This window comes from Pedobacter insulae (assembly GCF_900113525.1).
GTDB lineage: Bacteria > Bacteroidota > Bacteroidia > Sphingobacteriales > Sphingobacteriaceae > Pedobacter > Pedobacter insulae.
The window spans coordinates 1-57,671 of sequence record NZ_FOPP01000003.1 but is presented as its reverse complement, the minus strand read 5'-3'; the positions used below and the strand labels follow the sequence as shown (position 1 = coordinate 57,671).

Here is a 57,671-nt window from a genome sequence, read left to right as displayed (position 1 = left end):
ATACATGATGATGTTAGTGCCATTTGCACGGTTTAACAAAACACTCATGTAAAATTCCTTTGTTTCAGAAGCACCAGGATAGTAAACGTCTTGAGCTACTAAAATTTTATTCACTTTCTTCCCTTCTGCACTTGTCTGTGGGGTAATTAATTGCATACCAAGGATGTCGGTTGCTCTTTGCTTTACCTCATCCAGGTTTTTAGCTAATTTAACACCTCCGCCTTTTCCGCGTCCACCTGCATGAATTTGTGCTTTAATCACAACCCAGTCAGAATTATAGTCTGTTTTCATCTTCTTAGCGGCCTCAACAGCTTGATCAACTGTATCAGCAACAATGCCTTCTTGCACTGCAACACCAAAACTCTTTAAAATTTGTTTACCTTGATATTCGTGGATATTCATTTGCTCGAAAAATTTGCTCAAATCTACAATTTAATTTTTTAGTATCAAGTACCGGGGAGCTTACTTTTTCCTGTTATTTTGTCTTAAATTGTTTTTAGCAAGGTATTGCATAGTTTGCCAATCTCTATAATTCCAGGATAGCCAGGTTGTGCGGTTCCACTCTTTTTCAAACATCTCAACTCTCAGCGCCAAATCCTGTTCAAAGGCATTAACTAAAAAATAACTGGTTGATGCATTTGTTGGTGAAAGATATTTCTTTAACAGTTCCCTGTTTTCAAATAACAGCGGTAGCGTTTTGTTAGACATACTCATCAGATGATTAACATCCAAATCTGTCGCATTTTTATGTTTGAGGTTATAGCTCACAATAAAAACATCCCAATTAATGGTGCTGAATAAAATAAGCAAAGCATACCAACTTAGGCTGTTAATACTATATAGATAAAAGAAAGTTTTTTGCTTTGCTACTTTAATGTAAACAGTGATCAAACCAATGCTACATAGCAACGAGAAAACAATCACCCCTATCCGCTTATAGGTTAAACCATGCATATCGATGTAATGATAGTCTCTGATTAAGACAGATAAAACCAAGAAAATATTTTGCACAATCCAGCAGTAAGCTAAAATACGAAGGGTTTTATTCTTGCAATAGAAATTCAAATTTCCATTAAAAAAGTAAAGTATCACACACATTGCCATCACAATACTTATAATAAGTGCATTTGTGCTGCCGTGAAGGGCTAGTGAAAAATCAACACTTCCAATATCTCCGACCCATAAGGTGGAAAAGTCTATTGCATTCAAAAAAAGAAGGAGTGTGTTTAAGCCAATAAATGAGATAACCGCAATGGTATGTTCAGTTTTCAAAGCCATTTTTTTGCTCTTTAAGTTTCCGATAAATAGCATGCTGATCTCACTATATATAGTTAATTCTTTTTTTTGACGACGGGTTCGCACCAGATGGTTTTTTAAATTGCATTCCATGCTAGCAAGCCCATGTTTAAAACAAATAAATACACCTGTACTAAACAAAATTCCTAATAGCAAAAATAAAATCCGCTCCAATTTGATGTCTTTAAAGAAAAACTCAAAAATGTGCGTAAAGAGTTGAGCTATGTTCTCAGAAAAGTTGGTTAGATAGGAACTGAAAACTGGATTTGCTATACTATAAATTATACTAAATAGAAACAATATAAAAGTTGGAAAAATTAGGTATTTGATTAGTTTAAGTGTAGGTCTTAAGGTTACACTGCCAATTTCAATTTCAATAACTTTTTTAAACAGACTAAATGGGGCGGTAGTAAACTGTAAGATTGAGACTAGCAGGGCTGTACATATACTCCTTAATTGAGGATAATGAGTGTATCCTACCAAAACAAATAGGCTTATATACCAGGTGAGGATTGTTAAATCAGATTGATTGATTACTACGAGTATGCTTGCGATTAAATGCGATGCCGCAATTACGAGTAACTTTTTGCTCCTTATATCCTTGGTAAACAGATATACTGTTAGAATAAATAGCGAATACAAAAATAAATTAAGTGCTAGGCTTTCCATCCAAAATAAGTAATTGAATAGTAAACCACTTAATATTACAATGATTAGGTTTTTGTCGATTTTATATGTCATTTTGATTTATTTAAAAGTACTTTGTTTTTCAAAGTATAAGTGTAAAAAAAGATTATATCGTTCTAATCATTTTTTCAAGTGCATCTAAATGCATTTTAAAAGATTGTTTACCCAAAGCAGTAATGCTGTAGGTAGTGCTAGTTTTACGGCCAACAAAGGCTTTGTTGACGTTTAGATATTGTGCCTGCTCCAAAGTATTTAAATGAGAAGCTAAGTTGCCATCTGTAAGCGCAAGCATTTCCTTTAGCTCATTGAAACTCACATTTTCATTTACAGCAAGCAGAGACATCACACCCAGTCTTATTCTGCTGTCGAATATTTTATTTAAATCTGCTATCGGATTCTTCATTATTTGGTCCTTTCATATTTAAAGTACATAATCGCACCATAAACGATATGTAAAATACCAAAGCCCATTGCCCAAAAATATAACCCGTAGTGAATGTTGAACATAGCTATTAAACCCAAAATAACTTCACAGAAACCCAGGAATCGAATATCAGAAAAAGTATACTTACTCGCATTGATTAAGGCTAAACCATAAAAAATTAAACAAGAAGGAGCAATTAAACCAATTGAGTTTGCATGGTTAAATAATATTGAAACTATAAATAATCCCCCAGCTGCAAGTGGAATTGCCAAATTTAAAAGGAGATTTTTAGCGGTTTTATCCCAAAGTGGTAGCTTTCTTTTTACGGTTTGTCGGTAGGTGAATAATAATCCACCGGCAAGTGCTACAATCAATACACTAATTCCTATCTTTAACAATACAAACTCTAAATCCAGCTCAGCATCAATGCCATAGCCATAAGTGCCGGCCATATAAGACTTAACCTCTAGGTGAGCCATATAAGCACCTATTAAGGCTATAATCCCAGCAAAAATACCCGACAAGCCGCTTAGCGAGATAAACCGAGACGAACGATCCATCATATTACGGATATCGCTTAGCGCACTTAATTGTTCTTCTTTATTATTCATGTTAAAAGCACTTTGTTTTTCAAAGTTATAGAATAAAATTGAATTCGCAAAATTAAGCGCTTCAACATTTCAATTTCGTACCTTTGCTAAATGCTAAAAGCTACTGGAATAAAAAAAACATATGGAAATCTATCTATTTTAAAAGGAGTAGATTTTGAAGTTTCCCAGGGAGAGATTGTAAGTATTATCGGTGCCTCTGGTGCGGGTAAAAGTACGTTATTGCATATTTTGGGGAGCTTAGACCAGCCAGATGAAGGTTTGGTTTCTCTGAATGGGGTGGCGGTAAACAAACTTTCTGGCGAACTTTTAAGTGTTTTCAGAAATCAAAATATTGGTTTTGTCTTTCAATTTCATCATTTGTTGCCCGAGTTTACCGCTTTAGAAAACATTTGTATTCCAGCATTTATTGCCAAGAAAGGTAAGAAAGAAGCCGAAGCAAAAGCCTATGAATTATTAGATTTGTTTGAACTTAGAGATAGGGCATCACATAAACCCAATCAACTATCGGGTGGTGAGCAACAAAGAATTGCCGTTGCAAGGGCATTGATTAATAATCCTGCAATTGTTTTAGCAGATGAACCCTCAGGAAACCTCGATTCCGCTAATGCGAATGGATTGCATCAGCTGTTTATAAATCTACGAGATAAATTCAATCAAACTTTTGTGATTGTAACCCATAATGAAGATTTGGCTAAAATTAGCAACCGTGTTGTAACCATGAAAGATGGATTAATTATTTAAAGAATTGAAAATATTAATTACTGGAGGAAACTCAGCGAAAGCACTAAAAATTTTAAAAGCATTTACCCAACACCAAGTTATTCTTGCCGACTATGGAGAGGTGCCTTCTTTTTCATTTGTTAGTTTAGGTGAAAAAAATGAGGATACAATTGCCCATTCACTGCTTAACACCTGTCTAGATCTTGCAGTTGACGCGATTTTGCCTTTGCATCATTTTGAAATTGAACCGATGGCTAAAGCCAAAGTTCTTTTTAATGAATTTAATATCGAGGTATTATTACCTAACCTGGAGGCTTTAAGTACTTATCAGGAAATTCATTCATTCGCAAAACAAGATGAATGGATGCTGTTCATAGCCGGGGAGGTATTAGGTGCCTCAACGATTGATGCTGACCTTACTTTTTTTGGCAAAAAAGCTCAGTTAAATGGGGTATTTAAATTTAATCAGGGTGAGTCTGTAACGAATTTAAGGTTATTTACGATTTAGCATTAAAAAGATTATGGCTTTCGAGACTCACATAGCTCCTAAAACAGCATTTATATTTGGTTTTGACAATGTTTTGTACCCTGAAAAGGATTATTTACTACAGGTGTACTATCTATTTTCGGAATTTATGGAATATACCGAGCAACTAAATGCCAAGCAGATTGTAGCGTTTATGCAAAGTGAATTCGCTGTAAATGGAAATGAGACCATATTTGATAAAACTGCCGCGAAGTTTGATATCCCCGAAAAATATCGATCGAATTTTAACTTACTTCATGAAAATGCCCGGCTACCACTCAAGTTATTGCCTTACCAACAAATCTTAGCATTCTTACAAGAAATAGTAGTCGAGCGAAAAGCAATTTATTTATTGGTGACTGGTAACCCTACTCAACAGCTGAATAAGATTAGGCAGCTGGAATGGCATGGCTTGGAGCAGTATCTAAAAGTATATTTTTCTGAGGAAATAGCGCCTACACTTTCCGTAAAAAGTTTTGATTTTATCGTTGACCTTCACCACCTTAACAAAGATGAGGTGCTTTATATCGGCGCTACTGAAGAGGAGGGAAAAATAGCAACTCAAGCAGAAATAGGTTTTTTATTTGCGCCCAAACTATTCTGACATTTTTTTCGTTAGTTTGCATAACTACCTATTGAAATTAAAATATTATACACACAAAATGAAACTAAATTACGCATTCCTTTTTTTGGTACTTTGCATAGGTTTTACCTCCTGTAAAAGAAAACCAAAGGTTGATCCAGAGCCAAAGACCACTCGAGCCGACTTATCTCGTGATTCTATCTATTTGTACGCAAAAGAAATTTACTTATGGAATGACGCCATCCCTACTTATGATGCTTTTAATCCAAGGAAATTTACTTCAGAATCATCTGATTTATCAAATTATGAAAAGGAATTAATCGCATTAACCCAGTATAAAATTAATCCGGCAACAGGTTCACCTTACGAATATTTTGCGAATGGTACTGATTCTAAGTATTCCTATATTATCGATAAAGCTGATGAAAATCCGATTGCTTTTGTCCCGACAGAAAGAAGCTCGGTAGACTTAGAAGGCAATGGAAATGATTTTGGGATTAAATTAACGGCCTATACCTACCCTGATAAGTCATTTGAATTAATGATTATGGCTGTGTATGAAAATTCACCTGCTGATAAAGCGGGATTGATTCGTAGCAATAAGATCACAAAGATTAACGGTACTACTGTTGGAACAAATTATGATACCCAAAAGGATCTGATTAATACCGCCATTAATAATAATATTATGCAGTTGGAGTATGTGAATTTTACAAATGGCGTGGCTTCGGGGAGTCCGGTGACGGTTAATTTAATTAAAAATTCCTACAAGAGTAGTCCATTCTATGCTACAAAGGTTTTTACAGCTGGAGCGAAAAAAATAGGTTATTTGGCTTACGCAAGGTTCTCTACCTTGTCTAACTCTCAGCAAGGGTTCACACAAGCGTTTAATACTTTTAGTACAGGAGGAGTAACTGATTTAATTATCGATTTGAGATATAATGGTGGCGGCTACGTAAACACCGCGCAATATTTGATTAACCAAATTGCACCTGCTTCTGCAACTGGAAAGGTGATGTTCACAGAACATTATAATACGCTAATGCAGGCGAATAACGCAAATATTTTAAAAAACCAGCCTTATACGGATGGTACAGGGAAAATTGTGTATGAAAATGGTAGGATGCTTACACTGGATGATGTGGATTATTCAGTTGCAGGAAATACGGAAAGGTATTTAAAAGCAGGGCCATTAAATACCACAAATACGATTTCAAATATTGTCTTTATTGTATCTGGAAATACCGCTTCAGCTAGTGAGTTAGTTATCAATTCTTTAAAGCCTTATATGACTGTTAAGGTATTGGGTACAAAAACCTATGGCAAGCCGGTTGGCTTTTTCCCAATTACCATTGAAAATAAATATAAGGTCTTCTATTCTTTATTTCAAACAAAAAACTCATTGGGTCAGGGCGAATATTTTGATGGGATGACTCCAGATGTTGTTGATTTACCAGGAGACGATTTTTATGATGACCCATACCATAATTTTGGCGATTCACAAGAAAGCTATTTGAAAAAGTCTATTGCACTTCTGGCACCTGGAGTGGTTATCACTACTTTGGGTAAAACTGCAGAAACGTCAACACTACTTGCTGCTAAACAAAGAACTTCTCAGGCAAGACCGATGGCTGGCGGAAATGAATTTGTAGGAATGATTGAAAACAGGCCAAAGTTGAAGCAATAAGTATTCAATTGAATTACTTATTGCTTTTGCATTTGTAGCTTTTCTCTAAAGATTGTTTTAAGATCGCGCTGGCTATCGATATTTACGATCACACTTTGGATTACATTGACTGCATCGATAAAGAACTCCTTATTGATGTTCTGATATTCATCGGTTGCCTTATGGTAGTCTTTATGGTCTTCTACACCAAAATAAATGAAGGGAATATTTTTCGCATTAAAGGCGCCTTGATCACTTTGGTTAGTCCAGTCATCATGACCTAATTTAGGGTCGTCATGACCCAATAATAACTTTAATTTAGGGTTGGTGGTATATAAAAATGGTTTTAATTCGGGATATTTAAAAGTGCCCACAGCGTATAATTCCCCTTTGTCATTATGGCTAATCATATCCATATTAATGTTTAGTTTGATTTTTTCTAGGGGAACTGGCGGATTTGCAACAAATGCCTTAGCGCCTTGTAAGCCCATTTCCTCAGCATCAAAAATGGCGAAAATTAAGGTGTTGTTTGGCTTGTGCTTCGTAAAGTATTTTGCGAATTGTAGCAAGCCGGCTACACCTGAAGCATTATCGTCTGCACCGTTAAATACTTCGTTTTTAATGACACCTATGTGGTCATAATGAGCGGAGATAACGATAACATTGTTTGTTTTTCCCGGAATATAGGCAATTAAGTTTTTACCCTCAACGGCAGGACTACCGTTTCGTCCTTTAACCTCAAAAGCTTGTTCATAACTGCTAAATCCAGGATATGGTTTTAACCCCATGGATTTTAAACGCGCAGTTAGATAAGTTCTAGCCATTTCAGCACCCTTGGAACCCGTTTTACGCCCTTCATAAGAATCGAGTGACAAAGTCTCTACATCCTTAAGTAACTGATCGCTAACGCTCGTTTGTGCATTGTTGGTTTTAACAGATCCACAACTAAATAGCAGTGCTAAGGGGATTAGAAGAAATTTATTCATCATATGATAAGTGTTGAAATTAGCTAACTTGCCATAAAGATAAAAATATGTATTGACAATTACCATTTGCTAGAAAATAGTTTCATATGGCTTTTTGCAAATAAAAAGCTAATTTGGGGGTGTAAAAACTAGAAAAAATGGAATACAGACGTTTAGGAAAATCAGGTCTACAAGTTAGTGCTTTATCCTTAGGAAGTTGGCTAACTTTTGGAAATCAAATAAGTGACAAAGTTGCCGATGAATTAATGGGCGTTGCTTACGATGCGGGGGTTAACTTTTTCGATAATGCTGAAGGTTATGCCGAAGGCAAGTCGGAACTGGTGATGGGGAAGATATTAAAGGCTAAACAATGGGATAGAGAATCTTTTATCGTATCAAGTAAAGTTTTTTTCGGAGCAGAAAATAAAGGTCCCAATCAGATGGGTTTATCTCGAAAACATGTAATAGAAGCCTGTAACGCTGCTCTAAAACGCTTACAAGTCGACTATTTAGATCTTTATTTCTGCCATCGACCTGATAAGCAAACCCCTATTGAAGAAACCGTCTGGGCAATGAATACTTTGCTTCAGCAGGGTAAAATTTTGTATTGGGGAACCTCAGAGTGGAGTGCATCAGAAATAATGGAAGCGATATCGGTTTCTAAGCAGTTCAATTTAATTGGCCCAACAATGGAACAGCCGCAATATAATTTACTGGAAAGAAATAAACTAGAGAATGAATATCTTCATTTATTTAAAGAACATGGTTTAGGCACAACAATTTGGTCGCCCTTAGCATCTGGTTTGCTTTCTGGGAAATATACGACGGGCGATACCAAAGATACGCGGCTTGATCTTAAAGGGATGGAATGGCTGAAGGATCGGACATTGGCTGCCGATAGAATGAAAAAAGTTGAGGAATTACAAAAATTAGCAGATAAGATAGGTCTTCCATTAGCAAAGCTCTCCCTGGCTTGGTGTTTAAAAAACCCAAATGTAAGCACAATGATTTTAGGAGCTTCGAAGTCAGCGCAGTTAAAGGAGAACCTTACAGTATTAGAAGTTATACCACTGTTAACGGATGAAATTATGGAGAAGATTGACGAAATTATGGGTACTAAACCAAAACTGGCAGCATTTTAGTTGCTTTGTCCTTGCGAGCGTCAAACCCGTCATTGCGAGCATAGCGAAGCAATCTGTTCGTTAGATTGCTTCGCTATGCTCGCAATGACGGGCTAAACCTAATCCATTTCTACGTATATTTCTCCTTTTAAATACGTCACACCTTTTCCTTTCATCAAAACTCGGTCACCTTTTAAAGTGCACCATAGTTCGCCTCTACGAGCGGAAACCTGATAGGCATGTAATTCGTTTTTGCTTAATTTTTCTGCCCAGTAGGGGATTAGATTGCAGTGAGCTGAACCAGTCACAGGATCTTCATTTATACCCGCTGATGGGATAAAAAATCGGGAAATGAAGTCGCTATGATCGCCTCTTGCTGTTATAATTATCCCCATAATCGGTAATTTAGCTAAGGCTCCAAAATCAGGCCTGATAGCTAAAACATCGGCTTCATGCTCATAAACAAGCATGTAATCTCTGGAAGATAGTACTTCGACTGGTGCTTTACTCCCAAGCGCGCTTAGTAAACCATCAGGCAGTTCGCAAGGTGTCGCTACTCTCGATGGAAAATCTAAACTATAAGTGTCGTCAAGCTTCGTTACTGTTAAAGTTCCAGCTTTTAGCGTATGGAAATGGATAACGTTTTTAGTGTAGCCAAGTTCAGTAAATAGGATATGGGCAGTTGCTAGTGTGGCGTGACCACATAAGTCTATCTCCAATTCTGGTGTAAACCAACGCAATTCAAAATCTTCGCCCTGCGGAATAAAGAAAGCTGTTTCAGCTATATTGTTTTCTGCAGCAATCTTTTGCATCACGGGAGCAGGTAGCCAGCTGGTTAGCGGCACAATAGCAGCTGGATTACCGCCAAAGAGCTTATCGGTAAATGCATCGACCTGATAAATGGAAAGTTTCATATATTAATAATATGTTAATCTCACTACACCAGCCAATTTTTTTGCCAAACGAATAACTTGTCTGGTATAACCATATTCGTTATCGTACCAGGCATATAAAACGACCGATTTGTTGTCTCTCGCAATAATCGTCGCTGGTCCATCTACAATAGAGGCATGGCTATTACCAATTAAATCACTGCTAACCAGTTCATTAGAGATCGAATATTCCAGCTGCTCTGATAAATCGCCAAATAAAGAAGCCTGTTTTAAGATTTCTGCTACTTCTTCTTTCGAAGTTACTTTATTTAAAGAAAGATTTAAGATCGCTAAGGATACATTAGGTGTGGGTACGCGTACTGCATTTCCAGTTAGTTTACCTCCCAGGTGGGGAATTACCTTGGCTACAGCTTTATCTGCGCCAGTTTCAGTAATAACTAAGTTTAAGGCGGCAGAACGACCGCGACGATATTTTTTGTGGTAATTATCTAATAAATTCTGGTCGTTTGTATAGGAATGCACCGTTTCGATATGTCCTTTTTCAATGCCAAATGCATCATCCATCACTTTTAGAACCGGAACGATGGCATTGGTAGTACAGGATGCGTTAGAGAAAATAGTTTCAGCTTGATAGTCGAAATCCACATCGTTAATTCCTGTTACAATATTCGGGATGTCGCCTTTTGCAGGAGCAGTTAAAAGAACTTTCGTAATACCCTTTGCATTTAAATGTCTGCTTAAACCCTCTCTATCTCTATAAACTCCGGTGTTATCAATTAGCAAAGCGTCCGAGATTCCATAAGCACTGTAATCTGCATCTTCTGGTTCTTTAGCTACAATGAGGTAAATAGTCTGACCATTGATAATCAGCGCTTTATTTTCAAAATCTTCAACAATGGTTCCATTAAAAGGGCCATGGATGGAGTCTGTTCTTAATAATTCAGCTCTCTTGATCAGTTCTTCGTCGCTATAGCTACGGGTAACAATTGCCCTTAACCGTAGTTGTTCGCCCTTTCCTGCCTGCATGATGAGTTCGCGCGCTGCAATACGGCCAATCCTGCCAAAGCCATATAATACTACATCTTTGGGGTTAAGGTTAAATTTGTCTTTTCCGATATGCTTTGAGAGTTTGCTAATCACAAAATCATACATTGATGAATGCGTATTGCTTTCATCAAGCCATTCCGAAGCCAAGCGGCCCACATCTATCCGGGAAGGGGCGAGATTGCATTTTGCAATGGTGGATGCCAATTCTAAAGTTTCATAAATAGAGATGTCCTTTCCACTTACATCCTTTGCATATTGGTGATGAGCCAATATTTCACTACTTCCTACATCAAATAGAGGTTTACGGAAAAGTACGAGTTCGATAGAGCGATCAAACCATAATTGACCCACACAACGGATCAGTTCAAGCGCTTTTTTCTCCTTTTCAATCCAGTTCTGAAACTCTGATTGGTATTTGTTTAACATACAAGAAAATTGATTTGGTTAGAATTTGGTGCAAAAGTAAAAAAGATCGGGTTAGTACCCAATCTTTTATGTAAATATTTTCGGCTTGCGACTTACAAAGTTTCCTTTGCTATTTGCCTTGCCAACTTCGTAAGTCGTAAATCCTACCCTAAATACGATTTTAAAATCTTACTACGTGAGGTATGACGTAACCGCTGTAAAGCTTTATCTTTAATCTGACGCACACGTTCGCGGGTTAAGTTGAACTTTTCTCCAATTTCTTCTAATGAAAGAGGGTGATTGGTGCTTAATCCGAAAAACAAGACAATTATTTCACGCTCACGTTCAGTTAATGTAGATAGAGAACGTTTAATTTCTTCCGAAAGTGATTCATTAATAAGGTTGCTATCCGTATTTGGTTCGTGGTTTTCCAATACATCTAATAAGGTATTTTCTTCACCTTGAACAAATGGAGCGTCCATGGAAACGTGACGGCCTGAGTTACTTAAAGTGTCTGATATTTTATCAACTGTAGTTTCTAAAATATCTGCCAATTCTTCAGGAGAAGGCTCGCGTTCAAATTCTTGCTCTAATTTAGAGAAAGCCTTGCTAATCTTACTTAACGAACCCACTTGATTAAGTGGTAAACGAACAATACGACTTTGCTCGGCGATCGCTTGTAAAATAGATTGGCGAATCCACCAAACAGCATATGAGATAAATTTAAAACCTTTGGTTTCGTCAAAACGTTTTGCCGCTTTAATCAAACCTAAATTTCCTTCATTGATTAGATCACCCAAGGTTAATCCTTGATTTTGGTACTGTTTAGCTACCGATACTACAAAACGTAAGTTGGTTTTCGTTAAGCGTTCTAATGCTGCTTGGTCACCTTCACGAATTTTACGGGCTAATATTACTTCTTCTTCTGCGGTAATTAAATCTACTTTTCCAATCTCGTGCAAGTATTTGTCTAATGATTGACTTTCGCGGTTGGTAATGGATTGGGTAATTTTGAGTTGTCTCATTTATGTGTTTTGGTCGTCCTTATTATTTCGAGTCTGCAAAAATACGCAATTTTGCGCAGAATGAAAAGTTAAATTGTTGAAAATGTTACACTTTAAGCGTTATTTTTAACAAGTACTTTAATAGCAAAAATCATTCCAAATTAAATTTGGCAGTGTTAACTTTGTGCCTCTTTAAATCCACAATTCTTTATAAATTATATGACAGTTAGTAGCACCGTACACTCTACACTAAATAATAGCGAATGCCCATTATCATTAAAAATTTAATCTCACTCCATAACCCATTTTAAACATCGCATAAAATGGGGTTGAAGTTCTGTTCTGAAACCAGCTAATCGCATATAAATCGTTGGTATTAGCTTCAGCATATACACTGGCCGATTTAAAAAAAGAACTATGGTTGTTCAGGATTTTTACCTCTGTACCGGCTCCTAGGTGGAGGCGTAAAGCCGACGACCAAAAATAATATCCTTTGCGATATTTGTGTGTGCTAAACTGATAGTCAAAATTATCGCCCGAAGTATAAGAGGGGAAAAAAACAGGGTTGATCGGGTGTATGATGAATTTATCTTTAATCTTTATTGCAAAAGGTTTATATTCAAATTTAGCCGTAAAAATACTCATCCAACCGCCCTTGTCTTCCGGAACATAACCATAGTGAAAACTTAAAGTGGTCTTTTCTTTAAAAAAGTGGTAGCCAACCCCACCACTGAAATACCCAATACTCCCAGCATATTGTAAATTTACCTGATCTGGTTGGATCCGCTCTAAAAATGAACGTTGCGCAAAACCAGGCAATGGATATGCAAATAGTAGCGTTACTAAACTAAAAATTAATTTCTTGAGCGTCAATTTGTGCATTGGTGATGGTAATTAAGGTAAATGCCCTTTTAACAATAGCATTAGTGATGATAAATGGAATTCCCGTCTCGCTTTTAAGAACAACCCCTGGTTGGTGCTGATGGGAGTGAATTGAAGCAAGCATACCCGGCGTTTGGTTTAACAGGTCTTCATATGGAACGACTAACTTTGGGTCGAAATCGCCATCAAATGGGGGTACATGGGAGAAGGCAATCATTCGATCCGTACCGGCCTCTAGTTTCAAATTACTTTTTAACCAGGCCATATTAGGTGTAGAACCATTAAAATCGTATTCCCTGCCATTGGTGTCGTGACAAATAAACTTAATCCCTGCGTAGTTAAAAGTAAAATTGAGGTCCCCAAACATATGCTTGTAAACATCAGCGCCATTAGCCACCAAATCATGATTGCCAATTACCGAAATAAAAGGCTTTTTTAGCTTGCTGTATATTTCATAAATCCCATTAAATTCTAACAATAGTCCAAAATCAGATATGTCGCCATTTAGGATAATAAAATCGATATCGTCCCTGGCGTTGATTAAATCTACAAAGTCCTGAGATTGTTTGTATGAGCGCTGTGTATCTCCCGACACTGCTATTTTGACAGTAGATCCGGCCGCCTTATTGGGTAAGGTGGCTATCTCTTTGGCATTTACATTGGTAGGAGTGTTCCGGTTAAATTTTTGATTGGGACTGTATTCGGTTGAATTACATCCTAATGAAAAAATAAAAATGAATAAAATAACGTATTTGATATTAAGCATAGAGAGTATTTGAAATACAACAGCAATAATAGCTGAAATGTTCTAATTTTTTTGGCACGATTTTCTCATCGACTTCGCAAGTCGGGTATTTTTCGCCGACTTGCGAAGTCGACAATGATTTTCCTGTAAAAGCTACACAACCTTCTTTATGTTCTACTCTTGTTCGGGACAGCTTCGCACCTTGTTCGAGACTCCTTTGAGATAAATCTAAACTAAGTGAAAATTGAATCTATGTTAAGTCCAGGTTTTTATGGTAAAAGTTGGACTTATATTGGACTCATACTGGACTCATATTGGACTCATCTCGAAAATAGTACCAAGGAATCCCGAAGCAGAGGCAAAGCTTGGCTATATCTCGTCTAACCTAAATGTTTCTGCTAAGCGCACACCTTTTTCGGTATGCTGCAAGGTGCAACATTCATTTACTGGGTCGTGCTCTAAATAAAGGATGTAGTTTTGGGTGGCAGCTTCTGCTAAAAAAGCTTTTTTCTCTTTAAGCGTTTGTAATGGAAACATATCGTAAGCCATAACGTAGGGAAGGGGAATATGCCCAACGGAAGGTAATAAATCGGCCATGTAAACAATCGTTTTATCCCTGTAAGTAATCTGAGGTAACATCATGGCATCGGTGTGGCCGTAAGCGAAACGGATGTTAACGTTTTCTTGAAATTGAACGCCATCCTCACTTTTTATAAAGTGTAGCTGACCGCTTTCTTGAATCGGTAAAATATTTTCCTTCAAAAAAGATGCTTTTTCCCGGTCGTTCGGGTTAACGGCCCATTCCCAATGCTGTTCATTGCTCCAATAAGTCGCATTTTTAAACGCTGGAAGTAATCGATCTCCAACTCTTTCTATGGAGCCTCCACAATGGTCAAAATGTAGGTGGGTTAAAAATACATCTGTAACATCGTTCCGATTAAAACCTTTTGCAGCTAATGATTTATCCAAAGTATCATCGCCATGCAAAAAATAGTGTCCCATAAACTTGTCGTCCTGCTTATTGCCAATTCCGTTGTCAACCAAAATCAACCTTTTGCCATCTTCGATTAACAAGCAGCGCATAGCCCAACTACATAGATTGTTGGCATCTGCTGGATTGCTTTTTTGCCAAATAGTTTTGGGTACTACGCCGAACATTGCGCCGCCGTCTAGTTTAAAAAATCCTGTGTTTATAGTATGTAGGTTCATGAAATTGGGTTAATCGGTTAAGTGTTTGAATCGGTTAACTGCGGGCAACTAATAGCGATATTAAACAAAAATTGGCTAATTGCAATAAACAATTAGCCAATTTTACAATTTTATAAGATTACTCAAATAAGCAATTAAAGGTGTATAACTTCTCCGTATGCATCAGCTGCAGCTTCCATTATCGCTTCGCTCATAGTTGGGTGTGGATGTACAGCTTTGATCATTTCATGTCCTGTAGTTTCTAATTTACGGGCAACTACTATTTCGGCGATCATTTCTGTTACATTAGCGCCAATCATGTGTGCACCTAATAGTTCTCCATATTTAGCATCAAAAATGAGTTTAACAAAACCATCTTTTGTGCCAGCAGCACTTGCTTTACCTGAGGCCGAGAATGGGAATTTGCCGATTTTTAATTCATAACCAGCTGCTTTAGCCGCTTTTTCGGTATAACCAACTGATGCGATTTCTGGTGAGCAATAAGTACAGCCTGGGATATTATTATAATCTAACGGTTCAGCATGCTGGCCAGCGATTTTTTCCACACAAATAATCCCTTCTGCAGAAGCGACGTGTGCAAGCGCTTGTCCGGCTACAATATCGCCGATAGCATAATATCCTTTTACAGAAGTGTTATAAAATTCATCGACTACTACCTTGCCTTTTTCTGTTTTAATACCTGTTTCTTCTAAACCAATATTTTCAATATTAGCAACCACACCTGCTGCCGATAGTACGATATCGCATTCAATAGTCTGCATGCCAGCAGCAGTTTTTATTTGCACTTTGCAACCTTGGCCGCTTGTATCCACAGATTCTACGCTTGAAGAGGTCATGATGTCAATACCTGTTTTCTTTAAGCTACGCAATAATTGTTTAGAGATATCTTCGTCTTCAACAGGTACGATCTGTTCCATAAATTCAACTATGGTCACTTTAGTGCCCATGGTGGCATAGAAGTATGCAAACTCGACACCAATTGCTCCAGAACCTACAATAACCATTGTTTTTGGGAGTTCAGGTAAAACCATCGCTTGGCGATAACCAATTACTTTTTTGCCATCTTGTTTTAGGTTTGGAAGCTCTCTTGAGCGACCACCTGTAGCGATGACAATATTTTTTGCTGTTAATTCCTTTTGTGTACCATCAGCTGCTTTGACTTCAACTTTCTGACCTGGCTTAACTTTTCCAGTTCCCATGATGACATCGATTTTGTTCTTTTTCATCAAAAATTGAACACCTTTGCTCATGCCATCAGCTACATCACGACTGCGTTTTACAACAGCTGCAAAGTCTGCGGTTGCTTCAGCGGTTTTGATACCATAGTCGGCAGCATGGTTTATATATTCAAATACTTGTGCGCTTTTTAATAAGGCTTTGGTAGGGATACAACCCCAGTTAAGGCATATGCCGCCTAAGGATTCGCGTTCTACAATTGCAGTTTTCAAACCCAATTGTGAAGCTCTTATTGCAGTAACATATCCACCCGGACCGCTGCCTATTACTATTAAATCGTAGTTCATATTCTTTTAAAGGAAATTAGCTTAAACAATGTGTCAAAATTAAAAAAAATGTTGGTTAAAATAACTTAAATGATATTACATCGCATTCATTTGACATATTATGGTAAAATGTATCAGATCGGTTAAAAGCCTATATAAAATAATTAACTGATAAAGTGAGAGTTATCGGTTAATTATTGTATATTAAGTGTTGATAAGTTTTGCCTGAATTAATAATTATTTAACATTGGAATTTGCTTCGGAGTATAAATTAATATTTAACTTTGTTGCGATATTTTAACGTATCTTAACAAAACAAAAAAAACAATTAAAGAAAAGAGTATGAAAAAATCTTTACTATTAAAAGTAGTAGTAATTGTCTTTGCATTTTTGGGCTTTGTAAGTTCATCAAATGCACAAGTAACTACTTCATCAATGGCTGGCCTTATCAGGGACGCAAAGGGAGCCCTTCCCGGAGCGAACGTTAAAGCCACGCACACGCCTTCTGGAACAGTTTATAATGCTTCTACCAATAACGACGGTAGATTCTTAATAGGCAATGCAAGAGTAGGTGGTCCTTACACAATAGAAGTTAGCTATGTTGGTCTTAAAACAGGTAAGATTTCTGATGTTTTCCTGAAATTGGGGGAAACTTACACTTTGGATTATAGCTTAGATGACTCTGGTACCATTTTGAGCGAGGTGACCATAAAAGGGGCTAGGAGTAAAAACACACAGCAGAAAACTGGTGCAAGTACTAACATTTCTAGTCGCGATTTAGTTACTTTACCTACTATTTCAAGAAGTATTGCTGATTTTACGCGATTAACTCCGCAAGCGGGTACTGGCTTAAGTAGCAATAGTTTCGGTGGTAGAGATGCGAGGTATAACAACATTCAAGTAGATGGTGCGAATTTGAACAACAACTTTGGTTTAAATACAGACCCTCTTCCTGGAGGTGGTTCACAACCAATCTCTTTAGATTCTTATGATCAGATTTCTGTAAATATTGCGCCTTATGACGTTAGACAGGCTGGATTTACTGGCGCTAATATCAGTGCGGTAACTAAAAGCGGTACGAATACATTTCATGGAAGTGCTTATGGATTGTATCGTGATCAAAGTTTTATAGGTACAAAAATTGGAAGCAATGATATCAGTTCTTCTATTGCTGATTCTAAGTCAAAAACTTACGGGTTTACTTTAGGTGGACCGATCATTAAGAATAAATTGTTCTTTTTTGTAAATGCTGAGAAAGAAGAGAATTTGGCGCCAGGGATAGCGTTTTATCCAAAGGGTGGTACAGGTTCTGGAACGGAATCTTCAACTACCGTTGGTGATTTGAAATTAGTTTCTGATTATTTGAAAAGTAAGTTCGGTTATGAAACTGGTGCTTATGATAATTTTCCGGGTTTTGGAAGAGATAATCATAAAATCCTAGCAAAGGTGGATTGGAATATCAACAATAGTAATAAGCTGACTTTGAAATATAGCGATTTCAGAGGAACTGATGATCAGACCTTGAATTCTACTAGTGTTCCGAATGGCGGTGGCTTTAAGGTGACGGGGCAGGCTTCTACTCTTTCTAGGGCACCTAACAATAGATTCGGACCAAAATCAGCATCTTTCGAAAATTCCAACTATGGTTTCTTGAATACTACAAAAAGTGGTACCTTGGAGTTGAATTCAACGATTAACAATAGATTATCTAACCAGTTAATTTTAGCGTTTACCAAAAATAAGGCAACTAGAGATTATCCGGGATCTATTTTCCCTACTATTGATATTTATGATGGTACAACAGGGGGCAATTATATTACTGCAGGTATGGATCCATATACCTTAAATAACGACGTTGTTAATGATGTGTATAATTTCACAAATAACTTGACTTATAATGCTGGAAAACACATATTTACAGGTGGTTTGACCTATGAATACCAAAAAGTAGGTAATATGTTTATGGCACCTGCCAACAGTTATTATGTGTTTAACTCATTAAACGACTTATTAACTGATAAATCTCCTGTATATTTTGCATATACCTATTCATTAGTGCCAGGAAAATCATCAGTTTATTCGGCTGAGTTAAAAATTGGTCAGGCAGGAGCATATATTCAGGATGAATATAATGTAACTGATAATTTCAAATTGACAATGGGATTACGTGCAGATATGCCTATCTACCATGAAGACCCATTAAACAATCCAACTACATCCGCTTTAAATTTTTATGCAGAAGATAATGCTACATTAAGAAATTATAGAACCGATAAATGGGCTAAAAGCAGAGTGTTGTTGTCACCAAGAATTGGGTTCAGAATGATCTCGCCTGATAAAACAACAACTCTACGCGGTGGTTTGGGAATATTTACCGGTAAAATACCGTTTGTATTTTTGACTAATATCCCAACAAATACGGGTATGTATCAGTTTGGTGGCGCAATTAATAACAATAATGCTGCAGGTATTGCGGCTCTTAATGGAATTAAATTGAGCGGCGATCCAAATGCATATGCAAATTTATTCCCTAAAACAGCTGGTACTTCTACGCCATCTAACGTGGTGTTTATGGATGAGAACTTTAAATTCCCTAAGGTGTTTAGAGTAAATCTTGGTGTAGATAAGAATTTAGGTAATGGCTATATGTTTACTTTCGATGGTTTATATACAAAAGACATGAATGCTGTTAAAATGCGTAATGCAAACCTTACCAATATTAATGGTATTGTTGCTGAAGGCGATTTAACCCGTCCTCGAATTGTTGGAACCAATAAGCTAAATGCAGGAGTGAACTCAGCGATTGTACTAGAGAACTCTGAAAAAGGCTATGCGACTTCATTAACTGGTCAGTTAAGTAAAACTTACAGCAATGGTTTTTCTGCTTCGGTTGCTTACACATTTACAGCAGCGAAAGAAATTACTGCTAACCCTGGTAGTCAAGCTTCATCCGTATGGAATACAAACCCTAACGTAGGAACTTCCAACTTTCAAGAATTAGGAAATTCTGCCTATGCAGTTCCTCATAGAGTAATTGCGAACCTATCTTATCGCAGAGAGTATTTAAAACACTTGGCTACTACGGTTTCATTATTCTTTGAAGGTGCTAACCAAGGTGTATTTAGTTATGTGTTAAATGGCGATATCAATGGCGACGGAAACAGTAGTGCGGATTTGATGTATATTCCAAAAGCAGGAGAAACTAAGTTTGAGCAATATGTGCAAGGTACGGGTTCGGCTGCAGTAACGTTTACGGTTGCTGAGCAAGAAGCGGCTTTTGAACAATTTATCAATAATTCTCCATACCTGAAAAAACATAGAGGAGAATTTGCTGCAAGAAATGCAGCATTATTGCCATGGTTGAACAAAATCGATGTGCGTTTAATGCAGGATATTTTTATTAATACTGGTAAAAATGCTCGTAAACAAACCTTACAATTTACTGCTGATATAACAAATGCTGGTAATTTAATTAATAAAAATTGGGGCACGTACCAACGTACTGTATTAAACAACCCATTAACTTTTAGAAGTATTGATGCTAGTAATAAACCAACTTATAGACTGCAGAACGTAAGCAGTAAATTGGTTACTAATCCTTTCCAGGATTTAATTAGCCCAACAAGTACTTATAGTATTCAACTGGGTTTAAGATATATCTTTTAATCTGTTCCTAAAAATTATCAAACCCGCTAGTGAAACTAGCGGGTTTTTTTGTATCTATTTTTGTTAACTTAGAATAAAATGCTTTATTACCTCACAATGGATCAGAAAATCATTAACCTATACGACTCCTACACGCATAGTGAAATTAGTCGCAGTACCTTTATGAAGAAATTGGCTATTTTAACAGGTAGCACAGCGATGGCACTAACTGTGTTGCCATTATTAGAAAGTAATTACGCATCGGCGGCTTCGGTAAGTTTTGATGAACTTGAGGTTAAGGATGTAACTTTTCCGGGGACTGATGGGGAAATGAAAGCAGTACTGGCTAAACCAAAAGGTAAAAGGAATTTGGGCGCAGTGGTGGTAATTCACGAAAACAGAGGCTTAACGCCACATATTATCAACGTGACTAAAAGAGTTGCGGCAGAGGGATTTATCGCCTTAGGCGTAGACGCTTTATCGCCTTTTGGCGGTACACCGGCAGATGAAGATAAAGGACGTGCCCTAATTGGCAAATTGGACCCGCTTAAAAATATGCAAAACTATCTGAAGGCATTTGACTATCTGAGGACACTTAAGGAGGGTAATGGAAAGACTGCCTGTGTTGGTTTTTGCTGGGGCGGGGGATTGGCGAATAAGTTGGCGGTAAATGATCCAAAATTGTTAGCAGCTGTCGCTTACTATGGTGCACAGGCGAAAGCAGAAGATGTTTCGAGGATCAAAGCAAGTGTAATGTTGCACTACGGAGGCTTAGATGAGCGGATTAATGCAGGAATACCCACTTATGAACAAGCTTTAAAGGAAAATAGTATTGATTATAAGGTATTTATCTACGAAGGTGTTAACCATGCTTTTAATAATGATTCGTCTCCAACTCGATACAATGAAGCAGCTGCGAAATTAGCTTGGCAGCGTACCATTGATTTATTTAAGGCTAAAATCGGTTAAATAATTATTCATTAAAAGAAATAGCCAACGCTTCTAAAAATGCCTCGTGCTGTCGGGGCATTTTATTTTGTTCGAAACTTCGAATGTTCATCTCGACTAGGTTAATTTCTGCTTTTAAAATACTATTTATGATTGTATAGCCGGTTGGAAATTCGGCTAGGAACGTTAAGATGTCAAGATAACTTAATACCATAATTTCGCAATTATCAAGCGCAATAATACTTTGAGGTGAGGGCTGGTTGTTAAAAAAGCCTGTGGGGCAGATAAGTTGATTTGCCTTCCAAAATCGCATAACCTGCCTATTAGGCTTTGAATGTGAAAGTGCAATCGCATTTCCCTTTTCTATAAATGACAGCTGCAAGGGTATTTTACCTTTCTGATCAATGATTTCATTTTTGTCGTAGTTAACTCGTTTTGCCTTTTGCGATAGGATAAGACTTAGCGCAGGTTCGTTTACTGAAAGTGTACAGCAAAGATATTGATGGATACTATTGGTTCTCATTGGTTAGTTTTTTAAGCGGATCTTATTTTCACTAAGGAAAACTAACATTTGCAAGAGGTATAATAGCTTGTCAGATAGCTTATCTTGCTGAAGGGGATAAATTTGTACCTGAGAGGGTTTGATATTTTAAAAAATAGGGTGTTGTTACGGTAGTTGTCACGATTTGAAATTCGCTACTTTGAGATCCGACTATCAAGGTAAACGACGTAATGCATATGGCTTTCAAACTCACTAAAGAGCGTATTTCAACGGTATTTTTTAAATGGATATTCTGGATGCCGGGAATGTTATTCTATATCCACTTATTATTGTCAATAAGGAGCTCAACTGCATTTTTGGACAATATTAAGAAACCCTTTATTTATGTTTTTATACTCCTTCTAGCCTTATGTTGGATTATTAACCGGGTTACGATTTATTTGAACAAACACGAACCAATTTTACCTAATCATTTCAAACGGATAGTCAAACAACTCTTATTTGGAATTTTATTGCCTTTGGGTTCGGCGCTCGCGTTAATCGCTGCCTATGATAGCTTGATAGACGAAGATACAATTCAAATTACGTTTTTATTAAAAGAACTCTGTCTCACTGCATTCTTTCTATATTTTTTTAACGGTATTTATATTTTACATGCTTTAGATAAGCAAGTTTCCATAGCACATGAAGAGCAAACTAAAGATCGTTTGTTTAACGATAGGTTTTTAGTTTATAGAAAAGGTTATTATGCACCAATTAATTTAATTGAGATTGCAATGGTTTACCAGAGCGAAGGAATAAATTGGGTATTAACATTTGAAGGTGAAAGTTATATCTCAAGCCTGTCGTTCAAAGAAGCAAACAGTATTTTAAAATCACAGTATTTCTTCGAAATTAATAGAACTCAAACGATACATAAAGATGTTATCGAAAAGTTTAGATCTGGTAGCTTCGGAAGCATAGAGTTGACATTAAGAGTTCACGCTATTAAAACAACCGTTAGCAAAGGTAGAGCCGCAAATTTTCGAAAATGGCTTAAAAGAGCAGCTATTCCTTTAGCTGTAGGAATAAGCAAGTAGTTTTACTTTTTGACAATGGTAGTTGAAGATTTCTTGGGCAGCCTGAATTAAACTGTTTGAGGCTGAAATAGCTTTCACAAGCTTTTCAAGTGCTATTTCGTAAGTGGGGTCATACCTAGCATTAATATATGCTTCTTGAATAGACGTAAGCATATTTAGTTCTACATCTTCATTCGAATCAAAGACGCCGATGATTGTTGGGACAAAATGGCTTAAATGCTTTCTTAAGACAATTAAATCATGGCATTTGATTTCTTTTCCCCGTAATGATAATAATAAGCTTCGATAGGTAAGCTCACAGGCTTGTTGTAGCATAAATGCAGCAATCGTGCGCTCACTTTCATTTGCAAATTGACGGGCACCACTGAAGAAAGTTAAAGCTTTGTGTATGTTTTGATTAAATAAGACTGACGAACTGGCGATTAGCTCGTTGCATTTTATTTGATCGATTTTTGGTAGGTTAAAGGTTGGAATACTTTGATACACACAGTTTTCTGGAGTACATATGGCAGAGAAATAAAGATGGCCCTTCAGCAAAAAGTCGTACATCGCACCATAAGCATACACTGTGCAGTTGATATTTTTATGTCCTAAAATTGCAAAATCTAAAAGTGTATAGATTTCATCGAATGTTTTGTACCTATATTGGTCGGTCACAATAATCAAATCAGTACGTTTCATTGAGGTGCGTGAGCAGAAAATATAGGATATCGGAATAACTTCACTGATAAAAGAAATTATAGCACTAATGCTTTTAGAGTTATAGTTTATTTGCGAATCTCTTTGTTCTTTTGTGCAATTGAATAATAATCTGCGGTTTGTTCTTTGTTTCGCTAAATCGATGGCACGGTTGTAGGTTTGTATTTGCATAGGAAATTGTTTTTAGTTAATGTTTGAAGTAGGGTTAAACTCATCAGTAGAAGCGTGGCGAGTAACAAGTAGGCATAAGGCTTCCATGATTCTTTGTAGTTCCTCAAATTGATCAAAAATATAAGGATACGCTAAGTCTGTAATATTGCTGTTTTTGCTTAATGCGGCCTCTAGCCATTCTTTTAATCCATATCTAATTTTGATAACATGATCAATCGTTAAATTTTTAGTGCAGTAATCAAGGGGGTTCTCTTTAAAATGTGGAGATAGCATTTGTATGGACCTTGTTTCCATTTTTGCTAAAAGCCAATGGCCAAATGTTGCAAAATTAGACGTGTAGTTAGTTTTTGGGAAGTAAAGTAATCGATGCCTACCTATTAAATAGCCTGCATGTATAAGCTGGAGCATTTGATTATGGACGAACAAAAGATCATTAGCGTTCTCATAACCTTCTTCATCATTCAAGGCAATTTTAAACCATTTGGTAAGATCTTTCCGGTATTCATCAATTCCGGCAAAACTAAAAAACTCTTCAACCATTAAATAGGGGTCGTTAAGATATTCACCAGTAAGCAGTAATGGACAACTAAGTGCAAACTCATGATCTGGACGAATCTTATAACTACGTTTACTAATTGCACGCTCATGAATAAGCCAGCAGGCTTCAATTGTTTTTTTTAAACCCAAATAAGTTTCGAAAATATCTTTCATAGGCTCTTCGGATTCATTTTCATCAGCCCATGCTTTTATTGAAATGGCATAAAAAATTAGCGTATGCTTTTTGAAAACATGCTGGAAAGCCACCAAAGGATTACAAATTTCTTTTGTTCGCAAATAATTAGGATAAGAAAGAAGTAGGTTTTGCTCTGTTTTGATGTAGTGTTTAGGGATTTTTAAAGTTTCTTCGAAGTAAGGTGAACTTTTGGTTTGTTCGGTAAGGATTGTATGGCATGAGATTAATAAAGTTTGGAATTTAGCCGATAAAAAAGCTAAGTCTTTAGCGTTTAGGTGTTTGTTGTGGTGTTGATTTGCCATTGTTTTTCCAAGCCAATAATCCAGAAATATCAAATGCTCGGTTAGCTTTCGGCAGTCAAAAAAGTTACTAATTACGTCTAGGAAGGTTTCCTCATTTGTTTTTCTTTCAATTGGTGTGGTTTCCATAAATTTTGATGTTAATTGTAATGAATTTTAATACCTTGCATTGCCTTACAAACCTATTGTTTTGTTAAAGACATTCTTAATTAAAATAGAGCATCTTATCAACATTTCATAAATGACTGAAAATCAAAGACTAAAAATTATTATGGATAAGCTCCATTTTAAAACGCAGAACGATTTTGCTGAAGCGCTTAAGATTAAAGCTGGTTCGCTCTCTGATGTTTTGCGCAGCAAGGATGGTATGGGTGTGTCTAATGCGATAAAGGATAGGCTCGAATTTTTATATGATGTAAATAGAGAATGGCTTACAGAAGGCATCGGTGAGCCAATTTTAAAGAAGAACCTTCTGGTAAGGGATACCAAAGAAGGGGTGCCGTACTATGATATTAGTATCAACGATTCACGGTTGGAAGATCTATTAATTAAAGAAGGAGAAGCTGAGTACCTGGTGAATTACAAGCCGTTTAATGATTGCACTGCTTATCTGCCGGTATTCGGCGATAGCATGTACCCCAGGTATGCTTCGGGGGAGATTATTGCGGTCAAGGCGATCACTAATTTTGACGTATTGCAGTGGGGGGAAGCCTACGTGGTGATGACTGACGCAGCGACAAACGGCATTAGAAGTATCAAAAACGTTCATGAACATCAGGATCCGAAAAAACTCATCTTGCGTTCTTCCAATCCGAATTTCAGAGGAGATACAGTCGTGGAAAAAAAGAATATCACCTCTATGTTCATCATTAAAGGCAAAATTACGAGAAACCTGATTTAGGTATAAACGAAATTACCTTTCTCACTATTGATGGTAACTTGTTTTCGGGTGCCCGATTCTACACGGCCAATAATTTTCGCATCGATATCAAAGCTTTTTGCAATAGCAATAATGTTTTCGGCGATGGCCTCCGGCACATATAATTCCATTCTGTGCCCCATATTAAATACTTTATACATCTCTTCCCAATCGGTTCCAGACTGTTCGTGAATTAGTTCAAAGAGGGGAGGTACAGGGAATAAATTGTCTTTAATTACATGGATGTTATCATTGATAAAGTGCAGTACTTTAGTTTGTGCACCACCACTACAATGTACTAAGCCATGAATTTGGGCACGATGCTGGCCTAATACCTTTTTAATAACGGGCGCATAAGTTCTGGTTGGTGAAAGTACCAGTTTTCCAGCTGTTACATATAAGGAAGATGCCGGGTCTACTAAAATTTCGTCTGTAAGTTTTTTCCCTCCTGAAAAAACAAGGTCGAGTGGAACTGCAGGATCGAAACTTTCCGGGTAACTGGTGGCTAAAGCTTTTTCAAATACATCGTGACGGGCAGATGTTAATCCATTAGATCCCATTCCGCCATTATATTCATGCTCGTAACTTGCTTTTCCGTAAGAAGCTAAGCCTACAATTACATCACCTGGCTGAATGGTATGATTACTGATTACATCCTCGCGTTTCATTCTACAGGTAACAGTAGAATCGACAATGATTGTTCTAACTAAATCGCCTACATCGGCTGTTTCGCCACCCGTTGAATAGATTGAAATTCCCAGGGATCTCAGTTCAGCTAAAATTTCTTCTGTGCCGTTAATGATAGCTGCGATTATTTCGCCTGATATAAGATTTTTGTTACGGCCTATCGTAGAGGACAAAAGGATATTTTCGGTAGCACCTACGCAAATCAAGTCATCTAAATTCATGATTATCGCGTCTTGCGCAATGCCTTTCCATACAGAAATATCACCGGTTTCTTTCCAATAGGTATAGGCTAAAGACGATTTAGTACCTGCGCCATCGGCATGCATAATGTTGCAGTAAAGCTCTTCATTACCCAAAATATCTGGAATAATTTTGCAAAATGCCTGTGGGAAAATACCTTTGTCAATATTCTTAATTGCGGCGTGTACATCTTCTTTGGAAGCTGAAACGCCACGCTGGTTATACCTGTTATCGCTCATTGCTGCAAAGATAGGGTTTTAAGCTTAAAGGTGAAAGATTAAAGCTGAAAGGCGCCCAAACTACAAATCTGGGCGCCTTTACAATTGAAAATATAAGAACTATTTAAGGAATAGCAATTCTCTGAATTTAGGTAATGGCCATACACTATCATCAACAATTTGCTCTAACTTATCTGTATGATAACGGATTGTATCAAAGTAAACTTTTACTTGCTCGTCATAAGCAATTGCTTTATCGCGGGTATCTTCGATTGCATTGGTTTTTTTGCGCTGTTCTAACATGGCATCAATGTTACTTTTAACTATGCCGATATGTTTAGAAAGGTCTTCGATAATAGCCAATGGGGTAGCAATTGCGTCTTTACTTAAACCCAGTTCTTTCAAACCTCTCGCATTTTCAATTAAAGTGTTTTGGTAGGCGATAGCTGCAGGTAGAATCTGGCTATTGGTTACTTCACCCATTACACGAGCTTCTATTTGTAATTTTTTATAGAAACTTTCCAATAAAATTTCATGGCGAGCATGTAGTTCGCGTTTGCTGAAAATATTTGTTTTGGTAAATAATTCAGTTGTTTTATCGCTTACGTATGCGTCTAATGCCTTAGGTGTAGTCTTGATGTTAGATAAGCCGCGTCTTTCAGCCTCATCTGCCCATTCTTGGCTATAACCATTTCCTTCAAAACGAATATCCTTAGATTCCTTAATGTATCTTTTGATAACGGTTAACAAAGCAACATCTTTCTTATCGCCCTTCTTGATTAATTTATCTACATCAACCTTGAACTTAGTCAACTGATCAGCAACGATGGCATTTAAGACAGTCATTGGTGCAGATGAATTGGCAGAAGATCCTACAGCTCTTAATTCGAATTTGTTACCGGTAAATGCAAATGGAGAAGTACGGTTACGATCTGTGTTGTCTAATAGGATCTGTGGGATTTTAGGGATGCCCAGCCATAAACCATTGTCTTCTTTAATTTTTTTACTTAGACGAGAATGCTCAATTTCTTCTAGGATTTCATCTAATTGCTGACCTAAGAAAATTGATATAATTGCCGGTGGAGCTTCATTTGCACCTAAACGATGATCATTGCTTACAGAAGTAATACTTGCTCTCAATAAATCGGCATGCTCATGAACCGCTTTAATTGTGTTTACAAAGAAAGTAAGGAACATCAAGTTGTTTTTAGGTGTTTTTCCTGGTGCTAGTAAGTTTTTACCAGTATCTGTAATTAACGACCAGTTATTGTGTTTGCCTGAGCCATTTATGCCTGCGTAAGGTTTTTCGTGTAATAAGACTTTAAAGTTATGGCGTCGGGCAACCTTCTCCATAATATCCATCAATAACTGATTGTGGTCAATCGCTAAGTTAATTTCTTCGTAGATAGGAGCACATTCAAACTGTGAAGGGGCCACCTCATTGTGACGAGTTTTTAAAGGAATCCCTAATTTGAGCGCCTCATTTTCAAAGTCTACCATGTAAGCAAAAACACGCTCTGGGATAGAACCGAAATAATGATCTTCTAATTGCTGTCCTTTAGCAGAAATATGGCCAAACAAAGTACGACCAGTTAAAGCTAAATCTGGACGTGCATTAAATAAAGCTAGATCCACTAAGAAGTATTCTTGCTCAATACCTAGTGAGGCATTTACTTTAGTAATACCTTTATCGAAATATTGGCAAACGTCAACAGCAGCTTTGTCCATCGCTGCCAGTGCTTTTAATAGAGGTGCTTTATAATCTAACGCCTCGCCAGTGTACGCTACAAATACAGTTGGAATACAAAGTGTTTTTCCAGCTGCACTTTCCATAATAAACGCAGGAGAGGATGGATCCCATGCAGTATATCCACGTGCTTCGAAAGTATTACGAATGCCGCCATTTGGGAAACTTGAAGCATCTGGTTCTTGCTGAACTAATGCACTTCCAGCGAATTTTTCAATTGCACCATCTCCGCTTGGCTCAAAAAATGCATCATGTTTTTCCGCAGTTGAGCCTGTTAGCGGTTGAAACCAATGTGTATAATGCGTTGCGCCTTTAGCCATTGCCCAAGTTTTCATTGCTGAGGCAATTTGATTGGCATCTTCTTGATTAATTAATTCTCCCTGACCGATGCTAGAGATTAATTTTTCATAAACCTCTTTAGATAAGAAGTCTCTCATCTTTTTCTTATCAAAAACATTCGATCCGTAAAAATCTGAAATCTTAGTTGATGGGGCTTTAACTTCTGGAGAAATTCTCGCTTGAGCCTCTTTTAGCGCAATTGTTCTTAGACTTTTCATTAGTTTTTTTAAATTTTATCCAAAAATATATTTTATTTTCTATTTAGCCTATCAAAAATCAATTTTTTGTTGAAAAAAGTATAAGTTTTTGGTTTTTTGTGGAAAAAATTACGTATTTTAAGTTAAATCTTTACTTTTTTTTATAAAAACCTTAAAAATTGCCAATTTGCTTCTTCCTTGAAATTAGCTTCATGTATTTTATCTCAAAAAATAAAATCCAATTAATTTATGGAATTTAATAAAACTAACATCATAGTTGTAAATTAAAACCTATAGATATGCTAAACAACTCAAATTTATACGGCAACGGGTGGCTCGATGTTGTATTTAGTAACAGAAACAAAAATTATGGCGCTTACGCGTTAAGAACTCAGTCTGCAGGTATTTTGTTGAAATCCTTGTTTATAGCAGCACCTGTGTTTATTTTCCTTTTTGTTGGGCCAACGATTTACAACAAGATTTTTCCAGCTCCTGTTCAGGAAATGGAAACCCAGGTAGTAATAGCTGTTGTGGAACCTATTCATGAATTGAAAAAGGAAGAGCCAAAAAAGGAAGAGCAAAAAAAGGAACTACCCAAAGCGGAGCCGGTAAAGAAAAAATTGAAAACCGTAAACTTTAGCGAGCATGTAGTGGTAGTAAATAAAGAGGTGGAAGATCCGCCAACAAGCGCAGAACTTAGCAATGCCATAATTTCGAATATTACACAAGAGGGCGTTAGTGAAAAGGGAAATGCCCAATCACCTATAGGCAATGGGGAAGGGAATGTAGCTGGTAATGCTCCAACGGGAAACGGCAATGAAATATATAGTGTTGCAGGTGTCGAGGCTTATCCGGAGTTTCCTGGCGGAATGGCCGCTTGGTCTAAATTTATTCAACGAAACTTAAAGTATCCTTATGCTGCGCAAGAAAATGGCATTCAGGGTAAAGTTTTTTTAAGTTTTGTGATAGAGAAGGATGGCTCCATTAGCGATGTTAATGTGATAAGAGGTATTGGTTCTGGTTGTGATGAAGAGGCTGTCCGTGTTATCAAGAAATCTCCGAAATGGAAAGCTGGCCAACAAAACAATCAGCCTGTGAGAGTACGCTATACTATGCCGATAGGGTATGTATTGAGCAATTAACCCCATTGCTCGTACCACAATTGAAATTGCAGCAACAGCCAGATCTTTTTGGCATTGTTGATATTACTGTTAGCGTAAAACCTGGCTTTAATCCTTAAAACTTCATCAATATTCAATAGTTGATGCTTGTTTAATTGTTCGACACTTAAGTAAGTTTCAACATAAGGTTTAAAGCAGGTTTTTAACCATAATGGGAGGGGTATGGTGAAATCTCGTTTCGCATCATCCATTAAAGCGGCTGGTACATACTTGTGGGTGATTTTTCGAAGTAAGTACTTATACTCTTTTTTCTTTATGAACCAATTGGCATCAAGCTGTGCTAAATAGTTTATCAGGTCGGCTTTTAAAAAGGCATCTCTATGATCTATTCCAAAATATCTTAAGGATTTATATCCTTTGTACAATAAGTTGTTTGGTAAATAATTCTCAAAATCATAATCCATTAGATCCTTTAATGTTTTTTCCCCTTTTTTTACCCTAACCTTATAATAATTTGAATGATTAAGAAGCCTTTCTATTTCCTGATCAGTAAAACAAGTATTTATACTCTGATATTTGCCCAGTAAATTATCTGCATTTATGGCTTCTTTGGTTTTTGATGGTGCATAGTTAAGTAAAAAGTTGAAAGTGGGTCTTAAATAGTAAGGGACGCTATGCCTAAGTGCCTCTAGCTTTAGCGCTTTGGTATAAGCCTTATAACCCCCAAATAATACATCTCCACCTTCGGTACCTAATAAAATTTTCACTTCTTGTTGTAGATTTTCAGCAATAAACAAAGATGGTAGCACACTATTGTCTCCAATGGGTTCATCGAAAATTTTGGGTAAACTTTCTAAAATCGTAGTGGCGTGCTTTTCGTTGAAATAGAATTCTGTATGGTTTGTCCTTAAATGTTCAGCAATTTTTTTTGCCTTTGGCGCTTCATCAAAATTCTTATTTTCAAATCCAATGGTAAATGTTTTAATGCGTTTACTTTGATTTTTTTGTAAAATGGAAGCTAAAGTTGCGCTATCGTATCCGCTACTTAACAAAACCCCTGAAGAAATATTTTCCGTGTTTCGGTTTAAGATAGATTCTGTTAATAATTCTTCCACCCGATCAATGATCTGTTCTTCATTTGCCGGAACTGGCTCAGAATTTTTACCATGCATGAATAAAATTGGCGCATCGTAGTTATTCCCGCTGTGAAGGTCTATTACAGTGATTGTTCCTTTCTTAAATTGATAAATTTCTTGATAAATTGTGTCGTTTCCGGCAAAATAGCCATATTTAAAATAAGTGGAAATTGCTTGTCTATTTATCTTCTTTACAATGTTCGGATAGGCCCATAGCGCTTTAATTTCGGAGGCAAAGGCATAAAATTTTCTTGTTTTGTAGTAAAATAATGGCTTTGTACCAATTGTATCACGCGCAATGAGCAATTGGTTAAGCTTTCTATCATGTAATACAAAAGAATAAGAGCCGTCTATCTTTTCGAAAATACTTTGCCCCCATTTTTTATAACATTCTATCAATACTTCAGCGCCCGTTAAGGTTTTAAAGGTAACTCCATATTTAATGAGTGTTTCACGAAGTGCTGCATCATTATATATGCTACCATTTAAAGTAACGGTGTACAATTTACAGGCAGAGGTAACTGGAAGGGTATGTTGTTGGTAAGAAAAGCCTATGGTGTAGGATTCATTTTGTTCAAAAATGGTTCCATTTAGCAGATTTGTTTCATTTACGGTATGGGTATTGTCTACAAAGCCTGTCATCATATAATGGCTTCCTTCGAATAAAAAATTCCCATGTCAGTTTATATTTGGTTTTCTAGGTAGCCAAACATACAAATAATTAGGTGAGTATAGTAAAAGTTTTATGGATTTATAGCATAACCTGATATTAATGATTTTACTGATCCTGGTGAATACAGTTTTATTGGCTAAAGAAGGAGACTCGACACAGTGTGAGCAAAGCAGGGACCGGAATATAATGTTAGGCCTGATCTTCAATCCATTTTCTAGCATTTACAAATGCCTCCATCCAAGGCGATACTTCATCTTTACGCCCTTTAACGTAATTTGCCCAATGCCATTGAAATAGGGAACGCTCAATATGCGGCATCATCACCAAATGCCGACCCGTTACATCACACATCATTGCAGTATTATAAGCTGAGCCATTCGGACTGGCCGGATAGCTTTCGTAAGCATATTTAGCAACGATATTATATTTTTCTTCAGCATATGGTAAACTGAATTTACCTTCCCCATGTGATACCCAAACACCTAGCGTGCTCCCTGCTAAGGTAGAAAGCATTACCGAGTGGTTTTTTTGGATTGTTAGTGAAGTAAAAATACTCTCGTGTTTCTGACTTTCGTTATGGAGCATTTTAGGTTTTTCTTCATGGTCTTTGTTGATTAAACCAAGCTCTACAAAAAGCTGGCAACCATTACAAACGCCAACAGAAAGGGTGTCGGGACGATTAAAGAAATTTTCGAGTGCTACTCTTGCTTTTTCGTTGTACATAAATGCACCCGCCCAGCCTTTTGCAGACCCTAAAACATCAGAGTTTGAAAAGCCCCCAACAGCACCAATAAATTGGATGTCTTCCAATGTTTCTCTGCCCGAAATTAAATCAGTCATGTGCACATCTTTCACGTCGAAACCTGCTAAATACATCGCATTTGCTAGCTCGCGCTCAGAGTTACTTCCTTTTTCACGGATTATAGCCGCTTTCGGGCGAGGTTTGCTCAGATCGATAACAGGTCTTTTTCCGTCGAAGTTTGCTGGGAAAGAATATTTTAATACTTGATTTTTATAATTGTCAAAACGCTCTTTTGCTTTAACTGCACCGCTTTGTTTTTGATCTAATAAGTAAGAAGTTTTAAACCAGACATCACGTAAATGATCGATATCAAAACTAAAATTAGCTGTTCCATTTTTTATTTCCAGCGTAGCCGTGGAAGTAACTTCCCCGATTTTGTGACAGGTAATGCCATTTTTTTCGAACACAGGTTCTACATCAGCCGACGCTTGGAAAACAACTCCAATATTTTCTGAGAATAATAATTTGATGCTATCTTCTTCACCTAAAGCAGATAAATCAAGTTTAGCACCTAAATCACGGTCAGCAAAGCATAGTTCTAAAAGGGTGGTAATTAATCCGCCACTACCAATATCGTGACCAGCTTGTATTTGCTCTTCTTTAATTAACTTTTGTAAAGTATTGAATGTATCTTTAAACTGAGCAGCATCTTTAATATCAGGAGTTTCTGTTCCGATTTTATTTAAAATCTGCGCAAACGAAGATCCACCCAATTTATAACTGTCGTTAGAAAGGTTGATGTAATAAATAGCACCCCCATCTTTTTGCAAGACTGGCTCTACTACTTTTGTAATATCGTTACAGTTAGCACCTGCTGATATAATGACTGTTCCTGGAGCAATTACGTCGCCCTCTGCATATTTTTGCTTCATTGACAATGAATCCTTCCCAGTTGGGATATTGATTCCAAGCGCTATAGCAAAATCTGAACAAGCTTTAACCGCTTCATATAATCTTGCATCTTCCCCTTCATTCTTGCAAGCCCACATCCAGTTAGCAGAAAGAGATACACTTTTTAGTTCCTCTTTTAAAGGGGCCCAAACAATGTTCGATAGTGATTCGGCGATAGCCACCCTGCTACCTGCAGCGGCATCAATTAAAGCAGCAACTGGTGCGTGACCAACTGAGGTTGCGATTCCCTCTTTTCCGTTAAAATCTAAAGCCATTACCCCACAGTTATTTAATGGTAGTTGTAATGGTCCGGCACATTGTTGTTTAGCTACACGGCCGCCCACACAACGGTCTACCTTATTGGTAAGCCAATCTTTACAGGCAACGGCTTCTAATTGTAGTACCTGGGTTAAATAATCCGTTAATTTTGAGACTTCATAGCTAACTGCTTCATATTTTCTTTCAATGATGCGGTCTTCCATTACAACTTTTGGCGAGCTGCCAAACATGTCGGCCAGTGCAAGATCCATTGGTTTAACACCAGTGCTTGCAGATTCGAAAGTGAAACGATGATTGCCCGTTACTTTACCTACTGTGTACATGGGTGAACGTTCTCGGTCTGCAATTTTTTGTAATGTTTCAATATGTTCATTGCCAATAACCAATCCCATTCGTTCTTGAGATTCGTTACCAATAATTTCCTTTGCCGAAAGTGTGGGATCACCCACAGGCAATTTATCAAGGTTTATTAATCCACCAGTCTCTTCTACAAGTTCAGACAGGCAATTTAAGTGGCCGCCTGCACCATGATCATGAATTGAGATAATGCTGTTGTGATCACTTTCAACCATTCCGCGCACGGCATTGGCTGCTCTTTTTTGCATTTCGGGGTTTGAACGCTGGATAGCATTAAGTTCAATTCCAGTGCCATGTGCTCCAGTATCTGCTGAAGAAACAGCTGCGCCACCCATTCCAATTCGGTAGTTTTCCCCTCCTAAAATAACGATGTTGTCGCCCTCAGTTGGCTTTTGTTTTTGGGCTTGACTAGCTTTACCATAGCCTACACCTCCCGCAAGCATAATCACTTTGTCGAAACCAAGTTTGCGGTTCTGCTCCTCGTGTTCGAAGGTTAAAACAGATCCTGTAATCAAAGGCTGTCCAAATTTATTGCCAAAATCTGTCGCACCATTAGATGCTTTGATCAAGATATCCATTGGCGTTTGATAAAGCCATTGTCTTTCCTCAACCCCATTTTCCCATGGCCTGTTTTCTTCCAGGCGTGATAAAGCCGTCATGTAAACTGCTGTACCAGCTAATGGTAAAGAGCCTTGTCCGCCTGCCAAACGATCTCTGATTTCTCCTCCAGAACCGGTTGCCGCTCCATTAAATGGTTCAACAGTGGTAGGGAAGTTGTGGGTTTCGGCTTTTAAAGAAATTACCGATTCAAAATCACTCGTAGTGTAATAAGCCGGCTCATCTGCACGTGTAGGTGCAAACTGCTGCACTTTTGGTCCTTTGATAAATGCTACATTATCTTTATAAGCTGAAACAATATCATTCGGGTTTTCTTCCGAGGTTTTACGGATCAGTTTGAATAAAGATGTTGGTTGCTCAACCCCATCAATTACAAATTTTCCATTAAATATTTTATGCCTACAGTGTTCAGAATTAACCTGAGAGAAACCAAATACTTCTGAATCTGTTAATGGTCGTGCTAACTTTGCTGCAAGCGAGTTCAAGTAAGTCACTTCTTCATCACTTAATGAAAGTCCTTCTTGTTTATTATAAGCTGCAATATCAGTTATTTGGAGGATAGGTTCTGGTTTAATGTTGATGGTGTAGACCTCCTGATCCAAGTTGTCGTATTTTTGGGAAAGCATTGGGTCATAGTCTGAAAAATCTTCAGCTACTTTTTCAAATTCTTCGATTCTGATGATGCCAGAAATTGCCATATTCTGGGTGATTTCAACTGCATTGGTACTCCAAGGAGTGATCATAGCTGCGCGTGGACCAACAAAAAAACCGTTTAGCAGGTTTTCGCTTTGTAGTTTCGCACCACCGAATAACCATTCTAATTTTGTAATATCGGTTGAAGAAAGGGCTTGTTCTGTTTGTAAAACAAAAACCGCATTGGATTGACCTATGAAGAAATGAATCATGCTTTTATTTTGAAGCTGCAAATTTAGGGTTAAAATTTTAAAACTGCCATGTTTAGCCATTAATAATTACATTTGAAATAGATATATCTAATAATGAGCAGTCATTTTAAATTTAAACAATTCGAAGTAGATCAATCGGGTTGCGCCATGAAAATTAATACCGATGGAGTGTTATTGGCGGCATTGGCCGAAAATGAAAACTGTTTAAACATCCTCGATATTGGTACTGGAACCGGAGTAATTGCCTTGATGTTGGCTCAGCGTTTCCCAAAAGCTAACATCCACGCCGTAGAAATTGATGGAGATGCTGCGGCAACTGCGGACAGGAATTTTAAGCGATCAGTTTTTAGAGATCGATTGGCGCTTAGCCATGCCGCAATTGAAAAATTTGACCATCCCCGGCCTTTTAATCTTATCGTTTGCAATCCGCCTTATTTTGTAAATGATTTAAAAAACGCAGAATTGAAAAAGGGGATAGCTCGCCATGCCGATGATCAGTTTTTTAAAGATCTTATCAGAAAGGTTTCAGAGCTGCTTAAACCCGATGGTAGTTTTTGGTTTATCTTGCCAGTTAAGCAAGCTGGCTTGCTAATTGCTGAAGCAGCGGGATTTGGACTTACCGTAGAAAGAAAAATCTTATTGCACTCTGATGAACGTAAGCCAGCTTTTAGATGGATTGTATGTTTAAGCCTTTTTGGGAATGAAAGGGAGGATGAGCATTTCTATATTTACGAATCGGAGAGGATATATACGAAAGCGTATAGAGCGTTATTAATGGATTTCTTTTTGGGATATTAGGGGATGAATGGCTGGTTGTTGCAATGACGTTTCGTAAAATATTTTGTAGTTTAGGGATTTTAAACCCGACCTTATAATCCTATGAAATTTATCGCTTTCTTCTGGCTGTGTGTGCTAACTTCTGTTTCGACTATTGCCCAAGACCCAAAAAATGAAACAAAAATAGACGAACTGGCAGGAATTGATTCGCTACTTAATAAAGTTTTAAAAGACCAGCATGCTGCTGGTTTTGCTGTTGCAATTGTAAAAGGTAGCAATATTATATATAGTAAAGGTTTTGGCTACCGCGATATTGCTAATAAAAAACTCGTAACGCCAAATACGCTGTTTGCGATAGGTTCTAGTACAAAGGCTTTTACTGCTTCTTTACTTGGTTTACTTGAAAAAGAAGGTAAATTGAAATTAGATGATAAAGCCACAAGCCATCTTCCTTCGTTGCGCTTTTATAACGACGATATGAACAATCAAATAACTATCCGAGATTTAATGGCACATAGAACCGGACTTACGAGATACGATTATTCTTGGCTTTTGTTTAATACTGCCAATAGAGATAGTATTATCGCCCGGGTTAAGTACATGACACCAAATGCGCCTGTGCGCCAAAAGTGGTTTTACAACAACTTTATGTTTTTGGCACAGGGAATGATTGTAGAAAAGATAAGTGGTAAAACCTGGGAGCAGAATATCAAAGAAAAGTTTTTCGATCCCTTGGGTATGACACGTTCAAATACCGATATCAATATTTTTCAAAACGACAGCGATGCTGCATTACCTTACGTAACTATACAGGATAGTGTTATTAAAAAGATAGATTATTATAATATCAATGGAATGGGGCCGGCTGGAAGTATCAATAGTAGTGTAAATGATATGGCCAACTGGTTAAAAGTTTGGATTAGTGGAGGGTATTACCAGAAGAAGGAAATTTTACCGAACAGTTATATCGGGGAGGCTGCAAGTTCTCAAATGGTAATGGCTGGCGGACTTCCTGGGCAGCATAGCGATGTTTATATGTCCAATTATGGTTTGGGATGGATGTTAAGTTCTTACCGGGGTCACTATCAGGTAGAACATGGTGGCAATATCAATGGTTTTACCGCAAGCGTTGCGTTTTACCCGACAGATCAACTTGGTATAGTTGTTTTAGCCAATCAGAATGGTTCTGAAGTACCAAGTATTGTGAGAAACGCTATTGCTGATCGGATGTTTAAATTAAAGGCTATCGATTGGAATGGGGAAGCTAAAATCCGGGCGAAAAAGGTAAGCATTAATGCGAAACAGGAAGCAAAGAATAAAAAGACCGAACTGATTTTAAATACAAATCCCTCGCATGCTCTTAAAAGCTATGTAGGATCATTTGAAAACCCAGCATATGGTTTAATTAAAATAACTGAGGAGAAAAATGCGCTTTATGCCGTTGCCGGCGATAATAAATTACAGCTTAAACATATGCATTATGATGTTTTCGAGCCTCATGATGTAGATAAAATGGGCAATGTAGATACTACTTCAAGTAAAATGTTGTTTAATTTTTCAAGTAACAATGAGGGAAAAATAAGTGGTTTAAGTGTGCAGCTTGATGCGGATAGAGAGCCTGTAATGTTTAGTTTTAAGAAGGAATTGAAAAAACTCAGTATGAATGAATTGGAGAACCTTGCGGGCGACTATACCTTAGGGGCGCTTGTAGTCAAGGTTACCATCAAGGGAAATACTTTATATGTGTTCGTTCCCGGGCAACCAGAATATGAAACTAAACATGTTGATACAGATACTTTTGAATTAATAAATCTAAAGGGTTATAGCGTTAAATTCGAAGCTGTACCTAATGGAAAGGCAACTTCGATGTTGTTTATTCAGCCTAATGGAACATTTAAAGCCTTAAGAAAAAATTAGTAAGCGTGAAAACAATTGGCCTCCTTTCTGATACACATGGTTATTTAGATGAAGCGGTATTTAAGCATTTTGAGCAATGTGATGAGATTTGGCATGCTGGCGACTTTGGAGCAGATGTAGCAGAACCTTTGGCAGCGTTTAAGCCCTTGCGAGGAGTTTACGGAAATATTGATGGGCGCACTATTCGATCTGAGTATCCCGAGCACTTAAGGTTCAATTGTGAAGAGGTTGATGTTTGGATGACTCATATAGGCGGCTACCCAAATCATTATGCCCCGAACGTAAAGAAAGAAATTTACACTAAGCCGCCCATGCTGTTTATTAGTGGTCATTCTCATATTTTAAAAGTTATTTACGACGAGAAGATTAAATGTCTGCATATAAACCCCGGTGCGGCGGGAAAAAGTGGATGGCATAAAGTAAGAACTTTAATTCGTTTTTGTATTTCAGAAGAAAAAATCCATACCTTAGCGGTCATAGAATTAGGAAATAGATAACGTATAAAATACACTAAGTACTTATGAGTGGCATCAAGACTTTAGGTCAATTCATTATTGAGAAACAGGCTGATTTCTCTTACGCAAAAGGGGAACTTTCGAGATTGTTGAGAGATATTGGTATTGCCTCAAAAATTGTAAACCGCGAGGTGAACAAGGCAGGTTTAGTCGATATTCTGGGTGATGCCGGGACTACCAATATCCAAGGTGAAGGTCAGAAAAAATTAGATGTCTATGCGAATGAGCAGTTTATCTCTGCTTTAACAAGTGGTGGTGAATGTTGTATAGTGGCAACGGAAGAGGAGGATGATTTTGTAAGAATTGATTCTCCGGTTTCTCAGAACGCTAAATATATTGTATGTATTGATCCTTTGGATGGTTCGTCTAATATTGATGTGAATGTTGCTGTGGGAACAATTTTCTCCATTTACAGAAGAAAATCTATTGAGGGTAAAGCTACTTTGGCAGATGTTTTACAAAAAGGGACTGAGCAAGTTGCTGCGGGATATGTAATTTATGGTTCATCAACGATGTTGGTTTATACCACTGGTAAAGGAGTTAATGGCTTTACTTTAGATCCTTCCATTGGTGAGTTTTGTTTATCCCATCCTGACATGAAAGTTCCTGAAGATGGAACTATTTATTCTATTAATGAAGGAAATTATGTGCATTTCCCAGAAGGCGTAAAGAAATATTTGAAATATGCACAGGTAGAAGATTTGGCGACAAAAAGACCATATACCTCTCGTTATATAGGTTCAATGGTAGCTGATATTCATCGTAATTTGATAAAAGGGGGGATTTATATGTATCCAACCACCTCAGCTTCGCCGAATGGAAAATTAAGGCTATTATATGAGTGCAATCCAATGGCTTTTATTATAGAGCAAGCAGGTGGTACGGCCTCAGACGGTTTAAACAGGATTTTAGACATAGTTCCTACCGAACTTCATCAACGTACTTCGATTTTTATCGGATCGCCTAAAATGGTAAAGATGGCTGAGATTTTAATGGAAGAATATTCTCCGGTTAAGCCCTTAGGTGATATTGATACCGTTCAGGTGGTGTAACTGTTTTATCATTAAAAATTTGTAAATTCGGGAATAAAAAAAATAAATCCATTATGAAAGCAATTCTTAAATCAATCGCTGTGCTTTTTGTAGCATGCGTTTCAATTACTGCACAAGCACAGGAAGCCAAGCCAAAACCTAGTCCGGCAGCAACTGCAACTGGTAAAATAAAAGATGCGACTATTACCATTAATTACAGTAGTCCTTCGGTAAAAGATCGTAAAATTTGGGGAGGTTTAGAACCTTTCGATAAAGTTTGGAGAGCTGGTGCTAACGATGCTACTACTTTCGAGACAGATAAAGATATTAAAATAGGAGGTAAAACTTTGCCAGCAGGTAAATATAGTTTCTTTTTAATCCCGAGAGAGTCAGGTACTTGGACAGCGATATTTAATAGCGAAGCTAAACAATGGGGCGCTTTTAAATATAATCAAGAAAAAGATGTGTTAAGAACTGATGTTAAAGTTAAAGCGCTTGCAGATAAACAAGAGAAATTAGTATATAAAATTTCTAAAAGCGGTTTCGTTTTAGAGTGGGACAAAGTATCAGTTCCTGTAGCGGTAAAATAAGTAATTAAAGATAATGAATTAGCCATGCAGATTGCGTGGCTTTTTTTATGCGTTGTTTCTGCGTTCTGCTTCGAAGAATTCGTCAATACCTAATTCTGCTCTGTTTTGTGAGGCTGCTACCGCCAGGCGATCACAGCGTTCATTTTCTGGGTGATCGTTGTGTCCTTTGATCCATATGAATTTAATTTGATGGAGTTTATGTTGATCGAGGTACTGTAACCACAGGTCTTTATTTTTCTTGTCTTTAAACGCTTTTTTAACCCATCCAAACACCCACCCTTTTTCTATTGAATCAACAACATATTTAGAATCGGAGTAGATTGTAACCTGTGCGCCAGGCTTTTTAATGGCTTTTAGACCTTCAATCACTGCTAAAAGTTCCATACGATTGTTGGTAGTTAACCTAAAGCCACCACTTAATTCTTTGTAGTGGTTACCTGAGCGTAAAATTACCCCATATCCCCCAGGGCCCGGATTGCCACTTGCGGCACCATCTGTATAAATTTGAATCATAAAGTAATGCAAAGCTAGCTTTTTAAAGCAAATACTCACAAATTGAAAATTCAAATCATTTTATAAATTTAAACGCCTTGTATTTTAATTATTTACAAGTGAAATGATATACTATTTTCAAAAATATTTGAATTGAATATTTTAAATCGTACTTTTGTAGCACTAAAAAACACGGTGGTTGTAGCTCAGTTGGTTAGAGTATTGGTTTGTGGTGCCGAGGGTCGTGGGTTCGAGCCCCATCAGCCACCCTGTATGGGGCAAAGACTTTTTAAGAGGTTTTTGCCCCATTTTTTTTGCCCGTAAAGCCTTGTTTTCCAGGTATATTAACTCCGCTGCTCTGTTGAGTAACAGAGTTCGACAGGCACCCTCCGCATACGTAATTTTGTCTGGGAACAAAGTACCTACTAGGTATCTTTTGGCCTCTGTAGTGGCAATCTCGTATAAGACATCTACCTCACAAAGTGCCATAATGGCCATTTCAGCCAGCTTTTTGATGTTTACTTGCGTCGACTTCTGCACGTTTACTTCGTTTAGCCGCATCTCCAAACGTGCAGTTATCGAACTATTCTCTTCTTTGATCTTGCGGTATTCATTAGGTTCCAGTTCATTTAAAAGCATTAGTTCCCTTGCCGCGTCAATTTTTCGGTTAGCACTAGTGATTTGGGTGATTAGCTCATCCCGTTCCTCTTTGATTGCCCGATACTGATTGTTATGCGCTTCGGCAATGCTTGCTATAAATAATTCAGGATAACCTGGACGAGGGATGAATGTAGTCAGTTCATCCGTAAAGGCATTGTTTACATCCTCTGCCCTATAACGAACGCCGCAGGATGATCGGCAATGATAATATACCCGATAGGTTGTTTTGCCTTTCGACGCGCTTCCGGTCAGCATCCTTGGGCAGCGATTGCACCTTATAAAATTGCGCAATGGCAAATCTTTAGGCGTCGCGATCGCCATTCCTTTAAGAATTTTTGACCTGCTGTCCATGATGTCCTGTACCTTACAGAACAGTGATTCTGAAATGAGTGGTTCATGCAAACCCTGAACCAGATGGGCAGGCTCGTCATTGTGCGCCGCAACTTTGATCTTGCCACAGTAGACCGGATTACGCAGATTTAGTAAAAAGGTATTTTTATCAATCTTAAACCCTTTTTTGTTGATCTGCCGCCAAATGGATTCTGCGGAATAGAGGCCTTCTCCCATTTCATTGAATACCCAGCGCATGGTGGATGCATCAGGCTCATGTATGGTGATGTAACGCCTGCCATCTTCATAGGCTTTGTTAATGTAACCCCTTGGCGCTTTTCCCATGTACCGGCCTTCTTTTTTAGCCTGACGGATGCCCGCTTTTGTGTTTAATCCACGCCTGTCATTTTCAATTTCTGGCGCGGTCAGATAGATGGCCAGCATCATCTTGTTTTCTGGAACAGTAAGATCCAAGGGCTGCTCAACCGCCTGTGGCTCAACACCCAGTCTTTTCAATGCGTCGATCATCTGATAGGCATCCGAGGTGTTCCTGCTGAACCTGTCCCATTTGGTGAATAATAACAGATCGGTCTTGTTTCGCTGTTTTCGCAAAATGATCATGATCTTTCGCCACTCCGGCCGGTTGAAATGTTTTGCGGTATAATCCTCCACAAAAACCTGTCGTACCTGAATGTTTCTTAACTGGCAGTATTGTCGTAATACTGCCTCCTGACTTCGGGGCGAATAGCCCTTGGTCTGCTCGTCCGTACTCACACGGACATACAAATCTGCTACCTGCATAGGCAATAAATTAAGGTTTAACAATTTCCCCTTCCGGGGCTTCTTTCTGAAGAGCGATCACGTGTTTAAGCGTTTCACTCACAGACAATTTACTTAATTTTCGCAATAATTCCAACATAATTTCTGCATCTTCTAGGCTGATATGCGTGTCGTGTTCTGCCAGTATTCGCTGCGCTTTAACGGGTGTCAAGGTGAACTTTTCGTTCCTGTATTGTGGTAACATAGGCTTTCTGTTTATCCTGCAAACATGGGGCATCTGCAAATTTCTTTTACCCTAGTAGGTATAAATATTTTATCCTGATTATTTATTTATACCTACTAGGCATAAACTGATTTTTTGGCTTTTCACCTTTGAGCCGTAACAAAAAATCAATCTTATGAATTACGGTAAAGACCCAAAAGTAAAAGGCAGGAAATTTAATGGAACGCCTTACCTCAAATTAAAAAAGGTTCACGTTTCACCTAGGCGAACGATCAAGCAACGACTTCGAAATGCGATCGTCCTGGCAATTATCAAGGTGCCCGGAAAAGCTTTTGTCTAACTGATTTACCAACCGTTCATTCATCCATTATCCGATGTTCATTAGCAGTCGGTAAGGAGCTTTGTTTTGTAGCCCGCGTGGTCTAGGCAAAGATGTATTTTTGCATGCGCAAAAAATCTTTGCCGTCCTACAGGCCGGGGCATCACTCGGAACTCGTGCTGCTAAAAGCATCTAAAAAGTGTAGCTTATGTCTAGGAGAAAACTGGCCAACAGCGAAGATTTGCTGAGCCATAATATCATTATCCGCGTTCCGGAAAAGCTGTTTAAAAAGCTGGAGAAATTGCGAAGGGAAACACGTAGTCCCTCTATTGCCGAAGTCTGCCGGAAAATACTGACCAATCAAAAGATCAAACTGTATCAGGAAGATGCTTCGATGAATCCCACAATGGAAGAACTGGCGATGATCCGTAAGGAACTGAAATCCATTGGCATTAACATTAATCAGGTAACACGGAGTTTTAACGGATCGAAGGCACAGAACGAACGTAGCTATCTTGCTTTGCAGACCGCAGACCTGTACAAGCACGTTGACGGAAAAGTTGATAGGTTGCTAGTTATTGTTGCTCAACTCGCAGAGAAATGGTTGCAAAAATAAGTACAGGAAAGAGCCTCCGGGCCATGCTCTATTACAATGAGAACAAGATGGAAGATGGTGAAGCAAACCTGATATTGGCCAGCGGTTTTGCAGGAGACATTGAGCAAATGAACTTTAATCAAAAGCTCAACCGATTTAACTACCTCTTGCAACTCAAGCCGAACGTCAAGACCAATGCCCTGCACGTTTCCCTGAATTTTCATTCCAGCGAAACGCTCAGCAATTTGAAATTACAGCATATTGCAAGCAGGTATATGGACGAAATCGGATTTGGTGACCAGCCTTTTCTGGTCTACCGCCATCATGATGCCTCGCATACCCACGTACACATTGTTTCCACGAACATTACCCCGCAGGGCAAGCGCATTGACCTGCACGATATCGGGCGCAAATTGTCCGAGCCGGCAAGAAAAGCAATCGAAGAAGAGTTTAAACTGGTGAAGGCTGAAAGTAAGGAGGTCAAACACAATCCTGCAATAAAAAAGGTGGACTTGGAAAAGGCCAGGTATGGGCGACTACCGACCAAAAGGGCAATCAGCAATGTCATCACCGCGGTAACCAGAGATTACGCCTATACCTCACTGGCCGAGCTAAACGCGGCGCTAAGATCCTTTAACGTGGTAGCGCTTCGTGGAGAGGAACATACCGCCATGTTTGCTAAAAAAGGATTGATGTATTCGGTTCTCAATTGCGAGGGCCGGCCGGTCGGTGTTCCGGTGAAGGCCAGTTCATTTTATGTCAAACCCACGCTTCGTAACCTTGAACAAAAATTTGAGCAGAATAACACCAGGCGTAAGCAGCACAAGGAATACATTAAAGGCCGGATTGACGGCGTATTTCAATCCTTTAACGGGATTGCTCAAAGCAGGTTTGTAGCGGAGGTGAGAAAGCAGGGAATTGAAACACTGTTTCGGCAGAATGAGAACGGGCAGGTATTCGGGGTGACTTTCGTTGATCATAAAAACCATTGTGTGTTCAATGGTTCCGATCTGGGCAAGGCTTATAGTGCAAAAGGTTTGTCCGAACGTTTCGCTGATCAAACCAGGGATATTTCAACATTGGCAACCAGGCAGCATAGAATGGCTAGAAGGTTTGAGCCAAAACCCAACACGGCTAAACAAGCATCTACCGATAACACCCAATCGGCCAGCTTCCTTGAAATGGCTTTAGCGCAGACTAAACCGGATTATGGAACCGGGATGCCTAAACGCAGGAAAAAGAAAAAACAACAACAGCAGTTAACCTTATAAAAAAGACAACATGAATACAGGAGAAGATACGCAGGGCTTGCGTAAGATCATTGATTTTACCAGGCTATTGAGCCTGATGATATTGGCTGTCCACTTTTACATCAGTTGCTACCAGGCATTCGCAGCCTTTGATTTGACAGCATACCTTATCGATAAGATCATCGTAAATATTTCCAAGACCGGATTGTTTCGGGGCATGTGGCCGGCAAAGCTGGCCGCACTGCTGCTGCTGTGCATTTCACTGGTCGGCGCCAAAGGAAGAAAGGACGAGAAAATCCAAAAGAACAGCATAGTTGCCTACCTAACCTTCGGACTCGTGGTGTACCTGATCAGTCCCCTCATGTTTTACCTGCATGGTGACAAACTTATGGTGGCAGCAGGATACATAACATTGTCGCTTACCGGCTACCTGCTCATTCTTGCAGGAGGTACGCGGTTGTCAAGGCTGATAAAAAACGGTCTGGCGAAAGACGTATTCAATTCCGACAATGAGACTTTTCCGCAGGAAGAGCGCTTACTGGAAAATGAATATTCGGTTAACCTTCCGGCAAAGTACCGTCTAAAGGGCAAGACCAGGGACAGCTGGATCAATGTGATCAATCCCTTTAGGGGCTTACTGGTGGCCGGGACCCCTGGTGCTGGTAAATCCTATTTTGTGATCCGGCACATAATTGACCAGCATATCAAAAAGGGCTTTACGATGTTTTTGTATGACTTTAAGTATGATGATCTCTCGGTCATTGCGTACAATAAGCTTTTGCAGTACCGAGGCAGCTATAAAATCAGACCTTCATTTTACCTGATCAATTTTGACGACCTGAACCGGACGCACCGCTGTAATCCGCTTGATCCAGAGGGTATGGAAGATCTGACCGATGCCACGGAGGCCAGCCGAACGATCATGATGGGTTTGAACAGGGACTGGATCAAAAAGCAGGGCGATTTTTTTGTGGAGTCGCCGATCAACTTCTTAACGGCCATTATCTGGTACCTGAGAAAGTATGAGAATGGCAGGTATTGTACCTTGCCGCATGTCATTGAGCTGATGCAGGTAAATTATGACCATTTATTCGCCATATTGGAAATGCAGGAGGAAATCAGGGTGCTGATCAATCCCTTTATTTCGGCCTGGCAGAACAATGCGCAGGCGCAGCTGGAAGGTCAGATTGCCTCTGCAAAGATCGGATTGGCCAGGCTCGCTTCCCCGTCTTTGTATTATGTCCTTAGTGGAAATGATTTTACACTGGACATCAATAATCCCAAAGCCCCGAAGATCGTTTGTGTGGGTAACAATCCGCAGAAGCTGCAAACCTATGGCGCGGTACTTTCGCTTTATATTTCAAGGATGATCAAACTGGTCAACCGGAATGGAATGCAGAAAAGCAGTCTGGTGTTTGATGAGTTTCCCACGATCTATTTTAACAACATGGATAGCCTGATCGCTACGGCAAGAAGTAATAAGGTAGCCACCACTTTGGCGGTACAGGACTTTAGTCAATTGCGCAAAGATTATGGGAAAGAGCAGGCAGATGTAATTACCGGGATCGTAGGCAATGTGATCAGTGGTCAGGTGACAGGGGATACGGCAAAGCACCTGAGCGAAACGTTCGGTAAAATCATGCAGGATAAGGAAAGCCGGAGCATCAGCAGCTCGGACACTTCCATTTCCAAATCTACGCAAATGGATTTCGCCATACCGGGGAGTAAGATCGCTTCGCTGTCCTCGGGCGAGTTTGTCGGAATGGTGGCGGATAACCCGGAGCAAAAGATCGAACTGAAGATGTTCCATTCGGCCATTCAAAATGATCATGAGGCCTTGAAACGTGAAGAACAGCGTTATAAACCCATCCCTCAGATTGCTAAGGTTACCTCGCAGGACGTTGAAGAAAATTACGCCAAGATCAAAAAGGAAGTAGCGGAATTGGTGAAAGCAGGACTTGCGGAAATCAGCCAGAAAGCAGAAGCCAGGAAGAAACAAGCAGAAACAGCCACCACTAAAAAAACGAGAGAAATGAAACCTCGGGCAACTAGGAAACCCGTACAGAAAGGGAGAAAAGTAAAAGCCAAACCTGCTGATAATGAGCAGACCATTTCCATGTGAGGCAAGAACGGAATTAAAAGCGGAATCTTACAGTATGCAAATAATGTGTTAAATATTCTTTATTATTGGCCTTCTTTTTCGTATTTTTAAAGGAAGCGGATCATAAAAAAATGGCAATAAAACCCCTGGATAATGAAAAATTGCTGCTGGCAAAAATTGCCAAGGGGGATCAGCATGCCTTTTGCACCATTTTCGATTATTACCGCAAATATGTATATTCTTTTGGCCGTAAGCTTACCCATTCAGATGAACTGGCCGAGGAGATCGTACAGGATATTTTTTTAAAAATATGGTTTGGCCGGGAACGGCTGACCAGTCTGGAAAGTTTCGGTGCGTATTTGAACAGGCTGGTTCGCAACCACGCCTTCAACCTGATCAGACAGGAAGCCCAGGCAAGACGGGTGAACCAGGATATACGCCTTTCGGTTTCCGATCAGGATTTTGATACAGAAAACCTGCTGGATTACCGGGAGACGGTCAGGGTACTCAACCAAGCGCTTGACAAGTTGCCCGAGCAGCAGAAAATCGTTTACACCCTATGCCATACCGATGGCCTTAAATACGAGGAGGCTGCCGAGCGCATGAACGTTTCGCCCGCAACTGTACATTACCACATGAAGCTGGCTTTGGCTGCGATCAGGGAACATTTTGCAAAAAATTCCGTTGCTTATCCCGTTTTATTGGTCTGGATGTTAAAATAATTCACTCATTTACAGCCGATTGTGAATATTCTGCATTTTTCTATCCCATTTGACTACCCGAGGTTGCGGGTTTTGTGTCATTATTAGAAATCAAGGTTAAATTAACCTTAAGATTAAGCTAAATTTTGACACATGCAAAATACACATCCCCGGGTCTCAGAATTGTTTCATAAATATATGGATGGACAGTTGACCGAAGCCGAACGGCAGGAGTTTCTGGACTATGCCGAAGATCCTGGTTTTCACAAGGAGATCAATGACCTCTTAGGCGCGGCTTTTGAGAACCAGTCGGCGCTTAGCGATATGGATGAATTGGGCCGTCTTCGCCTGTTGGATAAAATATTCGACAAAGAACAAATAACTACTGAGCCTAAGAAAGTAAAAATGTGGCCACGAATTGGTATTGCAGCGGCGGTGGCGACCATCATCGTGTCTGCGGGTATCTGGTTCTACCAGGGAAATCAGCAAGATTCAACCGAGCAGGTTGCGGTGGCGAATGATGTGGCGCCGGGAAAACAGAGTGCAACACTGACTTTGGCCAATGGCAAAAAAATCAGGCTGACCGATGCGGTAAATGGAGAGCTGGCTAAAGAGGCTGGCGTAGTCATCACCAAATCTGCCGATGGACAATTGGTGTACGAAGTGTTGGCACAAAGTGACGCCTCCGATAAGATCAATGTTTTATCAACCGGTAACGGCGAGACCTATAAGGTGCGTTTGCCGGATGGGTCTGCCGTTTGGTTGAATGCGGCTTCCTCTTTAACATATCCGGCTTCTTTTGCAAAACTGAAAGACAGGCGTGTAGAACTTTCTGGTGAGGGTTATTTTGAAGTAGCTAAGGATAAAGCACATCCTTTTATTGTGAAAACTAGTAAGCAGGAAGTAGAGGTATTGGGTACACAGTTCAATATCAATAGTTATCAGGATGAAGCTGCTATAGCGACGACTTTGGTGGAAGGCAGTGTGAAGGTGAGTGCTGGCAACCGTGAACGCATGATTGTTCCGGGCGAACAGTTGAGTAACAACGGATCGGATTTTAGGGTGGCCAAGGTCAACCTGGACAATATCGTGGACTGGAAAGAGGGCGAATTCAATTTGCAGCGCTTGCCTTTCCGTGAGGCGATGCGCAAGATTGCCCGCTGGTATGACATCGAAGTGGTCTATGACGGCTCGGTACCGGAAAACATGATTTCGGGTGGCTGGATTTCAAGAGACGTGAAGCTTTCTGTAATACTCGACGGTATACAGCGATCAAAACAGGTTAAATTCAGGCTGGAAGGCAGAAAATTGTATGTATTAAAATAAAATCATCTCCTATGATAAATAAATATGAATTAACAGGGTATAAACTAAATCAAAGGAGATAAAAAGGCAACAGAGAGGAATCGATAAAAAAGCAAAACCAGAAGTGAAGCACCCCTGGTCTGCGTTTGGAGACAATTAAATAAATCAACTGTTTTACCGCAGTGTGCCGAACTTTTCGACGAGGACAGGCAAACTGCAAAACCAAACTAAACGAATGTATAAAAAATTTACCAAAAAACTAGGTATATCCCCTGGGCTATGCCATAAACTACTGCTTGTTATGCGATTAACCACCGTATTATTGATAGCATCCCTTGTTCAGGTTAGTGCGGCCACTTTTGGCCAGAACATTACCCTGAATGAGCAGAATGTAAGCCTGGAATCCCTGTTCAAAAAGATCAGGAAACAGAGCGGTTACAATTTCTATTTTGATGGCCGTGTGGTTACTCCGGAGCTGAAGGGCAGTATCAAGGTGACGAATGTTTCTATCGAGGAAGCGTTGAAGGATGTGATGGCTGGTCATCCGCTAAGCTATGAGATCAAAGATAAGCTGGTGATTATCAAACGGAAGGAGACTTCGATTTTGGAAAGTTTGATTTCTCGGTTTCAGGAGATTGATGTCACAGGTAAGGTTACGGATGAGTCTGGCGCACCACTGGCTGGAGCGAATATCAAAATAAAAGGCACTTCAAGAAGTACAGTTGCAGATGCTGAGGGGAAATTTACTTTAAAATCCGTTGCTGACGATGCCATTTTGGAAGTGAGCTTTATTGGGTATGAGAGTAAGGAGCTAAAGGCAGCTGGTGTGTTGAATATAAGCTTAAAGATGGGTACTGCAAAACTTGAAGAAGTAGCGGTTTTGAGTACTGGTTATCAAACTCTGCCAAAGGAGAGAGCTACAGGAAGTTTCGTACAATTAGGAGAGAAAGAACTGGAACGAAACGTAGGTTCGGATATCTATAGCCGTCTTAGAGGCATTACGCCAGGATTGTTGATTGACCAACGCAATACCGAAGGTAAAACTTACCTAAATATAAGAGGTACCAATACGATTTTTGCAAATGACCAACCTCTTATTGTGGTTGACAACTTCCCTTACAATGGTGATATCAGTACCATAAATCCTAATGATATACAAGATATTACTATTTTAAGAGATGCAGCGGCTGCATCCATTTGGGGCGTGCGGGCTGGAAACGGCGTGATTGTAATTAACACAAAGAAAGGTAAAACTAATAGTCCGTTGAATATGCACTTCAATTCAAATGTGACTGTTGGTGAAAAGCCAGATTTATTTTATCAACCGCTAATCTCGGTTGACGACATGATAAATGTGCAAAAAAGCCTCTTTCAAAAAGGATATTATGATCCAAGGATTAATAGTGATCTGAATCTCGCTTTAAGCCCTGTAGTCGCAATTTTAAATAGACAGCGTAAGGGTGAAATTACCGAGCAACAAGCGAACAGCCAGATAGATGCCTTAAGGGGACATGATGTAAGAAGTGATCTAGAAAAATATTTTTACCAGAAACCAGTTACTCAGCAATATGCGCTGAATTTTTCCGGAGGAGCAGAAAGGCACACTTATTTCGTGTCTGCGGGGTATGATAAAAACTTGCTATCTAAAGTTGGCAATGATGGAGATCGTCTTTCACTGAATATGAGCAATACTTTTAAAATAACGTCGAACTTATCATTAGACGCAAGGTTGGTTTACACAAAATCTAATAGTGTGATAAAAAATAATGAAAGTGATTTTTCTTTTAGTTTGGACAGATATACACGATTGACGGATGATAATGGCAATCCGGTGGCTATACCCTTTAACTATACGCCAGAGTTCCAGCAATTGATGCTTTCTAGGGGACTGTTAGATTGGACTTACAATCCCATTCAGGAATTAGGGCGTCAATCAAATACAATTGGCCAAGACAATCTCACTGCCGCATTTGGAGCTTCCTATAAGATATTTGATGGGCTAAGGGCAGACCTTAAATATCAATATGAATTGCAATCGAGTGATATAGTCAAACTTTTTCAAGAAGATTCTTACATTACACGAGATTTGGTTAACAAATATTCTGTGATAATTGGAAATATAGTGACCAAAAGAAACATTCCGCTTGGCGGAATACGTGATGCTTCTCAAAATGAATTAACGGGACATAATGGCAGGTTCCAGTTAAATTTTGACAAAATATATCGCAATAAACATCGTATTAATAGTCTTGGCGGTTTTGAAATTCGAGAAACAAGTGCTATTGGTTATTCAAGCAGACAATATGGATATAACGAGCAACATGGCAGTTTCATTCCTGTTGATTTTGTAGGTCTATATGCGCTTTATCCAAATAGTGGTTTTGGTAATATACCAAACGTTTACGGTATGAGCGGAACAGTTGACCGATATCGGTCTTATTTTGCAAACATGGCCTACACTTTCAACAATAAATATACCTTGTCTGCAAGCGGTAGAATTGACCAGTCCAATTTGTTTGGCGTAAGATCAAATCAGCGTTCAGCTCCCCTTTGGTCAGCAGGTCTGAAATGGAATGTCAAAGAAGACTTGTTTAAGAACGATAGATTAATATCAGCTTTTGATTTTAGAGCGACCTATGGCTATAACGGAAACGTAGATCAGAATACAACGGCATTTACGACAGCAAGATTTGCTCAAACCAGTTTTTCTCAATCATTTGCTGCCCGAATTATCAACCCTCCCAATCCTGATTTAAGATGGGAAAAGACTGCCACAACGAATCTAGGACTCGATTTTGGAATATTTGCAGATCGCGTGACTGGAAAAATTGAATATTATTCAAAAAAAGGAATTGATTTAATTGGCAACGGACCTCTAGATCCAACACTTGGTTTTCCTGTTTTTCGTGGAAATATTGCGAACATGAAAGGAAAAGGCTGGGACTTTGAATTGAATACAATTAATACTGAAGGAATGGTTAAATGGGAGACAAGCTTGTTTCTAAGTCAGATTACAGACAAGGTTACAGAGTATAAGCTTGATCCAATCATAACTTATATCTTATCTGATGCAAGTATCTCCCACAATTCTAATTTTTATGCCCCTGTCGTTGGTCGCCCACTTTTTGGGATGTACAGCCGTCCATATGCCGGTTTAAATCCTGCAACTGGATCTCCGCAATTTTTATATCAGGGAAAAGCTGTGGATTATAAGGATATCATGGGACTTGGACTCGAATATCTAACATATCACGGACGTGCTACACCAGAAATATTAGGTGGATTTAGAAATACGATAGAGTTCAAACGTATAAGCTTGTCTTTGAATTTGTTATACCGCGGAGGATATTATTTCCGTGAGAGGTCAATAAATTATAACCAGCTTTATTTAAATTATACGGGACATGCAGACTACGCAAAGAGATGGCGTCAACCTGGTGATGAGTTGATAACTAATGTGCCTTCGGAGATTTACCCTTCAGATGCTAACCGTGATGGTTATTACGCAACTTCATCCGTACTAGTAAAAAAAGCTGACAATATCCGCCTTCAGGATATTCGCATTTCTTATGATTTGCCGCAAAATATATTGAGCAGAGCAAAGCTTAAACAGATACAGCTTTACGGTTTTGTTAATAATGTGGGGATACTATGGAAGGCTGCCGACACCCCAATTGATCCTGATTCACCAGGGTCAAATCAACAGCGAACTTTCGCATTCGGAGCTAGTGTTAAATTTTAAGTTAAGCTAAAAAATGAAAAGATTATATATACTACTGATAGCAATCTCCATGATATTTTTCTCCTGTAAGAAAGATTGGTTGGAGAAAAAAAGAGATATTAAACTGATTGTACCTCAAACGCTAAATGATCTCAGGCTTTTGTTGAGTGACGACGATAACATCATGATGGATAATGTCAATCTGATGGAATTGTCAGGTGATGATTATTACGTTCCAAATACTATATTCTCGACACTTGAACCAATTGAAAGAAATTTGTACTTGTGGAGCAATACTGTTTATCCAGAGGATAGGTTGATCGAAGATTGGGATCTAGCCTATAAGCAAATAGCTTTGGCCAACATTGTGTTGGACCAGATTGCCAAAATTCCACCAACTTCAGCTCAACAATCAGAGTGGAACGATGTAAAAGGCTCGGCCCAATTTCTTCGTGCCAAGAGCATGTATTTTCTTGCACAGACTTTTTGCAAGCCATATTCCAATAATGCGAGTTCCGATCTAGGCATTGTCATCCGTAAGACAGCGGACATGGCTGAACCAGTGACTAGGGCTACTTTGCAAGAGACTTATGATCTGATTGACAACGATTTGATTTCGGCAAGTAGCCTGTTGACAGATTTACCAACTATGATAACCAGTCCTTCAAAGGTATCAGCTTTCGCCTTGCTAGCTAGAGTAAGCTTGGTAAGGGGGGATTTTCAAAATGCACTCAAGTATGCCAATTCCAGTTTAGCTCTAAAAAGTGATATACTGAACTTCAACACGCTCAATTTTGGAAGCTTTTTTGTAATGCCCGCACCTCAAAATAATCCTGAAATTCTTCAATACTCTATAGCAAGCCAAAGGAATCACCGTGCTTTTATTCTTGTCTACTCGCGTATGCAGAATGACGTATATAATCAATATGATAACAATGACTTACGCAAGACAGCTTGGTTTATGAATATGGGTTCTGGAGAAAATGGCACTAATGCTTACAAGGGAAGTTATTCTGCCAATATCGACCTCTTTACCGGCTTGTCTACTACAGAGGTTTTTTTAATTCGTGCCGAAGCAAATGCACGTTTGAACAATCCCTCGGCAGCACTTACAGATGTTAACAGAATTTTAGAGAAGCGGTTTAAAACTGGGACATTTACACCGATAGTAGCTCCTGACGCACAAGTATTGAGTATCGTATTGGCAGAACGTCAAAAGGAGCTTTTAAGACGAGGCTTGAGATGGTCTGATATAAGACGTCTTAGTCAGACCGCCGAAGCCCCAGGTTTCATTTCACGCAAGATAGATGGCGTTGAATATAAGTTGCTAAAAGGTGACACCCGCTATACATTGCCCATACCTAATTACATTATTCGTCAAAACGGCATCCCACAAAATCCGAGATAAAAGGCTGTATTTGCTATTAGACCCTTAGCCAAGGGATCAACACACAATTTTTAATTGCAGACCTATGGTTGAATCTAATCATGAGGCTACTTTGACACTTCATAGCAATTGAGTCTTACTATCTGTATTTACAAGCTAAAAAAACGGATGTTTACTACATTAATTAACAAAGCTTTAAAAATAAGGTTATTCAAACAAAATCCGATATCCAATGAAACAAAAATTGACATATATAACTGTCCTATTCCTTACTCTGTTATCATCTTTTAATATTTATGGCCAAGGTACCTCAAAACAGAAAGCCTTAAAGGAAACTACTGTAACCATTGAGCTGTTGTATCCAACAAAAGAACAGGTGACGTTAACAGTATCACCCATATTTAAATCGAAACTTAATAACGAGCAACAGGTTTTCACATTTAAGCCAGATAATGGAAAAATAAAATTGAGTGTCCTGCTAGATCAAGTGTCTAGCCTTGATATAAGCGTTGGAGGAGACTTATTTCCCACGTTGCGGCGTGGCTTAATTAACAGAGCTATATGGTTAGAGCCAGAAGATGATTTAACCATCTCGATTCCTAGCTCTAAATCAAACATAGATAATGGTTTTATCTTCAAAGGAAAAGGAAGCTCAAAGTCCACATTTATTAGAAAATACGGTGAGTTCCAAGAGCGCGCAATTGCGCCATTTAAAGTTTCCAATCCAACTCTCGACCAGTATGGTCGGTTCAAAAGCTATACTGATCAATTTGACCGGACCGAATATGATTTAAGATTGCTTCGTGCAATAGATAGCTTAGAGAAAGTTTTCCAAGGAAAAGTAAGTGAAAGGTTTGTCAAAGCTTTCAAAGCCCATTGTATTGGATTTATTCATTATGTTCCTTTTGGTAGCGGGAAGCAGCCTCTCGAAGATCCAAAGTATGTTAAACAAATTCGAAAGTTGGAGCAGTCGTTTCCTGCCGAAAAGATGGCGTCTTACCTTATTAATTTTAACAGTTGGGATAGCTTTTTCATCAATAGAGCTCTTGTCTCATACAGCTTGGACAGAGGCCTTAATGACAACTATATTTTATGGAAGGATTTTAACTTAGTTCCTTCTATTATATCCAATTACTATAAAACATCAAATTTCGCCAACCAATTAGTATACGGGTATTTTCGAAACCTAATCGGAATGAAAGGCATTTCCGATTCTCTTGTTTCAAGTGCAAATAAGTTTATAGCTGAAAGAGATCAAAATGACGATAATGTAAAGGAGCTTCAAAGTTTAATCAGTTCAGCCGCCATAAACCAAAAAACAGGAGCCAAGGCATTTCCGTTCTCGCTCAAAAACGAAAAGAAACAGACGGTCAATTTATCTGATTTTAAAGGGAAGGTGGTACTGTTGGATTTTATGTTTTTTGGATGTGGAGGGTGTGCAATGATGGTTCCGGCAATGGAAGAAGTTGAAAAGAATTTTGAGGGGAAAGATGTAGTTTTCATTTCCATATCGATTGATCCAGCATTTGAAAAGTTCAAAGAAGGAATAGGTAAGTTCAACTCTAAAGGAGGGGTGCACCTTTACACAAATGGTAAAGGGTATAATCATGAACTAATAAAACACTATGCCATAACTGGCTATCCAACATTAGTTTTAATCGACAGGGAGGGTAACCTAGTCAATGCCAATGCACCTAGAGCAGATGCACATCAAAAGGAATTGATTGCCATGATTGATAAAGCATTAGCTCAATAATTAAATTTTAGTTTAAGAAAAAATGAAATGTATGAATATCTTTTTAACATTAGCAATTTTGGGCTTGAGTATTTCGGTCAATGCCCAAAAAGTAAATTTTACAGGCGAGTACAAGTTGAATAAACTGAAAAGCGAGTTGGGTGGAAATCCAGAATTTATCCTGTCTAAGTCATATACCGTTAAACAGAATGATGCCCAAATAATTATTTCAAAAATTAACTTGGATTCAAAGTTGGCCGAAAAACCTATTGCTACCGACTCTATACAATTAATTGGGGAAACCTACATCCGAAGATTGCCAGAAATAGCTGGAGCAAAGGTTCATTCAAAGGCTAAGTGGATCGATAGTGGTAACTTGGAAATAACACAAGAGGTGAAAGATAGAAGTGATGTTGTTATTGTTACGGTAATAGAAAAGTGGTCCTTAGAATCAGATGGGAAGAGTTTGAAGGTGGTGAAATGCTTAAAACAAGGAACCCACGTCCATTATGATATGGTAGGTTATTATGATAAATTATAAGAAAAATGAAAAGGATATTTATAACACTAATAGGTCTACTCTTTTTTGGTGTGGCCTCTGCCCAGCTTCAAAAGCCCGTGACTTGGAGCTATGCGGCAAAACGAGTAAACACTAAAGAAGCGATAGTATATTTTAAAGCGACGATAGACAAAAGCTGGCATATATATTCCACTATGCAACCCGAGGGCGGCCCAATGAAAACAAGTTTCAGTTTTGAACCGAGCAAGGACTTTATGCTTCTAGGTAAGGTTACTGAGCCCAAGCCTGTTCGTAAGTTCGAAAAGGTGTTTGATATGGATGTGCTCTATTTTTCCAACTCGGTAGTGTTTTCCCAAAGGGTGAAGGTTATTGGCAAGAATGCAGTGGTGAAAGGCGAACTCGAGTTTATGGTGTGTACAAATAGTGAGTGTTTGCCGCCCGAAGAAATCTCTTTTAGCATTCCAATAAAGTAGTACTGGTTGACATGAAAATTTTAGGTTATTTGAATAAAAGTCAGCCATTGCTTTGTCTTTTGTGGTTTTGCCAAGCTACTTGTTCGGTGAGTAGCCCGATCAGTAGGTTTTCTGATAAGGGTAACTTGGAAGTTCATGCGGTGATGGATCGGGAAGTTTTGGTGGATGAATTTGCTACTTCCCCTGTGTTGCGTGACCTTGAACCTTCTGGACACTTTGTCTATTCGGTCAGGTTTAGCAAGATGGATCGGCATTTGGCTTTTGAGTTGAAAGGGCGTTTGTTGGCGTTGGGTGCTAGAGAGGTGCGGATTATGGAGTTGGAATGATAAGTTGATGAAGATTAATTATGCATTAGGTTAAATTAGTTAATAGTGATAAGGGTATGGTTTCATGGATATGGCCTGCCCTTTTGTGCGCCAGGCATGGGTATGCGCTATAGGGTGAAAGTCCCGAATACGCCTTTACAGTAGGAAGTATTAGCCAAGAGCAAGGGTGTCGTGGGCGACTGCGAATCTGAAGGAAGCTGGCGGCAAAAGTTTGGACCGACGGACAGGAACTGCATACCAAGGCGGTGCCACATGGGCGATGTTGCAAAAGAAACAAAAGCCCCATACTGTACGAAATGTGGATACGTAGATGCAGCGGTTAGATGAACGGAAAGCGAATGATCCTTACCCTGGGAGATCTGTAAGTATGGCTGGTAGAACGGCCAAACCACGGCAGCGATGTCACTGGGTATCTACAGAAGTCAGCAGAGG

General features: G+C 38.7%; 47 protein-coding genes, 1 tRNA gene and 1 pseudogene (1 of these 49 running past the window's edge). 27 read left to right on the top strand and 22 right to left on the bottom strand.

Annotation, left to right across the window (positions count from 1 at the left end; all coding sequences use genetic code 11):
• The 4 genes in view from sucC to BM207_RS05480 are tightly spaced (at most 60 nt apart) and all read right to left on the bottom strand, a layout consistent with a single transcriptional unit that may run on beyond the window.
• On the bottom strand, positions 1 to 402 hold the 5' end (the start) of the coding sequence (gene sucC, locus BM207_RS05495; RefSeq protein ID WP_090992580.1) for an ADP-forming succinate--CoA ligase subunit beta. The gene continues 789 nt to the left of window position 1, outside the view; 402 of the gene's 1,191 nt are visible here — the first part of the coding sequence; the start codon lies at positions 400 to 402; its stop codon lies beyond the left edge, outside the window.
• Positions 403 to 462: 60 nt separating this feature from the next.
• Positions 463 to 2,037, bottom strand: coding sequence for a DUF4153 domain-containing protein (locus BM207_RS05490; RefSeq protein WP_090992579.1), 1,575 nt, complete (start codon positions 2,035 to 2,037; stop codon positions 463 to 465).
• A gap of 52 nt (positions 2,038 to 2,089) precedes the next feature.
• On the bottom strand, positions 2,090 to 2,386 hold the full coding sequence (locus tag BM207_RS05485) for a winged helix-turn-helix domain-containing protein (RefSeq protein WP_090992578.1): 297 nt from the start codon (positions 2,384 to 2,386) through the stop codon (positions 2,090 to 2,092).
• The gene (locus BM207_RS05480) at positions 2,386 to 3,018 is read right to left on the bottom strand and encodes a hypothetical protein (protein ID WP_090992577.1); all 633 of its coding nucleotides are present in this window, start codon (positions 3,016 to 3,018) and stop codon (positions 2,386 to 2,388) included. Before BM207_RS05480 ends, BM207_RS05485 begins: the two co-directional genes overlap by 1 nt.
• Positions 3,019 to 3,108: 90 nt before the next feature.
• On the opposite strand from BM207_RS05480, the gene BM207_RS05475 reads away from it, so the two are divergent.
• Genes BM207_RS05475 through BM207_RS05460 form a run of 4 tightly spaced genes read left to right on the top strand, consistent with a single transcriptional unit; the run spans position 3,109 to position 6,534 of the window.
• Positions 3,109 to 3,759: an ABC transporter ATP-binding protein gene (locus BM207_RS05475; protein ID WP_090992576.1), complete on the top strand. Its 651-nt coding sequence runs from the start codon at positions 3,109 to 3,111 to the stop codon at positions 3,757 to 3,759.
• A 4-nt stretch (positions 3,760 to 3,763) separates the two neighbouring features.
• Positions 3,764 to 4,246 (top strand): ATP-grasp domain-containing protein, encoded by a 483-nt coding sequence (locus BM207_RS05470; protein ID WP_090992575.1) that lies wholly within the window; start codon positions 3,764 to 3,766, stop codon positions 4,244 to 4,246.
• Positions 4,247 to 4,259: 13 nt separating this feature from the next.
• On the top strand, positions 4,260 to 4,868 hold the full coding sequence (locus BM207_RS05465; RefSeq protein WP_090992574.1) for an HAD hydrolase-like protein: 609 nt from the start codon (positions 4,260 to 4,262) through the stop codon (positions 4,866 to 4,868).
• Between the two features lie 58 nt (positions 4,869 to 4,926).
• Positions 4,927 to 6,534, top strand: coding sequence for a S41 family peptidase (locus BM207_RS05460; RefSeq protein ID WP_090992573.1), 1,608 nt, complete (start codon positions 4,927 to 4,929; stop codon positions 6,532 to 6,534).
• Positions 6,535 to 6,551: 17 nt separating this feature from the next.
• Here BM207_RS05460 and BM207_RS05455 read toward each other — a convergent pair whose 3' ends face one another.
• Positions 6,552 to 7,502 (bottom strand): M28 family peptidase, encoded by a 951-nt coding sequence (locus BM207_RS05455; RefSeq protein WP_245768038.1) that lies wholly within the window; start codon positions 7,500 to 7,502, stop codon positions 6,552 to 6,554.
• 134 nt (positions 7,503 to 7,636) lie between these two features.
• Between BM207_RS05455 and BM207_RS05450 the strand changes: the two genes are divergently transcribed.
• Entirely contained in the window at positions 7,637 to 8,620 is a 984-nt protein-coding gene (locus BM207_RS05450; RefSeq protein ID WP_090992572.1) for a potassium channel beta subunit family protein, read from the top strand.
• A 98-nt stretch (positions 8,621 to 8,718) separates the two neighbouring features.
• On the opposite strand, the gene BM207_RS05445 is transcribed toward BM207_RS05450, so the two are convergent.
• The 7 genes from BM207_RS05445 to lpdA form a co-directional block, all read right to left on the bottom strand.
• Positions 8,719 to 9,513, bottom strand: a complete 795-nt coding sequence (locus BM207_RS05445) for a PhzF family phenazine biosynthesis protein (RefSeq protein WP_090992571.1) — start codon at positions 9,511 to 9,513, stop codon at positions 8,719 to 8,721.
• Between the two features lie 3 nt (positions 9,514 to 9,516).
• Positions 9,517 to 10,965 carry a glyceraldehyde-3-phosphate dehydrogenase gene (locus tag BM207_RS05440; RefSeq protein WP_090992570.1) on the bottom strand — a complete coding sequence of 483 codons (1,449 nt, stop codon included), beginning with the start codon at positions 10,963 to 10,965 and terminating at the stop codon, positions 9,517 to 9,519.
• 143 nt (positions 10,966 to 11,108) lie between these two features.
• Positions 11,109 to 11,969 (bottom strand): sigma-70 family RNA polymerase sigma factor, encoded by an 861-nt coding sequence (locus tag BM207_RS05435; RefSeq protein WP_090992569.1) that lies wholly within the window; start codon positions 11,967 to 11,969, stop codon positions 11,109 to 11,111.
• 255 nt (positions 11,970 to 12,224) lie between these two features.
• Positions 12,225 to 12,830, bottom strand: coding sequence for a hypothetical protein (locus BM207_RS05430; protein WP_090992568.1), 606 nt, complete (start codon positions 12,828 to 12,830; stop codon positions 12,225 to 12,227).
• The gene (locus tag BM207_RS05425) at positions 12,796 to 13,596 is read right to left on the bottom strand and encodes a metallophosphoesterase family protein (protein ID WP_090992567.1); all 801 of its coding nucleotides are present in this window, start codon (positions 13,594 to 13,596) and stop codon (positions 12,796 to 12,798) included. The genes BM207_RS05430 and BM207_RS05425 overlap by 35 nt, the downstream gene beginning before the upstream one ends.
• A gap of 348 nt (positions 13,597 to 13,944) precedes the next feature.
• Complete coding sequence (locus BM207_RS05420; protein WP_090992566.1) at positions 13,945 to 14,784, bottom strand: MBL fold metallo-hydrolase; 840 nt, start codon at positions 14,782 to 14,784, stop codon at positions 13,945 to 13,947.
• A gap of 134 nt (positions 14,785 to 14,918) precedes the next feature.
• On the bottom strand, positions 14,919 to 16,307 hold the full coding sequence (gene lpdA, locus BM207_RS05415; protein WP_090992565.1) for a dihydrolipoyl dehydrogenase: 1,389 nt from the start codon (positions 16,305 to 16,307) through the stop codon (positions 14,919 to 14,921).
• A 321-nt stretch (positions 16,308 to 16,628) separates the two neighbouring features.
• Between lpdA and BM207_RS05410 the strand changes: the two genes are divergently transcribed.
• Complete coding sequence (locus tag BM207_RS05410) at positions 16,629 to 19,952, top strand: TonB-dependent receptor (RefSeq protein WP_090992564.1); 3,324 nt, start codon at positions 16,629 to 16,631, stop codon at positions 19,950 to 19,952.
• Positions 19,953 to 20,030: 78 nt separating this feature from the next.
• Positions 20,031 to 20,900: a dienelactone hydrolase family protein gene (locus BM207_RS05405; RefSeq protein WP_245768037.1), complete on the top strand. Its 870-nt coding sequence runs from the start codon at positions 20,031 to 20,033 to the stop codon at positions 20,898 to 20,900.
• A 4-nt stretch (positions 20,901 to 20,904) separates the two neighbouring features.
• Here BM207_RS05405 and BM207_RS05400 read toward each other — a convergent pair whose 3' ends face one another.
• Positions 20,905 to 21,402 carry a Crp/Fnr family transcriptional regulator gene (locus BM207_RS05400; RefSeq protein ID WP_090992562.1) on the bottom strand — a complete coding sequence of 166 codons (498 nt, stop codon included), beginning with the start codon at positions 21,400 to 21,402 and terminating at the stop codon, positions 20,905 to 20,907.
• A gap of 215 nt (positions 21,403 to 21,617) precedes the next feature.
• On the opposite strand from BM207_RS05400, the gene BM207_RS05395 reads away from it, so the two are divergent.
• Positions 21,618 to 22,460, top strand: coding sequence for a LytTR family transcriptional regulator DNA-binding domain-containing protein (locus tag BM207_RS05395; protein WP_177217062.1), 843 nt, complete (start codon positions 21,618 to 21,620; stop codon positions 22,458 to 22,460).
• On the opposite strand, the gene BM207_RS05390 is transcribed toward BM207_RS05395, so the two are convergent.
• Together BM207_RS05390 and BM207_RS05385 are read right to left on the bottom strand one after the other, a co-directional pair.
• A complete protein-coding gene (locus BM207_RS05390; RefSeq protein WP_090992560.1) occupies positions 22,437 to 23,330 on the bottom strand; it encodes a HEPN domain-containing protein in 894 nt (297 codons plus the stop codon). The genes BM207_RS05395 and BM207_RS05390 overlap by 24 nt on opposite strands.
• 12 nt (positions 23,331 to 23,342) lie before the next feature.
• Positions 23,343 to 24,491, bottom strand: a complete 1,149-nt coding sequence (locus BM207_RS05385) for a hypothetical protein (RefSeq protein ID WP_090992559.1) — start codon at positions 24,489 to 24,491, stop codon at positions 23,343 to 23,345.
• Between the two features lie 112 nt (positions 24,492 to 24,603).
• On the opposite strand from BM207_RS05385, the gene BM207_RS05380 reads away from it, so the two are divergent.
• Positions 24,604 to 25,263, top strand: coding sequence for a S24 family peptidase (locus BM207_RS05380; RefSeq protein ID WP_090992558.1), 660 nt, complete (start codon positions 24,604 to 24,606; stop codon positions 25,261 to 25,263).
• On the opposite strand, the gene BM207_RS05375 is transcribed toward BM207_RS05380, so the two are convergent.
• Both BM207_RS05375 and BM207_RS05370 read right to left on the bottom strand, forming a co-directional pair.
• Positions 25,260 to 26,447 (bottom strand): AIR synthase related protein, encoded by a 1,188-nt coding sequence (locus tag BM207_RS05375; protein WP_090992557.1) that lies wholly within the window; start codon positions 26,445 to 26,447, stop codon positions 25,260 to 25,262. The two genes, BM207_RS05380 and BM207_RS05375, sit on opposite strands and share 4 nt — an antisense overlap.
• Before the next feature lie 99 nt (positions 26,448 to 26,546).
• Positions 26,547 to 28,730 carry a glutamine synthetase III family protein gene (locus BM207_RS05370; RefSeq protein ID WP_090992556.1) on the bottom strand — a complete coding sequence of 728 codons (2,184 nt, stop codon included), beginning with the start codon at positions 28,728 to 28,730 and terminating at the stop codon, positions 26,547 to 26,549.
• A 278-nt stretch (positions 28,731 to 29,008) separates the two neighbouring features.
• Here BM207_RS05370 and BM207_RS05365 point away from each other — a divergent pair, with 278 nt between their 5' ends.
• Complete coding sequence (locus tag BM207_RS05365; RefSeq protein WP_090992555.1) at positions 29,009 to 29,851, top strand: energy transducer TonB; 843 nt, start codon at positions 29,009 to 29,011, stop codon at positions 29,849 to 29,851.
• Here the strand turns inward: BM207_RS05365 and asnB are convergent.
• Together asnB and purL are read right to left on the bottom strand one after the other, a co-directional pair.
• Entirely contained in the window at positions 29,848 to 31,611 is a 1,764-nt protein-coding gene (gene asnB, locus BM207_RS05360) for an asparagine synthase (glutamine-hydrolyzing) (protein ID WP_090992554.1), read from the bottom strand. The genes BM207_RS05365 and asnB overlap by 4 nt on opposite strands.
• Before the next feature lie 217 nt (positions 31,612 to 31,828).
• Positions 31,829 to 35,551 carry a phosphoribosylformylglycinamidine synthase gene (gene purL / locus BM207_RS05355; RefSeq protein WP_090992553.1) on the bottom strand — a complete coding sequence of 1,241 codons (3,723 nt, stop codon included), beginning with the start codon at positions 35,549 to 35,551 and terminating at the stop codon, positions 31,829 to 31,831.
• 33 nt (positions 35,552 to 35,584) lie between these two features.
• On the opposite strand from purL, the gene BM207_RS05350 reads away from it, so the two are divergent.
• From BM207_RS05350 to BM207_RS05330, 5 genes are all read left to right on the top strand, one after another.
• Positions 35,585 to 36,289: a tRNA1(Val) (adenine(37)-N6)-methyltransferase gene (locus BM207_RS05350; protein WP_090992552.1), complete on the top strand. Its 705-nt coding sequence runs from the start codon at positions 35,585 to 35,587 to the stop codon at positions 36,287 to 36,289.
• A gap of 81 nt (positions 36,290 to 36,370) precedes the next feature.
• Positions 36,371 to 38,185, top strand: coding sequence for a serine hydrolase (locus BM207_RS05345; RefSeq protein ID WP_090992551.1), 1,815 nt, complete (start codon positions 36,371 to 36,373; stop codon positions 38,183 to 38,185).
• 5 nt (positions 38,186 to 38,190) lie between these two features.
• A complete protein-coding gene (locus BM207_RS05340) occupies positions 38,191 to 38,682 on the top strand; it encodes a metallophosphoesterase family protein (protein ID WP_090992550.1) in 492 nt (163 codons plus the stop codon).
• 23 nt (positions 38,683 to 38,705) lie between these two features.
• Positions 38,706 to 39,752 carry a class 1 fructose-bisphosphatase gene (fbp, locus tag BM207_RS05335; RefSeq protein WP_090992549.1) on the top strand — a complete coding sequence of 349 codons (1,047 nt, stop codon included), beginning with the start codon at positions 38,706 to 38,708 and terminating at the stop codon, positions 39,750 to 39,752.
• A 53-nt stretch (positions 39,753 to 39,805) separates the two neighbouring features.
• Positions 39,806 to 40,321: a DUF2911 domain-containing protein gene (locus tag BM207_RS05330; RefSeq protein ID WP_090992548.1), complete on the top strand. Its 516-nt coding sequence runs from the start codon at positions 39,806 to 39,808 to the stop codon at positions 40,319 to 40,321.
• A 45-nt stretch (positions 40,322 to 40,366) separates the two neighbouring features.
• On the opposite strand, the gene rnhA is transcribed toward BM207_RS05330, so the two are convergent.
• The gene (gene rnhA, locus BM207_RS05325; protein ID WP_090992547.1) at positions 40,367 to 40,834 is read right to left on the bottom strand and encodes a ribonuclease HI; all 468 of its coding nucleotides are present in this window, start codon (positions 40,832 to 40,834) and stop codon (positions 40,367 to 40,369) included.
• A gap of 174 nt (positions 40,835 to 41,008) precedes the next feature.
• On the opposite strand from rnhA, the gene BM207_RS05320 reads away from it, so the two are divergent.
• Positions 41,009 to 41,082: transfer RNA gene (locus BM207_RS05320), tRNA-His, on the top strand.
• Between the two features lie 742 nt (positions 41,083 to 41,824).
• Here BM207_RS05320 and BM207_RS19430 read toward each other — a convergent pair.
• Together BM207_RS19430 and BM207_RS05310 are read right to left on the bottom strand one after the other, a co-directional pair.
• A pseudogene (locus BM207_RS19430) lies at positions 41,825 to 42,604 on the bottom strand (recombinase family protein); the annotation flags it as partial.
• Between the two features lie 10 nt (positions 42,605 to 42,614).
• A complete protein-coding gene (locus BM207_RS05310) occupies positions 42,615 to 42,827 on the bottom strand; it encodes a hypothetical protein (protein WP_143095922.1) in 213 nt (70 codons plus the stop codon).
• Between the two features lie 506 nt (positions 42,828 to 43,333).
• On the opposite strand from BM207_RS05310, the gene BM207_RS05305 reads away from it, so the two are divergent.
• From BM207_RS05305 to BM207_RS05255, 11 genes are all read left to right on the top strand, one after another.
• Complete coding sequence (locus BM207_RS05305; RefSeq protein WP_090992545.1) at positions 43,334 to 43,741, top strand: mobilization protein; 408 nt, start codon at positions 43,334 to 43,336, stop codon at positions 43,739 to 43,741.
• The gene (locus tag BM207_RS05300) at positions 43,726 to 44,991 is read left to right on the top strand and encodes a relaxase/mobilization nuclease domain-containing protein (protein ID WP_090992544.1); all 1,266 of its coding nucleotides are present in this window, start codon (positions 43,726 to 43,728) and stop codon (positions 44,989 to 44,991) included. The genes BM207_RS05305 and BM207_RS05300 overlap by 16 nt, the downstream gene beginning before the upstream one ends.
• A 10-nt stretch (positions 44,992 to 45,001) precedes the next feature.
• Positions 45,002 to 47,092 carry a conjugal transfer protein MobC gene (mobC, locus tag BM207_RS05295; protein ID WP_090992543.1) on the top strand — a complete coding sequence of 697 codons (2,091 nt, stop codon included), beginning with the start codon at positions 45,002 to 45,004 and terminating at the stop codon, positions 47,090 to 47,092.
• Positions 47,093 to 47,157: 65 nt separating this feature from the next.
• The gene (locus tag BM207_RS05290) at positions 47,158 to 47,793 is read left to right on the top strand and encodes an RNA polymerase sigma-70 factor (RefSeq protein ID WP_245768035.1); all 636 of its coding nucleotides are present in this window, start codon (positions 47,158 to 47,160) and stop codon (positions 47,791 to 47,793) included.
• Between the two features lie 132 nt (positions 47,794 to 47,925).
• Entirely contained in the window at positions 47,926 to 49,098 is a 1,173-nt protein-coding gene (locus BM207_RS05285; RefSeq protein WP_090992542.1) for a FecR domain-containing protein, read from the top strand.
• A 301-nt stretch (positions 49,099 to 49,399) separates the two neighbouring features.
• Positions 49,400 to 52,819: a SusC/RagA family TonB-linked outer membrane protein gene (locus tag BM207_RS05280; RefSeq protein WP_218155024.1), complete on the top strand. Its 3,420-nt coding sequence runs from the start codon at positions 49,400 to 49,402 to the stop codon at positions 52,817 to 52,819.
• Between the two features lie 13 nt (positions 52,820 to 52,832).
• The gene (locus BM207_RS05275) at positions 52,833 to 54,206 is read left to right on the top strand and encodes a RagB/SusD family nutrient uptake outer membrane protein (RefSeq protein ID WP_090992540.1); all 1,374 of its coding nucleotides are present in this window, start codon (positions 52,833 to 52,835) and stop codon (positions 54,204 to 54,206) included.
• Between the two features lie 211 nt (positions 54,207 to 54,417).
• Positions 54,418 to 55,941: a TlpA family protein disulfide reductase gene (locus tag BM207_RS05270; protein ID WP_090992539.1), complete on the top strand. Its 1,524-nt coding sequence runs from the start codon at positions 54,418 to 54,420 to the stop codon at positions 55,939 to 55,941.
• 31 nt (positions 55,942 to 55,972) lie between these two features.
• The gene (locus tag BM207_RS05265; protein ID WP_090992538.1) at positions 55,973 to 56,461 is read left to right on the top strand and encodes a hypothetical protein; all 489 of its coding nucleotides are present in this window, start codon (positions 55,973 to 55,975) and stop codon (positions 56,459 to 56,461) included.
• Positions 56,462 to 56,466: 5 nt separating this feature from the next.
• Positions 56,467 to 56,913: a protein-disulfide reductase DsbD domain-containing protein gene (locus tag BM207_RS05260; RefSeq protein WP_090992537.1), complete on the top strand. Its 447-nt coding sequence runs from the start codon at positions 56,467 to 56,469 to the stop codon at positions 56,911 to 56,913.
• 86 nt (positions 56,914 to 56,999) lie between these two features.
• Complete coding sequence (locus BM207_RS05255; RefSeq protein ID WP_143095920.1) at positions 57,000 to 57,239, top strand: hypothetical protein; 240 nt, start codon at positions 57,000 to 57,002, stop codon at positions 57,237 to 57,239.
• Positions 57,240 to 57,671 lie beyond the last annotated feature (432 nt).

What these genes read in the sequence shown, in the direction of transcription:
- BM207_RS05490 (WP_090992579.1), bottom strand. Translation starts at nt 2,037, where the DNA reads ATGACATATAAAATCGACAAAAACCTAATCATTGTAATATTAAGTGGT.
- BM207_RS05485 (WP_090992578.1), bottom strand. Translation starts at nt 2,386, where the DNA reads ATGAAGAATCCGATAGCAGATTTAAATAAAATATTCGACAGCAGAATA.
- BM207_RS05480 (WP_090992577.1), bottom strand. Translation starts at nt 3,018, where the DNA reads ATGAATAATAAAGAAGAACAATTAAGTGCGCTAAGCGATATCCGTAAT.
- BM207_RS05475 (WP_090992576.1), top strand. Translation starts at nt 3,109, where the DNA reads ATGCTAAAAGCTACTGGAATAAAAAAAACATATGGAAATCTATCTATT.
- BM207_RS05465 (WP_090992574.1), top strand. Translation starts at nt 4,260, where the DNA reads ATGGCTTTCGAGACTCACATAGCTCCTAAAACAGCATTTATATTTGGT.
- BM207_RS05460 (WP_090992573.1), top strand. Translation starts at nt 4,927, where the DNA reads ATGAAACTAAATTACGCATTCCTTTTTTTGGTACTTTGCATAGGTTTT.
- BM207_RS05455 (WP_245768038.1), bottom strand. Translation starts at nt 7,502, where the DNA reads ATGATGAATAAATTTCTTCTAATCCCCTTAGCACTGCTATTTAGTTGT.
- BM207_RS05450 (WP_090992572.1), top strand. Translation starts at nt 7,637, where the DNA reads ATGGAATACAGACGTTTAGGAAAATCAGGTCTACAAGTTAGTGCTTTA.
- BM207_RS05445 (WP_090992571.1), bottom strand. Translation starts at nt 9,513, where the DNA reads ATGAAACTTTCCATTTATCAGGTCGATGCATTTACCGATAAGCTCTTT.
- BM207_RS05440 (WP_090992570.1), bottom strand. Translation starts at nt 10,965, where the DNA reads ATGTTAAACAAATACCAATCAGAGTTTCAGAACTGGATTGAAAAGGAG.
- BM207_RS05435 (WP_090992569.1), bottom strand. Translation starts at nt 11,969, where the DNA reads ATGAGACAACTCAAAATTACCCAATCCATTACCAACCGCGAAAGTCAA.
- BM207_RS05430 (WP_090992568.1), bottom strand. Translation starts at nt 12,830, where the DNA reads ATGCACAAATTGACGCTCAAGAAATTAATTTTTAGTTTAGTAACGCTA.
- BM207_RS05425 (WP_090992567.1), bottom strand. Translation starts at nt 13,596, where the DNA reads ATGCTTAATATCAAATACGTTATTTTATTCATTTTTATTTTTTCATTA.
- BM207_RS05420 (WP_090992566.1), bottom strand. Translation starts at nt 14,784, where the DNA reads ATGAACCTACATACTATAAACACAGGATTTTTTAAACTAGACGGCGGC.
- lpdA (WP_090992565.1), bottom strand. Translation starts at nt 16,307, where the DNA reads ATGAACTACGATTTAATAGTAATAGGCAGCGGTCCGGGTGGATATGTT.
- BM207_RS05410 (WP_090992564.1), top strand. Translation starts at nt 16,629, where the DNA reads ATGAAAAAATCTTTACTATTAAAAGTAGTAGTAATTGTCTTTGCATTT.
- BM207_RS05405 (WP_245768037.1), top strand. Translation starts at nt 20,031, where the DNA reads ATGCTTTATTACCTCACAATGGATCAGAAAATCATTAACCTATACGAC.
- BM207_RS05400 (WP_090992562.1), bottom strand. Translation starts at nt 21,402, where the DNA reads ATGAGAACCAATAGTATCCATCAATATCTTTGCTGTACACTTTCAGTA.
- BM207_RS05395 (WP_177217062.1), top strand. Translation starts at nt 21,618, where the DNA reads ATGGCTTTCAAACTCACTAAAGAGCGTATTTCAACGGTATTTTTTAAA.
- BM207_RS05390 (WP_090992560.1), bottom strand. Translation starts at nt 23,330, where the DNA reads ATGCAAATACAAACCTACAACCGTGCCATCGATTTAGCGAAACAAAGA.
- BM207_RS05385 (WP_090992559.1), bottom strand. Translation starts at nt 24,491, where the DNA reads ATGGAAACCACACCAATTGAAAGAAAAACAAATGAGGAAACCTTCCTA.
- BM207_RS05380 (WP_090992558.1), top strand. Translation starts at nt 24,604, where the DNA reads ATGACTGAAAATCAAAGACTAAAAATTATTATGGATAAGCTCCATTTT.
- BM207_RS05375 (WP_090992557.1), bottom strand. Translation starts at nt 26,447, where the DNA reads ATGAGCGATAACAGGTATAACCAGCGTGGCGTTTCAGCTTCCAAAGAA.
- BM207_RS05370 (WP_090992556.1), bottom strand. Translation starts at nt 28,730, where the DNA reads ATGAAAAGTCTAAGAACAATTGCGCTAAAAGAGGCTCAAGCGAGAATT.
- BM207_RS05365 (WP_090992555.1), top strand. Translation starts at nt 29,009, where the DNA reads ATGCTAAACAACTCAAATTTATACGGCAACGGGTGGCTCGATGTTGTA.
- asnB (WP_090992554.1), bottom strand. Translation starts at nt 31,611, where the DNA reads ATGATGACAGGCTTTGTAGACAATACCCATACCGTAAATGAAACAAAT.
- purL (WP_090992553.1), bottom strand. Translation starts at nt 35,551, where the DNA reads ATGGCTAAACATGGCAGTTTTAAAATTTTAACCCTAAATTTGCAGCTT.
- BM207_RS05350 (WP_090992552.1), top strand. Translation starts at nt 35,585, where the DNA reads ATGAGCAGTCATTTTAAATTTAAACAATTCGAAGTAGATCAATCGGGT.
- BM207_RS05345 (WP_090992551.1), top strand. Translation starts at nt 36,371, where the DNA reads ATGAAATTTATCGCTTTCTTCTGGCTGTGTGTGCTAACTTCTGTTTCG.
- fbp (WP_090992549.1), top strand. Translation starts at nt 38,706, where the DNA reads ATGAGTGGCATCAAGACTTTAGGTCAATTCATTATTGAGAAACAGGCT.
- BM207_RS05330 (WP_090992548.1), top strand. Translation starts at nt 39,806, where the DNA reads ATGAAAGCAATTCTTAAATCAATCGCTGTGCTTTTTGTAGCATGCGTT.
- rnhA (WP_090992547.1), bottom strand. Translation starts at nt 40,834, where the DNA reads ATGATTCAAATTTATACAGATGGTGCCGCAAGTGGCAATCCGGGCCCT.
- BM207_RS05310 (WP_143095922.1), bottom strand. Translation starts at nt 42,827, where the DNA reads ATGTTACCACAATACAGGAACGAAAAGTTCACCTTGACACCCGTTAAA.
- BM207_RS05305 (WP_090992545.1), top strand. Translation starts at nt 43,334, where the DNA reads ATGTCTAGGAGAAAACTGGCCAACAGCGAAGATTTGCTGAGCCATAAT.
- BM207_RS05300 (WP_090992544.1), top strand. Translation starts at nt 43,726, where the DNA reads ATGGTTGCAAAAATAAGTACAGGAAAGAGCCTCCGGGCCATGCTCTAT.
- mobC (WP_090992543.1), top strand. Translation starts at nt 45,002, where the DNA reads ATGAATACAGGAGAAGATACGCAGGGCTTGCGTAAGATCATTGATTTT.
- BM207_RS05285 (WP_090992542.1), top strand. Translation starts at nt 47,926, where the DNA reads ATGCAAAATACACATCCCCGGGTCTCAGAATTGTTTCATAAATATATG.
- BM207_RS05275 (WP_090992540.1), top strand. Translation starts at nt 52,833, where the DNA reads ATGAAAAGATTATATATACTACTGATAGCAATCTCCATGATATTTTTC.
- BM207_RS05270 (WP_090992539.1), top strand. Translation starts at nt 54,418, where the DNA reads ATGAAACAAAAATTGACATATATAACTGTCCTATTCCTTACTCTGTTA.
- BM207_RS05265 (WP_090992538.1), top strand. Translation starts at nt 55,973, where the DNA reads ATGAATATCTTTTTAACATTAGCAATTTTGGGCTTGAGTATTTCGGTC.
- BM207_RS05260 (WP_090992537.1), top strand. Translation starts at nt 56,467, where the DNA reads ATGAAAAGGATATTTATAACACTAATAGGTCTACTCTTTTTTGGTGTG.